53 protein-coding genes and 1 pseudogene (1 of these 54 cut by a window edge) are annotated in these 57,370 nt (G+C 54.2%); 34 read left to right on the top strand and 20 right to left on the bottom strand.

Translation table 11 applies throughout. The features are described 5' to 3' along the window. Positions 1-204 carry the beginning of an enoyl-CoA hydratase/isomerase family protein gene (locus tag ACT3TF_RS06225; protein WP_444671799.1) on the bottom strand. It extends 549 nt beyond the left edge of the window, so the window shows 204 of its 753 coding nt (coding positions 1-204); its start codon is at positions 202-204; its stop codon lies beyond the left edge, outside the window. 151 nt (positions 205-355) lie between these two features. Here ACT3TF_RS06225 and ACT3TF_RS06220 point away from each other — a divergent pair, with 151 nt between their 5' ends. Continuing rightward, positions 356-1,126: an IclR family transcriptional regulator gene (locus ACT3TF_RS06220; protein ID WP_444671798.1), complete on the top strand. Its 771-nt coding sequence runs from the start codon at positions 356-358 to the stop codon at positions 1,124-1,126. 182 nt (positions 1,127-1,308) lie between these two features. Here the strand turns inward: ACT3TF_RS06220 and hglS are convergent, their stop codons facing one another. From hglS to trhO, 8 genes are all read right to left on the bottom strand, one after another. Continuing rightward, complete coding sequence (gene hglS / locus ACT3TF_RS06215) at positions 1,309-2,664, bottom strand: 2-oxoadipate dioxygenase/decarboxylase HglS (protein WP_444671797.1); 1,356 nt, start codon at positions 2,662-2,664, stop codon at positions 1,309-1,311. Positions 2,665-2,687: 23 nt separating this feature from the next. Next, positions 2,688-2,921: a hypothetical protein gene (locus ACT3TF_RS06210; protein WP_444671796.1), complete on the bottom strand. Its 234-nt coding sequence runs from the start codon at positions 2,919-2,921 to the stop codon at positions 2,688-2,690. Continuing rightward, positions 2,918-4,171, bottom strand: a complete 1,254-nt coding sequence (locus ACT3TF_RS06205) for a 2-aminoadipate transaminase (RefSeq protein WP_444671795.1) — start codon at positions 4,169-4,171, stop codon at positions 2,918-2,920. The genes ACT3TF_RS06210 and ACT3TF_RS06205 overlap by 4 nt, the downstream gene beginning before the upstream one ends. Before the next feature lie 239 nt (positions 4,172-4,410). Beyond that, on the bottom strand, positions 4,411-6,825 hold the full coding sequence (gene ybiO, locus ACT3TF_RS06200) for a mechanosensitive channel protein (RefSeq protein WP_444671794.1): 2,415 nt from the start codon (positions 6,823-6,825) through the stop codon (positions 4,411-4,413). 136 nt (positions 6,826-6,961) lie between these two features. Continuing rightward, entirely contained in the window at positions 6,962-7,393 is a 432-nt protein-coding gene (locus tag ACT3TF_RS06195; RefSeq protein ID WP_444671793.1) for a YqaA family protein, read from the bottom strand. A gap of 32 nt (positions 7,394-7,425) precedes the next feature. Next, a complete protein-coding gene (locus tag ACT3TF_RS06190) occupies positions 7,426-8,247 on the bottom strand; it encodes an IclR family transcriptional regulator (RefSeq protein WP_441685448.1) in 822 nt (273 codons plus the stop codon). 228 nt (positions 8,248-8,475) lie between these two features. Further along, a complete protein-coding gene (locus ACT3TF_RS06185) occupies positions 8,476-9,291 on the bottom strand; it encodes an enoyl-CoA hydratase (protein ID WP_444671792.1) in 816 nt (271 codons plus the stop codon). A 65-nt stretch (positions 9,292-9,356) separates the two neighbouring features. Then, on the bottom strand, positions 9,357-10,331 hold the full coding sequence (gene trhO, locus ACT3TF_RS06180; protein WP_444671791.1) for an oxygen-dependent tRNA uridine(34) hydroxylase TrhO: 975 nt from the start codon (positions 10,329-10,331) through the stop codon (positions 9,357-9,359). A gap of 230 nt (positions 10,332-10,561) precedes the next feature. On the opposite strand from trhO, the gene ACT3TF_RS06175 reads away from it, so the two are divergent. Next, positions 10,562-11,251 carry a pirin family protein gene (locus tag ACT3TF_RS06175; RefSeq protein ID WP_444671790.1) on the top strand — a complete coding sequence of 230 codons (690 nt, stop codon included), beginning with the start codon at positions 10,562-10,564 and terminating at the stop codon, positions 11,249-11,251. A gap of 72 nt (positions 11,252-11,323) precedes the next feature. On the opposite strand, the gene serA is transcribed toward ACT3TF_RS06175, so the two are convergent. Next, a complete protein-coding gene (serA, locus tag ACT3TF_RS06170) occupies positions 11,324-12,568 on the bottom strand; it encodes a phosphoglycerate dehydrogenase (protein WP_444671789.1) in 1,245 nt (414 codons plus the stop codon). Positions 12,569-12,805: 237 nt separating this feature from the next. Here serA and ACT3TF_RS06165 point away from each other — a divergent pair, with 237 nt between their 5' ends. The 3 genes from ACT3TF_RS06165 (at position 12,806) to dxs (ending at position 16,040) form a co-directional block, all read left to right on the top strand. Then, positions 12,806-13,120: an exodeoxyribonuclease VII small subunit gene (locus ACT3TF_RS06165; protein ID WP_192535821.1), complete on the top strand. Its 315-nt coding sequence runs from the start codon at positions 12,806-12,808 to the stop codon at positions 13,118-13,120. Then, complete coding sequence (locus ACT3TF_RS06160; protein ID WP_444671788.1) at positions 13,114-14,037, top strand: farnesyl diphosphate synthase; 924 nt, start codon at positions 13,114-13,116, stop codon at positions 14,035-14,037. Before ACT3TF_RS06165 ends, ACT3TF_RS06160 begins: the two co-directional genes overlap by 7 nt. Before the next feature lie 92 nt (positions 14,038-14,129). Then, on the top strand, positions 14,130-16,040 hold the full coding sequence (dxs, locus tag ACT3TF_RS06155; RefSeq protein ID WP_444671787.1) for a 1-deoxy-D-xylulose-5-phosphate synthase: 1,911 nt from the start codon (positions 14,130-14,132) through the stop codon (positions 16,038-16,040). Between the two features lie 26 nt (positions 16,041-16,066). Here the strand turns inward: dxs and ACT3TF_RS06150 are convergent, their stop codons facing one another. Then, complete coding sequence (locus ACT3TF_RS06150; RefSeq protein WP_441685461.1) at positions 16,067-16,375, bottom strand: MarR family transcriptional regulator; 309 nt, start codon at positions 16,373-16,375, stop codon at positions 16,067-16,069. Between the two features lie 4 nt (positions 16,376-16,379). Beyond that, complete coding sequence (locus ACT3TF_RS06145) at positions 16,380-18,704, bottom strand: FdhF/YdeP family oxidoreductase (RefSeq protein WP_444671786.1); 2,325 nt, start codon at positions 18,702-18,704, stop codon at positions 16,380-16,382. A gap of 219 nt (positions 18,705-18,923) precedes the next feature. On the opposite strand from ACT3TF_RS06145, the gene djlA reads away from it, so the two are divergent. The 9 genes from djlA to mnhG all read left to right on the top strand — a co-directional run bounded on the left by djlA (position 18,924) and on the right by mnhG (position 27,068). Beyond that, positions 18,924-19,682 (top strand): co-chaperone DjlA, encoded by a 759-nt coding sequence (djlA, locus tag ACT3TF_RS06140; protein ID WP_441685467.1) that lies wholly within the window; start codon positions 18,924-18,926, stop codon positions 19,680-19,682. A 78-nt stretch (positions 19,683-19,760) separates the two neighbouring features. Then, positions 19,761-20,132, top strand: a complete 372-nt coding sequence (locus ACT3TF_RS06135; RefSeq protein WP_441685469.1) for a hypothetical protein — start codon at positions 19,761-19,763, stop codon at positions 20,130-20,132. Beyond that, complete coding sequence (locus ACT3TF_RS06130) at positions 20,129-20,746, top strand: glutathione S-transferase family protein (protein ID WP_441685471.1); 618 nt, start codon at positions 20,129-20,131, stop codon at positions 20,744-20,746. Before ACT3TF_RS06135 ends, ACT3TF_RS06130 begins: the two co-directional genes overlap by 4 nt. A gap of 272 nt (positions 20,747-21,018) precedes the next feature. Continuing rightward, positions 21,019-23,949 (top strand): monovalent cation/H+ antiporter subunit A, encoded by a 2,931-nt coding sequence (locus tag ACT3TF_RS06125; protein ID WP_444671785.1) that lies wholly within the window; start codon positions 21,019-21,021, stop codon positions 23,947-23,949. Further along, positions 23,949-24,293 (top strand): Na+/H+ antiporter subunit C, encoded by a 345-nt coding sequence (locus ACT3TF_RS06120; protein ID WP_096277176.1) that lies wholly within the window; start codon positions 23,949-23,951, stop codon positions 24,291-24,293. Before ACT3TF_RS06125 ends, ACT3TF_RS06120 begins: the two co-directional genes overlap by 1 nt. Beyond that, positions 24,290-25,903, top strand: coding sequence for a monovalent cation/H+ antiporter subunit D (locus tag ACT3TF_RS06115; protein ID WP_441685475.1), 1,614 nt, complete (start codon positions 24,290-24,292; stop codon positions 25,901-25,903). The genes ACT3TF_RS06120 and ACT3TF_RS06115 overlap by 4 nt, the downstream gene beginning before the upstream one ends. After that, positions 25,900-26,403 carry a Na+/H+ antiporter subunit E gene (locus ACT3TF_RS06110; protein WP_444671784.1) on the top strand — a complete coding sequence of 168 codons (504 nt, stop codon included), beginning with the start codon at positions 25,900-25,902 and terminating at the stop codon, positions 26,401-26,403. Before ACT3TF_RS06115 ends, ACT3TF_RS06110 begins: the two co-directional genes overlap by 4 nt. Positions 26,404-26,415: 12 nt before the next feature. Next, entirely contained in the window at positions 26,416-26,694 is a 279-nt protein-coding gene (locus tag ACT3TF_RS06105; RefSeq protein WP_441685477.1) for a K+/H+ antiporter subunit F, read from the top strand. Next, positions 26,691-27,068, top strand: a complete 378-nt coding sequence (mnhG, locus tag ACT3TF_RS06100; protein WP_441685479.1) for a monovalent cation/H(+) antiporter subunit G — start codon at positions 26,691-26,693, stop codon at positions 27,066-27,068. Before ACT3TF_RS06105 ends, mnhG begins: the two co-directional genes overlap by 4 nt. Before the next feature lie 58 nt (positions 27,069-27,126). Here the strand turns inward: mnhG and ribA are convergent, their stop codons facing one another. Further along, positions 27,127-27,762, bottom strand: coding sequence for a GTP cyclohydrolase II (gene ribA / locus ACT3TF_RS06095; RefSeq protein WP_441667771.1), 636 nt, complete (start codon positions 27,760-27,762; stop codon positions 27,127-27,129). 239 nt (positions 27,763-28,001) lie between these two features. Between ribA and hemE the strand changes: the two genes are divergently transcribed. The 6 genes from hemE to ACT3TF_RS06065 all read left to right on the top strand — a co-directional run bounded on the left by hemE (position 28,002) and on the right by ACT3TF_RS06065 (position 34,467). Continuing rightward, positions 28,002-29,114 carry a uroporphyrinogen decarboxylase gene (gene hemE, locus ACT3TF_RS06090; RefSeq protein ID WP_444671783.1) on the top strand — a complete coding sequence of 371 codons (1,113 nt, stop codon included), beginning with the start codon at positions 28,002-28,004 and terminating at the stop codon, positions 29,112-29,114. Then, positions 29,114-29,980 (top strand): polyamine aminopropyltransferase, encoded by an 867-nt coding sequence (speE, locus tag ACT3TF_RS06085; RefSeq protein ID WP_441685484.1) that lies wholly within the window; start codon positions 29,114-29,116, stop codon positions 29,978-29,980. Before hemE ends, speE begins: the two co-directional genes overlap by 1 nt. A 243-nt stretch (positions 29,981-30,223) precedes the next feature. Further along, positions 30,224-31,249 carry an amino acid ABC transporter substrate-binding protein gene (locus ACT3TF_RS06080; RefSeq protein WP_441685485.1) on the top strand — a complete coding sequence of 342 codons (1,026 nt, stop codon included), beginning with the start codon at positions 30,224-30,226 and terminating at the stop codon, positions 31,247-31,249. A gap of 98 nt (positions 31,250-31,347) precedes the next feature. Beyond that, positions 31,348-32,538, top strand: coding sequence for an amino acid ABC transporter permease (locus ACT3TF_RS06075; RefSeq protein WP_444671782.1), 1,191 nt, complete (start codon positions 31,348-31,350; stop codon positions 32,536-32,538). 15 nt (positions 32,539-32,553) lie between these two features. Then, positions 32,554-33,654 carry an amino acid ABC transporter permease gene (locus ACT3TF_RS06070; RefSeq protein WP_441685489.1) on the top strand — a complete coding sequence of 367 codons (1,101 nt, stop codon included), beginning with the start codon at positions 32,554-32,556 and terminating at the stop codon, positions 33,652-33,654. 36 nt (positions 33,655-33,690) lie between these two features. Beyond that, positions 33,691-34,467: an amino acid ABC transporter ATP-binding protein gene (locus ACT3TF_RS06065; RefSeq protein WP_441685490.1), complete on the top strand. Its 777-nt coding sequence runs from the start codon at positions 33,691-33,693 to the stop codon at positions 34,465-34,467. Between the two features lie 42 nt (positions 34,468-34,509). Here the strand turns inward: ACT3TF_RS06065 and ACT3TF_RS06060 are convergent, their stop codons facing one another. Then, positions 34,510-35,109, bottom strand: coding sequence for a histidine phosphatase family protein (locus tag ACT3TF_RS06060; protein ID WP_444671781.1), 600 nt, complete (start codon positions 35,107-35,109; stop codon positions 34,510-34,512). Positions 35,110-35,369: 260 nt separating this feature from the next. Between ACT3TF_RS06060 and phnD the strand changes: the two genes are divergently transcribed. The 5 genes from phnD to ACT3TF_RS06035 all read left to right on the top strand — a co-directional run bounded on the left by phnD (position 35,370) and on the right by ACT3TF_RS06035 (position 39,328). Continuing rightward, entirely contained in the window at positions 35,370-36,362 is a 993-nt protein-coding gene (gene phnD / locus ACT3TF_RS06055; protein WP_444671780.1) for a phosphate/phosphite/phosphonate ABC transporter substrate-binding protein, read from the top strand. A 57-nt stretch (positions 36,363-36,419) separates the two neighbouring features. After that, complete coding sequence (gene phnC, locus ACT3TF_RS06050) at positions 36,420-37,217, top strand: phosphonate ABC transporter ATP-binding protein (protein WP_441685496.1); 798 nt, start codon at positions 36,420-36,422, stop codon at positions 37,215-37,217. After that, complete coding sequence (phnE, locus tag ACT3TF_RS06045; protein ID WP_441685498.1) at positions 37,204-38,016, top strand: phosphonate ABC transporter, permease protein PhnE; 813 nt, start codon at positions 37,204-37,206, stop codon at positions 38,014-38,016. Before phnC ends, phnE (ACT3TF_RS06045) begins: the two co-directional genes overlap by 14 nt. Beyond that, the gene (gene phnE / locus ACT3TF_RS06040) at positions 38,010-38,819 is read left to right on the top strand and encodes a phosphonate ABC transporter, permease protein PhnE (protein ID WP_444671779.1); all 810 of its coding nucleotides are present in this window, start codon (positions 38,010-38,012) and stop codon (positions 38,817-38,819) included. Before phnE (ACT3TF_RS06045) ends, phnE (ACT3TF_RS06040) begins: the two co-directional genes overlap by 7 nt. An 80-nt stretch (positions 38,820-38,899) precedes the next feature. Next, positions 38,900-39,328: a host attachment protein gene (locus ACT3TF_RS06035; RefSeq protein ID WP_444671778.1), complete on the top strand. Its 429-nt coding sequence runs from the start codon at positions 38,900-38,902 to the stop codon at positions 39,326-39,328. A 29-nt stretch (positions 39,329-39,357) separates the two neighbouring features. On the opposite strand, the gene ACT3TF_RS06030 is transcribed toward ACT3TF_RS06035, so the two are convergent. Next, positions 39,358-40,284, bottom strand: a complete 927-nt coding sequence (locus ACT3TF_RS06030) for a LysR family transcriptional regulator (protein ID WP_235040743.1) — start codon at positions 40,282-40,284, stop codon at positions 39,358-39,360. A gap of 166 nt (positions 40,285-40,450) precedes the next feature. On the opposite strand from ACT3TF_RS06030, the gene ACT3TF_RS06025 reads away from it, so the two are divergent. Further along, the gene (locus ACT3TF_RS06025; protein WP_192535838.1) at positions 40,451-41,227 is read left to right on the top strand and encodes a ferredoxin--NADP reductase; all 777 of its coding nucleotides are present in this window, start codon (positions 40,451-40,453) and stop codon (positions 41,225-41,227) included. 137 nt (positions 41,228-41,364) lie between these two features. On the opposite strand, the gene glnK is transcribed toward ACT3TF_RS06025, so the two are convergent. The 3 genes from glnK to ACT3TF_RS06010 all read right to left on the bottom strand — a co-directional run bounded on the left by glnK (position 41,365) and on the right by ACT3TF_RS06010 (position 43,516). After that, complete coding sequence (gene glnK, locus ACT3TF_RS06020) at positions 41,365-41,703, bottom strand: P-II family nitrogen regulator (RefSeq protein ID WP_441685505.1); 339 nt, start codon at positions 41,701-41,703, stop codon at positions 41,365-41,367. 182 nt (positions 41,704-41,885) lie between these two features. Next, complete coding sequence (locus ACT3TF_RS06015) at positions 41,886-43,133, bottom strand: ammonium transporter (protein ID WP_441685507.1); 1,248 nt, start codon at positions 43,131-43,133, stop codon at positions 41,886-41,888. Positions 43,134-43,177: 44 nt separating this feature from the next. Next, the gene (locus ACT3TF_RS06010; protein ID WP_096277138.1) at positions 43,178-43,516 is read right to left on the bottom strand and encodes a P-II family nitrogen regulator; all 339 of its coding nucleotides are present in this window, start codon (positions 43,514-43,516) and stop codon (positions 43,178-43,180) included. A gap of 346 nt (positions 43,517-43,862) precedes the next feature. Between ACT3TF_RS06010 and ACT3TF_RS06005 the strand changes: the two genes are divergently transcribed. From ACT3TF_RS06005 to ACT3TF_RS05985, 5 genes are all read left to right on the top strand, one after another. Beyond that, positions 43,863-44,180, top strand: a complete 318-nt coding sequence (locus ACT3TF_RS06005) for an accessory factor UbiK family protein (RefSeq protein WP_441685509.1) — start codon at positions 43,863-43,865, stop codon at positions 44,178-44,180. A gap of 161 nt (positions 44,181-44,341) precedes the next feature. Continuing rightward, positions 44,342-46,459 (top strand): TonB-dependent receptor, encoded by a 2,118-nt coding sequence (locus tag ACT3TF_RS06000; RefSeq protein ID WP_444671777.1) that lies wholly within the window; start codon positions 44,342-44,344, stop codon positions 46,457-46,459. Between the two features lie 32 nt (positions 46,460-46,491). Further along, the gene (locus ACT3TF_RS05995) at positions 46,492-47,406 is read left to right on the top strand and encodes a helix-turn-helix transcriptional regulator (RefSeq protein WP_441685513.1); all 915 of its coding nucleotides are present in this window, start codon (positions 46,492-46,494) and stop codon (positions 47,404-47,406) included. A gap of 172 nt (positions 47,407-47,578) precedes the next feature. Further along, positions 47,579-49,699 (top strand): TonB-dependent siderophore receptor, encoded by a 2,121-nt coding sequence (locus tag ACT3TF_RS05990; RefSeq protein ID WP_444671776.1) that lies wholly within the window; start codon positions 47,579-47,581, stop codon positions 49,697-49,699. A gap of 129 nt (positions 49,700-49,828) precedes the next feature. Beyond that, complete coding sequence (locus tag ACT3TF_RS05985; RefSeq protein WP_444671775.1) at positions 49,829-50,704, top strand: ABC transporter substrate-binding protein; 876 nt, start codon at positions 49,829-49,831, stop codon at positions 50,702-50,704. Positions 50,705-50,721: 17 nt separating this feature from the next. On the opposite strand, the gene ACT3TF_RS05980 is transcribed toward ACT3TF_RS05985, so the two are convergent. Next, positions 50,722-52,785 carry a TonB-dependent siderophore receptor gene (locus tag ACT3TF_RS05980; RefSeq protein ID WP_444671774.1) on the bottom strand — a complete coding sequence of 688 codons (2,064 nt, stop codon included), beginning with the start codon at positions 52,783-52,785 and terminating at the stop codon, positions 50,722-50,724. Between the two features lie 197 nt (positions 52,786-52,982). Between ACT3TF_RS05980 and ACT3TF_RS05975 the strand changes: the two are divergent. The 3 genes and pseudogenes from ACT3TF_RS05975 to ACT3TF_RS05965 all read left to right on the top strand — a co-directional run. Then, positions 52,983-53,831 (top strand): annotated as a pseudogene (locus tag ACT3TF_RS05975) (YifB family Mg chelatase-like AAA ATPase); the annotation flags it as partial. A gap of 87 nt (positions 53,832-53,918) precedes the next feature. After that, positions 53,919-55,703, top strand: a complete 1,785-nt coding sequence (locus tag ACT3TF_RS05970) for a hypothetical protein (RefSeq protein ID WP_096277126.1) — start codon at positions 53,919-53,921, stop codon at positions 55,701-55,703. 112 nt (positions 55,704-55,815) lie between these two features. Next, positions 55,816-56,103 (top strand): hypothetical protein, encoded by a 288-nt coding sequence (locus ACT3TF_RS05965; RefSeq protein ID WP_096277124.1) that lies wholly within the window; start codon positions 55,816-55,818, stop codon positions 56,101-56,103. 103 nt (positions 56,104-56,206) lie between these two features. Here ACT3TF_RS05965 and ACT3TF_RS05960 read toward each other — a convergent pair whose 3' ends face one another. Next, positions 56,207-57,343: a hypothetical protein gene (locus ACT3TF_RS05960; RefSeq protein WP_192526916.1), complete on the bottom strand. Its 1,137-nt coding sequence runs from the start codon at positions 57,341-57,343 to the stop codon at positions 56,207-56,209. Positions 57,344-57,370: the final 27 nt, after the last annotated feature.

Genomic DNA, 57,370 nt, shown 5'->3' with positions numbered 1-57,370 from the left:
GTTGAGGTCTTGACCGGCACTGAAGGCTCGCTCGCCCGCCCCAATCAACACGATAGCGCCGAGCGAATCATCTTTTGTTAACTCCTCAAGTGCGGCGATAAGTTGTTGACGCATTTCACTATGCCAAGCGTTAAGAACTTTTGGACGATTCAAAGTGATGACACCTACGCGACCTTGCTTGCTGGTGAGGATATGTTCAGACATGATTATCTCTCTATTTGCGCTTTGATTGATTGTAATGCGATCAAAGTGATCAACATACAATCAATATAGTCGAAATGTGCTCATTGTAAAGCTAACAAATATACAAGAATGATTTTATTCCGCAGATACCAGTCAATTAAAAGGTGAAAAATTGAACGAAAAGAAAAAGGTGGACCATTTAATGGTCAAGAGCGTGGTTAAAGCGTTTCGGATTCTCGAGGTTTTCGATGCAGAGCATCCAGCAATGAGCATCAAGAACCTCGCAGAACGCTGTAACATGGACAGAAGCGCAGCTCAGCGCTTTGTGCACACTTTGATGCAGCTTGGCTACTTGCAGCGCAACGAGGAAACACAGCTGATCGAACCGAGCGTGCGCACACTGGATATCGCCGCGCATTACCTGCATGCGCATCCACTGGTTGATAAGGTTCGTCCCTACTTGCTGAACCTGAGTAAAGAAACAGAAGGCTCAGTCAGTCTAACGATTTTGGATGGACAGGATGTGGTGTATCTATCTCGCCTGCTGAGCCGTAACATGCTCGATACCGATATCACGATCGGATCGCGTCTTCCGGCTTTTTGCACGGCACCAGGGCTGGCAATGCTATCGCAGTTAGATGAAAAAGATGCCCTTACTCTATTGGAGCAAACTCAGCGAAAGGCTTATACGCCGAATACCATCTACGAACTGCCTGCGATAATGGAGCGCTTGGAAAGATTTCGGCGCCAAGGATATGCAATATCAGTAGAGGAATATTTTCTATCCGATATATCAATTTCAGTGCCTATATTAGATCGACATAACCAACCACGTGCAGCTGTCAGTATCTCAATGTCTCGAGCACGGAGCATGCCTGACGAGCTGGAACAGAATTTATCGGATTTATTAATAGCAACAGCAAGGCAGATATCCAGACTGTAACATTAACTTATAATTCAGATGATTAGATGCTCTATCAGACACTATCGATAATATGTTATTGCCTGATTATTTTATGTGCGCCAAAAATCAATCTGGGCCCACTTTCTAATCTTTATGGATTAAAATCGCTGGTAGCACATATCTGTGCCACCAGCTTTCAGGATTGAAACGAGCACGTCATCTTATAAACTTGCCAACACCTTCGCTTTAGAAGTGTTTTCCCGCTCGGCATAAAGCGCCAGTTCGTCCGTCACCGGCGCCCCTAATGCTTCTTCAAACGCCTCTCGATTGGCGTTGCCAGCATAGGCATCGCTGGCGTTGCCGCCCAAATTAGATTGGAAAATACCCGCCGCGCTGACCGGTAAAAAGTCTTCATAGGTAATGGGCTGCGCCTCAACCAAACCCTGTGCTATCAGGGCATCCATATCGCTACTGGTATTGCCTGTAGCGACTTTTCCAGCATCGGTGAGATGATAGTGGAAGTAGGCGAGTCCTTCGCGGCGCATCGCTTCATCGCTGTCAGGCAGCGCTGTAAATACTTTATCCATCACCGCTTGGTGGGCATCGTTATCTAACCCTGCCGTCTGCTTACGGCCTTCATTTAACAGCTGATCGTAAAGCGCCCGGCCTTTAGGTGTGAGCGCCATGCCTCGCTGCTCGATCTCGCCAAATCGCGCGGTATGCGTACCCTGAGCATCCCCGGCAAAGCGAATAGATTCTTCTAATGCTTTAAAACTCGTTTGGCGCAGCAAGATGGGGCTTTCACGACGCGGCGGGCCTTCGATCACGGCCTTGGGATTCATGCCGACGCTCGGCATACGGCGCTGAGCTTCGTCAATATCCAGGGTACGCGGCGTTAAATGGTTGATGTGCGGGCCACGAAAACACACTACATCGGCAATCAGGCGGTGTTCAGCGCTCAGCGCCTGATAGGTGTCTAGGTCTACCGTGGCATCCTGGTGCCAGCGGAACGTTTCTAGGGCTTCGTTAACAAACTGATCGGCCTCGTCGCTGGTTAATCCGCCTTGCGTCTCAAAGCGCTGGATCAAATCGCGCGCTTTAGGTGTGAAAATATCCCGCTTAGCCAGAATCTCTTCAGCACGCTGGCGCAGCGCCTCGCTTTCAATAAGCTCTAGGCGCAGCAGTGAAGTAAACACGCGGAAAGGATTACACGCCAGCGCCTCATCTTCGATAGGGCGAAAAGCCGTCGAGTGCACCGGCACGCCCGCTGCGGACAAATCGTAATAGCCGACCGGGTGCATGCCCATCACCGCAAACAGGCGGCGCAGCATGGATAACTCATCGGCGGAACCTACGCGAATTGCCCCGTGGCGCTCTACGCTCAGTCGCGCCAGCTCTCCTTGGGCTTCCAAGCGGCGGCGCAGCTCAGGCTGCTGGCTCAGCGTCTCTTGGTTAACCTGCTCCACCAGTTCCAACAGCGTGCCGTACTGGGGCACTTCCGTTTGATACATCGCCGACATAGCCGTGGAGAAACGGTCGCGCACGTCATTGGTGGCTAAAAAAGGGGTATGGGTCATTTCACGGCTCTCTATGTGTATTGTTACGGTGAAAAGGGAGTGCTCGCCTTCAGTTGCGCCAACAGCGCTTGAAGGGGGTGCTGCAATATATGATCTGAAAACCGTTTTACCTGGCTACGACAGAAGTACCCGGTGGCCAGCACAGTGCGGCTGGCATCGTCAGGGGCAATTTCGCCGTCGAAGCCGCGTATTCTGAGGGCTTGTAAAAAGCGCGCGTGTAACGCACTAATACGTTCACCGGCTTCTGCTGCAATCATGCACTTAGCGTTTCCAGCGCTTGCTCAATAAGATCTAGGCCTTCTTTTAAGATTTCCGGCTCCGTGGTGAGGGGCGGCAATAAGCGCAGAATATTGCGTTTTCGCCCGCTCGGCATCAGCAGAATACCGGCCTTGCGTCCTGCTGCTAACAGCGCCGCCAGATGCTCAGCTCCGCTGGCATTTGGCGTATCGTTAAAGACGATGCCACGCATGGAACCAACACCGGTCATGGCGCCCAGCATAGGAAAGCGCTCGCTTGATTGCCATGCTTGGTAGGCCTCAACCATCAGCGTTTCTTGACGTGCACCCCACTCGGCCAAAGTCGCTTCTTGCATAACGTCCATCACGGCCAGTGCCGCTGCACATGCCACAGCGTTACCGGAGTATGTTCCTCCCAAAGCGCCTTTGGGTAAGGCATCCATCAATTCGGCCCGCCCTACGACAGCGGCCAGCGGCAGCCCAGAGGCGATGCTTTTACCTATTAAGATAAGATCCGGCTCAACGCCCACATGCGTGAAACCAAAGCGTTTACCGCTACGCCCAAAACCAGACTGAATTTCATCGAAAATCAATAAGATGTTGTGCTGATTACAAATATCGCGCATGGCTTGAGCAAACTGCGGGCAGAGCAAACGGAAACCGCCCTCGCCTTGAATCGGCTCAACAATGATGCAGGCCACTTCATCGGCAGGTATTTCAACCTCGAATATGCGCTCCAGCGCGGCCAGCGACTGCTCGGCAGTTACACCGCTATCGCGACTCGGAAACGGCAGGTGATAGACAGGGCCAGGCAAGGCGCCAAGTCCTGATTTATAAGGTTTAACCTTACCGTTCAGGTTCAAAGCAGCCAGCGTACGGCCATGGAAAGCGTCATCAAAGGCAATAACCGCCTGTCGACCGGTAACGCCTCGGGCAACTTTTAATGCGTTTTCAGTAGCTTCTGCACCGCTATTGGTTAGCATGCAGGAAAGTGGGTACGAAACCGGGACAAACTGATTTAAGGCTTCCGCTACCGCTAAATAGCCACGATGAGGCACGGCATTAAATGCAGAGTGCATTAACGTTTCTACTTGATGCTTAACGGCATCAACCACGGCCGGATGGCTATGACCAAGGTTAAGCACGCCAATGCCACCGATAAAATCGATATAGCGCATACCGGACTCATCCCAAACCTCAGCATTAAGTCCGCGAGCAATACAAATAGGATGTAACACGCCCAACGCGGCACTTACATGGGGAAGATCCATCGCCGTTGCTTCTCTCTGTCATTCAAGGGTTAATGCCCTTATCAAAGCAAATTCAAACGGTAGATCACAAACGAAAAAAAACGCTCAATGCATGCCAAATTGGAATGCATGACGAATTAAGTGACTCTCGCTGAAGCGTTCAAAGCCAACAGTCGAGGCAAAGGAATGAATAGTCGCGCTTACGCAACGCAGCGAGGCCGCCCGTAGGCGGCCTCGCTGAGGGTTAAGATGACAGCGGCTTAGGTTTCACCCACATCATCATGATCAGGCTTTTCATGCTCAAACGTTTCAGGGGCTGATTGAAGGCTGCGAGGGTCAAACCGATCATCCGACGTGGAGAGATCACCGGCTTTAGGCTGCCCTGCGGGGCTACCATCAATCGTAAAGGCTTGCTGCATAACCCGTAAGTTCGCGGGCGGCGCAGAGCCGGTTTTGTCTTGCCCGAAGTAAAGCGTCGTATGCGGGAACGGAATCTCGATACCCGCCTCATCAAAGCGCAGCTTGACCAAACGGTTGTAAGCACGGCCAACGCCCCACTGATCGCCCGGCGTGGTCTTAATCACCACACGGATGTTCACGGAGCTATCTGCCAAGGCGACGACACCTGCCACCGTCATATCGGCCAACAGTTTATGACTATGCTCTTCGCTGGCTTTGAGATCTTCAAAGGCAAGTTTGAGCTGCTCAATGGCGCCGTCAATGCTTTCACGATACGCAATGCCGTACTCGCCAACGTGATTACCAAACTCACGCATATAGTTAGAGACGGTGTCGACACTTGAGAACGGCACAATGTGATACGTACCAGAGAGATCGCGGATCCCTACAGAGCGGATGCTAAGCTTTTCAGCGGTACCGGTAACGCCACCCACGGTGACGACATCGCCGGTATTCATCGCGTTTTCGATCTGGATAAACACGCCCGTAATCACGTCTTGAACGAGCTTCTGGGCGCCAAAGCCAATCGCTAAACCGAGCACACCGGCACCGGCAATCAGCGGGCCAATGTTGATGCCAATTTCCGACAACACAATCATGCCGGTAATGGTCACCATCGCAATGGCCAGTGCATTACGGAACAGGCTGAGCAGCGTTTTCGCCCGTGCAGAAGGCTCACCCATGCCCGTTTCCGGGTTAAGTTTGTGCTCAATCAAGCTTGCCAAGCACAGCCAAACTATAAGTGAAACAATCAAAATAACGGCAACGCCGGTTAGGTTGCCGACTAAGTTCGCGCCGCGCTCAGAGGCGTACCAAGCGGCTAAATTAAAGGCGCCCCAGGCATTTAGCACCAGCATGATGACCACGACCAAAATGATCGTGCGCAGCACGCGCAGCGCATTAGGCACATAGCTATTTAGCCGCGTTTCAAGCAGCGGCAGCTTACGACGCAGATCGTCTGACAGCGTGATGCGGCGGCCAATCGTCTGCGTAAGGAAAGTTGATACCAATAGCCCGATCACAACGGCCGCTAACGTCTTCAGCGTGGCGAACATAACAAACGGCAACGCATCGCCAGGGCGAGTTAACGTCAGTACAAACACCATCAGGAAGTAAAACAGTGCGAATAGATGCCAGGTGCGTGCAAACAGCTGCAGTGAGACGCGGCTGGCCGTCATCGTTGTTCTCGATGCGGTCGCGTTAAGGTTATTACGCACGCGCACACGGTTTTTAAACACAAAGCCGACGGCGTAAATGAACGCCATTAACATGATCAGCGTACCGACTGCCTGACCAAGCGACGCGGCCAGATAGAAGTTCACCAGCGGCACCACGACCATAAGACCGTAACCAACCATGCCAATCAAGCGTGCCAGCCAACGGTTCCAGTAGGATGCTTCCTGGGCCGAAATAGGCAGCAGGCGCAGCCCTTCATAGCGCGAAGAGAACAACATCCGCACCGCGGCTTTAAGTAATTCGATAATTAAGAAAGCATTTAAAAACAGCGAAGCGCGGGTGGAAAGTTCACCGGTTTCACCTACCGCAAAAGTGGCCAACAAATTGCCACCCACATAGGCAAGGGCAATCAGCAGCACATCGATAACTGCGGCAATCACCACGCAGCCAATTAAGCGCAATACGGGTGTTAAGTTGCTGCCGTTGAGCGACAAACCGCTTATCTTAGTAAATAGAGGCTTCGCTAACCGCCTGAAAATCATAAACATTACAAATGTAGCGACAATCACGATGCCCAGATTGATCGCTGCACTTGTGAAGGACGCCAAATCAAAGACGCTATCGGCCCCTTGCCCCGTGAACAGGTCTCCTAAGATACTTCCCACTTGCTCAAACTGCCCACCCACATCACTCACCACACGGCTAGTGAGTTCAGCCAACTGCCGCGGTAGGGATACATCTTCCGGCGCCAGCTGGCTGCCTTCTGCGGCGGCTTCAGGCGATAGTTCAGCGGCAATATCAGCGGGCAGCGCTGAGGCTTGATTGCGCAGCATATCAATCAGCTCTTGTCGCGACTGCTCATTCTCTAAGAGACCCGCCAATGCCTCGTAGGAGGCAGGCTCTGCCTGCGCAGATGACGCTGAACTATCGGCATTGGCCGATTCACTAGGCGTGCTCTGTGCCATTGCTGGCGTGGCCATTAAGGCAATCATTGCCAGCAGCCAGACACCTAGCCAGGGTAATAAACGAAGTGGCTTCACACCTTAACCTCCTTTTGGGTGAGTATTCTTTTCAATCTAACGGCTGCTGTGTGTTACGCAACCGATATTACCGACACTGACAACTCAGCCGACTATAAAGCTGTACAGGGTAACACGACTTGATTAACAAGGTGTTTCACTGACAGTACGGTGCCAGCCATTGATTCGCCAATAGCAGCACCAGTGCGTAACGAGCGCCTTTGGCAACCACAATCCACGCTAATGCCCGCCACCAGGGCAGCCGAAACACGCCGGCGAGAACAGTAAGCGGATCACCGATAATCGGTGCCCATGACACCAGTAGACTCATTTCACCGAACCGATGATACCAACCCTGGGCGCGGGCCAGGCTACGTGGCGATGCCGGAAACCAGCGGCGGTCTTGAAAACGGCGAGCATAGCGCCCCACCGCAACGTTGATCATGCTGCCCAGCGTATTGCCCGCCGTAGCCACGAACCACAGCGCCAGCGGCGGCTCACCCACGCACCAAAGCCGTGCTAGCCACACCTCAGACCCACCGGGTAACAGCGTAGCACTCACCAAAGCGACAAAAAATAGGCTCAGCATCGTGGTGTAACCATAGCCTCGGCATGCCTAAGCTAGCGCGGCACTTGCCCGCCCAGCTGCTGGGTAATTTCATCGGCGGTTTGCCGAACCAGCTCGCCCAAGGTCAGCAAACGCGCTTCGGGAATCCTTGCCATCGGGCCTGAAACGGATATCGCCGCCATCGGTGTGCCGTGCTCATCAAACACACAGGCAGCCACGCAGTGCAGGCCAATGGCATGCTCCTCACGGTCACAGGCAAAGCCCTGAGCGCGAATTTTCGCCACCTCGGCTTGCAGCGTGTCGGGCTGATAGAGCGTATTCGTCGTCACTCGTACAAGCTCGCCTTGTTCCAGCAGCTGCAGGCGCTCGTCATCAGGCATCCACGCCAGCAGCGCTTTACCCACACCCGAGGCGTGCAGCGGCGCACGGGAGCCCAGACGAGTAATCATGCGCATCATCTGAGGCGACTCGTGCTGGGCAAGAAAGACAGCCGTTGCCCCATCGCGAATGCCCAAGTTAGCGGTTTCGGCCGTTTCGGCCGTTAGCCGACGCAGAAATGGACGGCTGGTCGCCACCACGTCGCGCGCTTCCAGAAAGCTGTTGCCGATACGGAAAGTTTTGACATCGATTCGCCACAGACCTTGCTCATTCTCTTGCGTCACAAAGCCTTGGCTTTGTAGCGCCTGTAGCAGCCGATGGGTGGTTGAAGGCGCCAACTCGGCCATCTCTGCTACTTCTGACAGCGCTAAGCCTAGCGGGCTAGCCGCGAGATGTTCCATCAGCGTTAAGCCACGTACCAGCGACTGGCTATGGCCGCCGCTGGCTTTGGCGGTACTCGCCGGACGACCGACCGTCCTGCGTTTGGCTTCACTCACCGGGCTCTCTCCTAAAAGGCTCTCTTAAAAACGACTTTAAAAGACTATCTTAAAAGCGCCTTTCCTGAAGACGCCGTCCCTGAAAACAGCATTTCTGACAATACCGTTCCTGAAAATAGTATTTCTAAACATACTATTTCTAAAAATAAACAGGGCATCAGGATAACGTGCCAATGCGACCGCTGTCGCGTTTACGGAAACGAATTCCACTAAAGCAGCAGCGTAACGTTAACGATGCTGCCATTGCGGTGGCCGCTTGCCGATAAACGCATCAATGCCTTCGCCCACATCCTCGGCCAGCATATTGCAGGCCATTGTTTCACCCGCAAACGCGTAAGCCTCATCAAGCGGCATGGCAAGCTGGCGAGCAAACATTGCTTTGCCGGCACGCACCGCCACGGCGCTTTTAGCACAGATGCTCGTGGTCAATGTCGCAAGAACTTCATCCAACGCGTCATCTTCGGCCATTCGGTTAATCAGCCCCCACTCGGCCGCCTGCTCGGCGCTGATAAACTCGCCGGTGAGCAGCATTTCCATGGCGCGCTTACGCGCCACGTTGCGTGACAGAGCCACAGCGGGCGTAGAACAAAATAGCCCCACACTAATGCCCGACACGGCAAAACGAGCGCTGCGCGCAGCGACCGCCAAATCGCAGCTGGCCACCAGTTGGCAGCCAGCGGCAGTGGCAATGCCCTGGACCTTAGCAACCACCGGCACAGGCAGGTTAACAATGGCCTGCATTACCTCGCTACAGCGGGTAAACAGCGCTTGGTAGTAAGCTTTAGTGGGGTTGGCGCGCATCTGCTTTAAATCATGCCCGGCACAAAAGGCTTTGCCTTCTGCGGCGATCACAACACAGCGTACGCTGCTATCGTCGGCAATCTCGGCTAACGCGTGCTGAAAGGCTTGCAGCATGGCTTCAGAGAGCGCATTAAAACGCTCAGGCGCGCGCATGGTTAGCGTTGTGACGCCTAGATGGTCGCTGCGTTGCAGAAGGGAGGCAGAGGCACCTGCAGACGATGAACCGGTAGAGATGATGGGCATGATGAACTCCAATTTGAGTAGCACATGGCCCATCAGTCTAGCGCACAAGGTGCGCGTATTGGTCGCTACTTCTTCATTTTGCGCGTGTCGCGCCCTAAGGGATGGGGCTCGCCACGAGACTTGGCAAGCTCAATCTGGCGCTGGCGTTCGCGCGCAGCGGCGCGGGTTTTCTCGGGCAGCGAATCAATACAGTGGGGGCAGCTAATGCCGGGCTCAAAGGCGGAGGACTGCATGTCGTCGGCAGAGATCGGCATACGGCAGGCGTGACACTGTTCAAACTCACCTTTGCTTAAATCGTGGCGTACCGTGACACGGTTATCGAACACAAAGCACTCGCCGCGCCACAGCGACTGCTCTTCCGGGACTTTCTCCAGGTAGTTCAGCACGCCGCCCTTTAGGTGGTAAACCTCTTCAAAGCCTTCTTTAAGCATAAAGCTCGAGGCTTTTTCGCAGCGAATACCACCGGTGCAGAACATGGCCACTTTTTTATGCTTTTCGGGGTCGTAGTGCTCGCGCACGTACTCAGGGAATTCCCGAAAGGTCGTGGTCTTCGGGTCTATCGCGCGCTCAAAGCTGCCGATGGCCACTTCATAGTCATTGCGCGTATCGATCACCAACACGCCCGGGTCGGCAATAACGGCGTTCCAGTCTTCTGGCTCAACGTAGGTGCCGACGGTGTCGTTGGGGTCAATATCCGGCACGCCTAGCGTCACGATCTCTTTTTTGAGCTTCACCTTAGTGCGATAGAACGGCGTTTCATCGCAGTAAGACTCTTTATGATCAATGTCAGCCAGGCGCGAGTCGGCAGTCAGCCAGCTAAGCAGCGCATCAATGCCGGTACGGCTGCCCGCCACCGTGCCGTTAATGCCTTCTTTAGCAAGCAGCAAGGTGCCCGTCACGCCGTTATCCAGCATTGTTTGGTGCAGCGGATCACGCAGTGCTTCAAAGTCGTTCAAAGTGACAAATTTATACAGCGCCGCGACCACGGTGGGCGGCATGGGGCTGGGGGGCGTACTGGAGATTGTGGTGGCTACTGACATGTGAAGCTCCTGGTAGTCGCCCTCGCAAAGGGCGGACCGGGTGAATAATCGCGCACATTCTACCCTAAAGCGCTGCGCGCTTGAATCTTGGATGCATTAGCCGGGGGATTAAACGGCGAGTTCAATCCATCGATTTATTCGACGAGATCGTACTGAAACCTTCACCCCACGCCGCTCCAACGAAGCGTATATTGGGGTTATTCCATCCCACGCATTCTAGTGAGTACACTATGATTATTCGTCGAGCCAATGAGCGCGGCTACGCTGACCACGGCTGGCTACGCTCTTACCATACCTTTTCCTTCGCCAACTACGTTGATCCAAAGCACATGGGATTTCGTGCCCTGCGCGTTATCAATGAAGACCGCGTGACGGGCGGCCATGGCTTTGGCGCTCACTCCCACCGCGACATGGAGATTATCTCCTACGTGCTGGAAGGGGAAATGGAGCACAAAGACAATATGGGCAACGGTGAAGTGATGCGCCCAGGCGACGTGCAGCGCATGTCGGCAGGCACCGGCGTGCAGCACAGCGAGTTCAACCATTCTGAGCAATCCGACCTGCATTTTCTGCAGATATGGATTGAGCCAAAACAGCTGGGCATTGCTCCCAGCTACGAGCAGAAAGCCTTCCCGCCGGCTGAGCGGCAGGGAAAGTGGCGCCTGGTGGCTTCTGAAGAAGGCCGCGATGGGTCTGTGGGCATTAACCAGGATGTTAACCTTTACGCAGGGCTGTTCGCAGCAGGGGAAAGCACGACTACACCACCCGCCCGTCATGCCTGGCTGCATGTTGTTAACGGCACCATGGAAATTAACGGTGAAACGCTCGGCGCAGGCGACGCGGCCGCTTTCCAGCCGGAAGAGATGATTACTCTCACCGGTAAAGAAGCGGGCGAAGTGCTGCTGTTTGACCTGGCTTAATAGCCTGCACCAACCAAAACGGCGCCTCAAAAGAGGCGCCGTTTTTTATGCGGTGGCTTTTACTGCTAAGCGCTAGCTGTTGTGAGACGAGTAGAGCGCACGAATTTTTAGCGTGTGATCTACCTGCTTCAATGCTTCCAGCGCTTGAGGGCCGTAGGCTTTATCGACATCGATAACCACATAGCCGACTTTCTCATTGGTCTGCAGATACTGGCCGGAGATGTTGATGCCATTTTCAGACAACACACGGTTAATCTGCGACAGCACACCCGGTACGTTGTCATGAATATGCAGCAGGCGGTGCTTGTCTGGATGTGCAGGCAGCGCCACTTCAGGGAAGTTAACCGAGGTCACAGTGGTGCCGTTATCAGAATACGTAATCAGTTTTTCTGACACTTCAATGCCGATGTTCTCCTGAGCTTCCAGGGTTGAACCACCCACGTGTGGCGTCAAAATCACGTTTTCTAGGCCACGCAGCGGGCTTTGGAACTCCTCGTTGTTACCTTTCGGCTCCACCGGGAAGACGTCAATCGCCGCACCGTTCAGTTTGCCCGCTTTAATCGCATCTGCCAGCGGTTCGATTTCTACCACGCTGCCGCGCGCAGCATTGATAAAGATTGCGCCTTGCTTCATGGCCGCAATCTCTTTCGCGCCGATCATCCAACGGGTTGAGGCAAGATCAGGCACGTGTAAGCTGACCACATCCGCACGCCCCAGTAGCTCTTCAAGGCTGCCCACTTGGCTGGCATTACCCATGCCCAGTTTGGTGATCACGTCGTAAAAAATAACGTTAAAGCCTAACGACTCAGCCAGCACAGAAAGCTGCGCGCCGATACTGCCGTAACCAACGATACCCAGCGTTTTACCGCGGGCTTCGTGAGAATTTTTCGCTGATTTCAGCCAGCCGCCCTGATGGGCACGAGCGTTTTTCTCAGGAATACCTCGCAGCAGCATAATTGCCTCTGCCAGCACCAGTTCAGCCACGGAGCGTGTATTGGAGTACGGGGCATTGAACACCGCGATGCCACGCTTCAGCGCTGCAGTCAAATCGACCTGGTTGGTGCCGATACAGAAACAGCCAACACCCACCAGCTTCTCTGCCGCTTCGAAAACGCGCTCAGTCAGCTGCGTCCGCGAGCGAATGCCGATGAAGTGCACATCGCGGATCTTTTCGATCAGCGCGTCTTCATCCAGCGACGTCGGCAGGTGCTCAATGCTGGCGTAACCTGATGTGTGAAAATTGTCCACCGCGCTTTGGTGGACGCCCTCGAGTAGCAGGATCTTGATCTTGCTCTTGTCCAGGGACGTTTTGGCCATGGCTGAATCAACCTCTAATGGGCGGCGGCATGCGCCGTGTATCGGTTCACGGAAGGCCCATATCCTAGCACAGCCCGCCTCATTCAGACCGATTCAAGATGATGAAAAGTGTGTGTGCTAACGATGAATCTGTCGCAAGTCGTCAACTTTCGCGTACATGGAAAGGCAGACGCCCCCCCCAGGCGTCGGTGTATACTATGTACTTATATTTAAAAATATCGGCTTGCAGGCACCCCAATGAGCGACACCACATCATCTCCGCAGGATTTTGCCGCGACGGTTGAGCAACTCGAAACCATCGTCGAACGCCTAGAATCAGGCGAGCTCTCATTGGAAAATGCGCTGACTGCATTTGAGCAGGGCGTGCGATTAACTCGCGATGCTCAACAGCGGCTGGATACCGCTGAGCTTAAAGTGCGGGCACTCAGTGAAGACAGCGAAGGACGCTTAAACGTGACACCCTTTGCTGGCCCTGACGATGCTAAGAACGATCTCAAGGACGTGCCCAAGGACGACGCCGAGGAAGACAGCAAGGAGACGCCCCCATGGTAGCCACGCAGTCTAGCCAGCTTGCCGTTTTACGCCGTACTAGCACTGCCCGCGTAGATGCGACCCTAGCGGCATTGTTTGATAATCGACAGGACGATGATAGAAAGCTTGATAATCGACAGGCGGTCGCTCCCCGGCTGGAGGCCGCCATGCGCCATGGCCTGCTAGCCGGCGGCAAACGCCTGCGCCCACTGCTGGTATATATGGCGGGCCACGCGCTAGGCGCAAAAGACGATGCGCTGGATGCCCCTGCCGCAGCAATTGAGCTGATTCATGCCTACTCGTTGATTCATGACGACCTGCCCGCCATGGACGATGACGACCTGCGTCGCGGACAGCCCACCGTGCATAAAGCCTTTGATGAGGCGAGCGCGATTCTAGCCGGGGATGCGCTGCAGGCGCTGGCATTTGAAGTACTGTCCAGCACAGCACATCCGCGGCTTGGTAATTTGGTATATACGCTTGCCTGCGCCTCAGGGCGCGATGGCATGGTGGCAGGCCAGGCGCTGGATCTAGATGCGGTCGGTGGTCATCCGGATGTCGATGCGCTGGCCCACATGCATGCCCATAAAACCGGTGCCCTGATCGTTGCCGCCGTGCGCCTAGGCGGCCTTGTGGCGGTTGATGAAGACGACCCACGCTTAGGCGCGTTAACTCGCTACGCAGCCGCCATTGGTTTAGCCTTCCAGATTCACGACGACATACTGGACGTGACCGGCGATACCGCTACCCTAGGTAAAACGTCAGGCGCCGATGCCGCACGTGCCAAGCCCACTTATCCCAGCCTGCTGGGTTTAGAAGGCGCACAGCGTAAAGCACAAAGCCTGATCGACGAAGCCATTGCCGCGCTTGCCCCACTGGGGGAGCGTGCTGCACCGCTGGCCGATCTTGCCCACTACATGATCGAGCGCGACCACTAAGCAATGTCTATGCAAACAATGTCTATGCAAACAATGTCCCTGAAAATAATGTCTATGCAAACGATGTCCCTGAAAATAATGTCTATGAAAACATGCCCATGAAGCTGTTCGACGAGATTCCCCGTGAGCGCCCTGCAACGCCCCTGCTCGACTCTTTTGATCACCCGGCTGCGCTGCGGGCCATGAACGCGCACCAGCTCGCCCAGCTGGCCGACGAGCTGCGCGCCTATTTGCTGTATAGCGTAGGCGTGTCTGGTGGGCACTTTGGTGCCGGGCTTGGCGTTGTCGAGCTCAGCGTTGCGCTGCACCGTGCCTTCCATACGCCGGACGACCGCTTGGTGTGGGACGTTGGCCATCAGGCCTACCCACACAAAATTCTTACCGGTCGTCGTGAGACGATGCTCAGCATTCGCCAGCACGGCGGCTTAGCGGCCTTCCCTAACCGTGCTGAATCTGAGTACGACACCTTCGGCGTGGGGCATTCCAGCACCTCTATTTCAGCAGCGCTCGGCATGGCATTGGCCGCCAAAGCACAGGGCAGCCAGCGGCGCGTTTGTGCGATTATTGGTGACGGTGCGCTAACGGCAGGCATGGCGTTTGAAGCCCTTGCCCATGCAGGCCACGTCAACGCTAACCTGCTTGTGGTGCTCAACGACAACGAAATGTCGATTTCCGAGAACGTTGGCGGCATGGCCACCTATCTCGCCCGGGTACTCTCCAGCAAGCCCTATCTTAAGATTCGCGAAGAGAGCAAGAAAGTGCTTTCACACCTGCCCGGCGCACTGGAGCTTGCCCGACGCACCGAAGAGCACATGAAAGGCATGGTCAGCCCCGCCACGCTGTTTGAAGAAATGGGCTTTAACTACGTAGGCCCCATCGATGGCCACGACCTTGGCGCGCTCACCGAGACGCTTGAGAACCTGCGTGACCTTGATGGGCCGCAGTTTCTGCATATCAAAACGGTGAAAGGCAAAGGTTTCTTACCGGCGGAAGCGGATCAGATTGGCTATCACGCGATTACCAAGCTCGAAAAACCCAGTGCAGCGCTCAAGCAAGCGCCGCTACCGAAAAGCGTCGTTAAGAAAAAGTACTGCAATGTGTTCGGCGATTGGCTTTGCGATATGGCTGCTCACGATTCGCGCCTACTGGCGATCACCCCCGCGATGCGTGAAGGCTCCGACTTAATTCGCTTCTCTAAGCAGTACCCGGAGCGCTATTTCGATGTCGCGATCGCCGAGCAGCACGCCGTAACGCTAGCGGCGGGCATGGCCTGCGAAGGCATGAAGCCCGTCGTTGCCATTTACTCTACCTTTCTGCAGCGCGGCTATGATCAGTTAATTCACGATGTGGCGGTACAAAACCTGGACGTCACCTTCGCGATTGATCGAGCGGGCCTGGTAGGCGAAGACGGCCCCACGCATCACGGCAGCATGGACCTTTCCTTCTTACGCTGTGTGCCGGGCATGGTGATTCTCGCCCCGGCGGATGAAGCCGAGTGTCGCGCCATGCTCAGCGCTGCTTATCACTACCCCGGCCCTGCCGCCGTACGCTACCCGCGCGGCACCGGCCCGGGTGTCGATATTCCAACGCACCTTGAGCCTCTAGCGATTGGCAAAGCGGAGATCCGCCGCCAGTCTTCTAACGACGGCGTGCGCATCGCGCTGCTCGCTTTTGGCAGCTTAAACGGCCCTGCTGCCGAGATTGCCGAACGCTTAAACGCGACGCACATCAATATGCGCTCGATTAAACCGTTGGATCGCGATGCAGTGCTTCACGCCGCCGATGAACACGAACTGCTGGTTACGCTGGAAGAGAACGTCGTTGCTGGCGGCGCAGGCAGCGCGGTTAACGAGCTGCTGCATGCCGAAGGCGTGCAGATAGAAGTATTAAATCTCGGCCTACCGGATACCTTTATCGAGCACGGCACGCCCGACCAGCTGCTGCACGACTGCGGCCTGGACGCTGAGGGCATCGAAGCCGCCATTCGCCAGCGGCAGCCATAGCAACCGCTGCGTGCTAAACCGCTAACTTAGCCCATCGCGAGAAGCGGTTTAATCAACACCACCCGCAGTGCCGAGCTTGCCCCACCAGCGGGCTGGGAATGAACCCAGCCCGCCTCTTCAAGCGTGGTGCAGGCGCGACGGATAAGCGCATGCTCAATATCCAAATGTCTCGCTAATAGCGCGCTGGAAACACCCTTGTCAGAGGGCGGCGAAGCATCAAGCGCCAGCAGCACCAGCGCGGCCAGGGTGTCGAGCTCGGGATACGCGGCCTGCAGTGCGGTGAGTGCGCGCTGCAGGTGTTGCCCCTCCGTGGGTTCAGGCATTTTCTCAGACATTTATTCAGACAATCCGGGCGCTAGCTTCCAGGCGAATAGCAATCGACTTGGAGGCTGGGGTATGGCTTTGATCGCCTTTATGATCCAGCGGGATCAGCGGATTGGTTTCGGGGTAGTAAGCGGCGGCACAGCCTTCGGGCGTTGCGTAAGCAACGACTTTAAAGCCATCCACTCGGCGGGTAATGCCATCGCCCGATTCGCCAATCAAATCCACCCACTGGCCTGCTTTAAAGCCCAGCCGATCAATATCCTTGGTATTCAGGAAAATCACCTGGCGGCCGTTTTCAATGCCCCGATAGCGGTCGTTATAGCCGTATATCGTGGTGTTGTACTGATCGTGGGAGCGCATGGTTTGCAGGGTTAGCCAACCACCTTCTCGGCCCGTCATCTGCTGGTGCATTACCTGCTCAGGCAACCTGGCATCAGAAAACTCGGCCTTGCCGCTCTGGGTAGGGAAGCGCAGCTCAAAGGCCGGATTCATCAGCCAAAAGCCGCGCGGCTCACGCACACGCTCATTAAAATTATCAAAACCGGGAATGACGGCTTCGATATGCTCGCGAATCACGTCGTAGTCGTCACGCATGGCGGCCCAATCGGCTACGTCGTTACCCAGCAAGCGCTCGGCAAGGCCGGTCAATATGGTGATTTCAGAGGGTAGCGTGCTATCCACCGGGCGATTAATGCCCGCCGACCCGTGCACCATGCTCATAGAGTCTTCCACGGTAATTAGCTGCGGCTTGCCTGTTGCGCTGCGGTCGACCTCGGTGCGCCCCAAACAAGGCAGAATCAGCGCGTCTTTACCCGTCACTAAGTGGCTGCGGTTGAGCTTGGTACTAATAAACGCCGTTAAGCGGCATTGAGACATCGCCGCTTCGGTCACTCGGCTGTCGGAAATAGCGCGGGTAAAATTACCGGCTAGGCCAATAAACACCTTGCCCGGCTGATCACGCATGGTCTGTACGGCGGCCACAGAATCAACGCCAAACGCTCTTGGCATGGGTCTTTGGTAACGGCTTTCCAGGGCGTCCAGCAGTGCATCCGAGGGCTTTTCGAAAATACCCATCGTTCGGTCGCCCTGCACATTGGAGTGTCCGCGTACCGGCGAGGTACCGGCGCCGGGTTTACCCAGGTTTCCGCAAAGCAGTAGCAGGTTAACAATTTCACGAACGGTCGGCACCGAGTGCACGTGCTGCGTAATGCCCATCGCCCAGCAGATAATAGTGGCGTTGGAGCGGGCATACAGCATCGCGGCCTGCTCGATTTCCGCTCGACTTAAGCCTGCCTGAGCCTCAATCGTCTCCCACTCAGTGGCCTCTACTTCGCGGCGGTAGGCGTCAAGTTCAACGGTGTGCTCAGCGATAAATTGATGGTCCAGCACGGGTTCGCCTGCGCCATCACGCTCAAACAGCGCTTTCGCCATGCCGCGCAAAACGGCCATATCGCCGCCCAGCTTAGGGCAAAAGTAATGCGAGCTGATGGCATGGCTGCCGTTATGCAGCATTTCAAGCGGCTTTTGCGGGTTGGCAAACTTCTCAAGCCCCCGCTCGCGCAGCGGATTGAAGCTGACGATCGTGGCGCCACGCTCAGCGGCTTCACGCAGCGTACCCAGCATACGCGGGTGGTTGGTGCCGGGATTCTGGCCAAATACAAAAATCGCCTCGGCCTGCTCAAAATCCGCCAGCCGCACGCTGCCCTTGCCAGTCCCCAGCGCCGCGCCAAGGGCAACGCCGCTCGCCTCATGGCACATATTCGAACAGTCCGGCAGGTTGTTGGTGCCATAGAGCCGCGCCAGCAGCTGGAACACGTACGCCGACTCGTTACCCGCCTTTCCGGAGGTATAGAAGATAGCGTCATTCGGCGTGGGCAGCGCCTTAAGTTCTGCGGCCATCAAGTCCAGCGCCGCGTCCCAGGCAACCGGCTCGTAGTGGTCGGTTTCAGCGTTGTAGCGCATCGGCTCGACCAGCCGCCCCTGATCTTCCAGACGATAGTCGTCCCAGGTTTTGAGTTCGCTAACGGTATGCTTGGCAAAGAAATCCCGCGTCACTCGCTTGGAAGTGGACTCCCACGTCACTGCTTTTACGCCGTTCTCACAAAATTCGAATGAAGAACCGTGCTCAGGGTCACCCCAGGCGCAGCCGGGGCAATCAAACCCATCGGGCTGATTGAGCTTAAACAGCGCCCGCGCATTGGTAGCCACGGCGCGGCTATGCAGTAAATGCTTACCCACGGCTTTAAGCGCACCCCAGCCCCCAGCCGGGTTGTGATACTCAAAAACCTTGGGATCGTGTACCTTAGAGCTTTTTGGGGCATCAGGATTCGGCGAGGACATCGTGCTTCTCCATACAGAAGGGAAGGAAGCATCGTATTAGTCATTAGCCTGCCTCCTTATAGTGCGTTACGTTCGACCAAAAGCGCCGCCTGGTCAAGTAGTGAACGCGCAGTGCCGCCATTAGCGATGAGCGCCGTCACTGACCGGCACTAAGCAAGCAGAGCGCTCGCCGCGCAAGAATGCCTTAAGTCCTTATCTTTCAACTACTTTGAGATTTCTATGCTATTACTTATTATCATTTTCAGCCTAATCGGCCTAGCGTTTGGCGGACCGGTTGGACTGCTGGTTGGCGGCGGTCTGGGTTGGTGGGCGGGGCAACGTCTCAGCCGCCGCTTAAACGGCGCCCGCGTGCGCATTCAAGAAGGCTTTTTGGAGTCAATTTTTTCTGTCATGGGCTGCCTGTGCCAAGCCGACGGAAAAGTCACCGAAGGCGAGCTGGGCGTTGCCGAAAAGCTCTTTGATCAGATGCGGCTGCAAGGCGAGCAGCGCGCCAAGGCGCGTGCCGCCTTCGAACGGGGCCGCGCCGCTGACTTCAACTTAGACGCTGAGCTGGCCGCGGTTAATCGCCTGACTCAGCGTCAGCCCGTTTTGCGTCAGGTTTTTATCCAGGTTCAGCTCACCGCTATCTCAGCCGACGGCGTTCTGCATCCTGCCGAGCATGAAATGATTCTGCGCGTTGCTCGCGGGGTGGGCTGTAGCGAAGCCGAAGTTCAGCAGATCGAAGCGATGCTGCACGGTGCTGCCGCGAACTCTCAAGGCGCCAGCGAAGAAGCGCTTAAAGATGCTTACCGTGTTCTGGGCGTTTCTGAAGACGCCAGCGATGCTGAGATAAAGAAAGCCTATCGCCGCTTAATGAGCCAAAACCACCCCGACAAACTCGCGGGCAAAGGCTTGCCAGAAAGCATGCGCGACGTTGCACAGGCGCGCACGAGCGAAATTGGCAACGCCTACGAGCGTATCAGCGAATCACGCGCTTGATCATCGCAGCTTATTCGCCTTCAACGCCTACCTGCGCTAGAGTTAAACGCACCTTATTCCAACACTGGAGAAAGCATCATGCGCGTACAACTTTCTAGCATTATGGGCGTTTGTTTCACTATAGCGCTGGGCGGCATGTCTGCTAGCGCGCTTGCTGAGTCCGCTGGTGAGCGACTTTCTGGCGATGAAATTCGTGAGCTGGTGTGGGGCAACCAGGTACAGGGAGCGATGGCAGGCGGCCAAGACTATAGCGAAATCTACCTTCCCGAAGGTGAAATTGTTGGCGACGGTTACTCAGGCCAGGCGACCATCGTTGATGACACCATGTGCTTCGATTACGGTGACGACGAGATTAACTGCTACGGGGTTAGCCGCGATAGTGATGGCCGCATCGAATGGATCTCCGATGACGAAGTCGTCGGCTACGGCAATATCAGTGATGCACCATGATCACGCTATACAGTTTTCCAAAATCGCGCTCTTTGCGGGTGTCGTGGACCCTTGAAGAGCTTGGCGTTGAGTATCAATGCCAACACATAGCGCTAGATAAAGGTGAGGGCCAAACGGCCGAGCATTTGGCGCGCCACCCTGATGGGAAGGTGCCTGCGCTTGAGGATGGTGACGTCCACTTATTTGAATCTGCGCCGATTTGCCGTTATTTGGCCGAAACGTATAGCAACGGCACGCTGCTGCCTAATGATCCAGCTGCCCGTGCTCAGATCGACCAGTGGCTCAGCTTTATCGTGACGGAAATTGAGCAGCCTCTTTGGAATCAAGCCAAGCACACGTTTGCCCTGCCCGATGATAAGCGTGTTCCCGCGATTCTACCGGTGTGCGCTTGGGAGTTTCAGCGTGCGCTGGCCGCTTTAGAGCGTCGCTACCACGGTCAAGAAAACTTGGTCGGTGAGTCGTTCACACTCGCTGATCTGTTTTTAACCCACACCCTATCGTGGGCGATCAGCATGAAACACCGCTTACCTGACACGCTAATAGCCTATCGCGAACGCCACATTCAGCGCCCTGCTATGGCGCGTGCTATAGCCCGCGAAGAAAACGCGGCTTAACGTCCTTACCTGCCTTTCTAGCGAGGCGGCCGCTGGAAAGGCAGGCGGCTTACTAGGGGCATCTCAGCCCCATAAAACAGCCAAGTCGTGTGCGCTGAGATCGTTTGATCTCCTTAACATGTGTGCGTAAAGCCGCACATTTACGCTTGTGCATCATTACGTGATCACGTAAATTCAACACTAAAGTCGATATCACATTCACTCACTTTGGTGCATTACTGCCCTCGATTTAGCTTTCCCGCCCTAAGATTCACTACCTTTTACGGAGCCCTATGCTGCTACTGTTACTCATCCTAATGCCAGTAGTTGGCAGCATAATAGCCGCGCTCATGCCGACCAATGCGCGTAACCGTGAAGCATGGCTAGCCGGAGGTATTGCCTTTGTAGGGTTAGTCATCACCGCCTATCTCTATACTCAGATAGGCCCTGGTGAACTAGGTACTGGAGAACTAGGCACTGGTGACGTCGTCCGCTATCAGCTTGAGTGGATGCCCGATTACGGGCTGAATTTCATACTTCGCATGGATGGCCTGGCATGGATGTTCTCAATGCTGATTCAAGGCATCGGCGTACTGGTGGTCATTTACGCACGTTATTACATGTCACCCGAAGACCCCGTGCCGCGCTTTTTCTCTTTCTTCTTAGCCTTTATGGCCTCCATGCTTGGCGTTGTGCTATCGGGTAATCTTATCCAGCTGGTTGTGTTTTGGGAGCTGACCAGCCTGACCTCCTTCTTACTCATTGGCTACTGGCACCACCGTGCAGATGCACGGCGCGGCGCACGCATGGCGTTTACCGTGACGGCCACTGGTGGGCTTTGCTTGCTGGTCGGCGTACTGATGCTTGGCCATATCGTTGGCAGCTATTCATTAGATGTGGTGCTGGCATCAGGGGATCTGATTCGTGCGCACCCTTGGTACTTACCCACGCTGATTTTAATCGCGTTAGGGGCGCTGACCAAAAGCGCTCAGTTCCCGTTTCATTTTTGGCTACCTCACGCCATGGCGGCGCCGACGCCCGTCTCGGCTTTTTTGCATTCGGCGACGATGGTCAAAGCCGGTGTGTTTTTATTGATGCGCCTATGGCCGTCTCTTTCAGGAACGCCCGAGTGGACATTAATCATTGGTGGCGCGGGGCTCTGCACGCTACTCATTGGTGCCTTTACCGCCATTTTCCAGCACGACCTTAAAGGCCTGTTGGCTTACTCAACGATCAGCCACCTGGGGCTAATTACCTTATTGCTGGGCATTGGCACGCCGCTGGCGATGGTCGCTGCGCTGTTCCACACGCTTAATCACGCTACATTCAAAGCATCGCTGTTTATGGCGGCGGGTATTATCGACCATGAGAGCGGCACCCGGGATATGCGCCATTTGCGCGGGCTCTTTAAGGTGCTGCCGTATACCGCCACCTTGGCGATTGTTGCGAGTGCGGCCATGGCCGGTGTGCCGCTGCTTAACGGCTTTCTTTCTAAAGAAATGTTTTTCGCCGAGGCATTGGCAGTAGGGTCGGCCCGTAACTGGAGCATGTCCGCTGCGGCCGTGTTAATGGGCATTTTCAGCGTTGCCTACTCGCTGCGGTTTATCAATGTGTTCTTTGGCCCGCTGGCGACCGACCTGCCGCGTACGCCGCACGAACCGCCGCGCTGGATGCGCTTCCCGGTAGAGTTCTTAGTACTTTGCTGCCTAGTAGTGGGAGTGATTCCTGGGCTGAGTATTGGTCCCTTCCTCAACACCGCGGCAATCTCAGTCCTCGGCGAGCAAACGCCCGGCTATAGTCTTTCCGTTTGGCACGGCTTTAATCTGCCGCTGCTAATGAGTGTGGTGGCGTTGGGCGGGGGCGTACTGCTTTATATCTGGCTACGCACACGCCACGGCTTGATCCAATCCAACCGCGTGCCGTTTCTCTATCGCTTTAATGGCAAACAAGCCTATGAGAGCACGATGCTGAGGATTTCCTCCAGCGCCTCGCTGCTTGAAAAACTATTGAGTACCCGGCGCGTACAGCCTCAACTGCTGCTAATGATTACGCTGCTATTAGCGGTGCCGCTGCTGATCGTTAGGCCCGTTTCATTGTTGACTTTTTCAGCCAACGGCGAGTTTTCCCCGCTGTTCGCCGGCCTGTGGGTAATTGGCGCCATTTGTGCCGTGGCAGCCGCCTGGCAGGCTAAATACCACCGCTTAGCAGCGCTCAGTTTGGTGGGCGGTGTCGGCATCGTGGTCAGCATTACCTTCCTCTGGCTATCGGCGCCCGATCTCGCCCTGACCCAGCTTATGGTTGAAACCGTCACGACGGTACTGATTCTGCTTGGCCTTCGCTGGCTGCCTGCGCGGATTACCCCCAAAGAGCTCAACATGCGAGCCACGCGCCTTTCGTGGTTTAGACGCTCGCGGGATATGGTGGTCGCCGTGGTCGCGGGCCTGTGCATGAGTATTGTCAGCTATGCGGTATTGGTGCGCTCGGCACCCGTGGGCAGCATTTCTGATTTCTTCATGACGCGCGCGCTGAGTGAAGGCGGCGGCAGCAATGTGGTTAACGTGCTGCTGGTGGATTTCCGTAACTTCGATACGTTAGGCGAAATCGTCGTCCTCGCCGTGGTAGCGCTGACGGTATACGCCCTGCTGCGGCGCTTTCGCCCTGCGCCGGAAAGCCTGCCAATTCCGGCGCAACAGACCAATAATGTTGACCCCGCCGCCGGCCAAACGCCCGTACAGCAAGTGGAAAGCGGCTATTTAATGGTGCCCGCCGTTTACCTGCGCATGCTGCTTCCGATCATGGTAGTCATTGCTGCTTACTTCTTTATTCGTGGCCATAATCTTCCCGGCGGCGGTTTCGTTGCGGGGCTTACGTTTGCCGTCGCGATTATTGTTCAGTACATGCTAGGCGGCACGACCTGGGTAGAAAAACATCTGCGCTTACAGCCACACCGTTGGATTGCGTTTGGATTAATCATCGCTTGCGCAACGGGGCTGGGGTCCTGGCTGTTCGGCTACCCCTTCCTAACCACGCACACTGCCCATATGACGCTGCCGATACTAGGCGAGATTCACCTACCCAGCGCCTTTGTTTTCGATTTAGGCGTCTTTGGCGTAGTGGTAGGGTCAACAATCTTGATTCTCGTGGCCTTGGCTCACCAATCGGTGCGTAGCCATCGTCTGCCCATTAGTAACATCGCCCCCGTTATCAACAAGGAGGCCAACTGATGGAAGCCGTCATAGCGATTGCCATTGGCATTATGTTTGGCGCTGGCGTCTGGCTGATCCTGCGCCCACGTTCTTTCCAGGTCATTACCGGCCTGCTGCTCATTTCCTACGCGGTGAATCTGTTTATTTTCATTATGGGCCGCCTGTCGATCAATCAAGCACCGCTGACGCTGGGTGAAGGGGCAATTGACCCTTCACTGTACGCTGACCCGCTGCCGCAGGCGCTGGTGTTAACGGCGATTGTCATCGGCTTTGCGACCACCGCCCTCTATCTAGTGGTGATGATCGGCGCACGCGGTTTAACCGGCACGGATCATGTCGATGGTAAGGAGATGGATAAATGAGCCTACCGTGGGTTCAACACCTCATCCTTGCCCCGGTATTAGTACCCTTGCTATGCGGCGCACTGCTGATCTTGATTAACGAGCGCCGTCATGAGCGTAAGTTTCTTATTAACCTTGTCAGCACCGTGTCTTTGCTAATAATTTCACTGGTGCTGCTTTACCTGTCTGACCGCGAATACTGGCCCAACGGCATTGGCGTTTATCTCTCAGCTAACTGGGCGGCGCCCTTCGGTATTGTGCTGCTGGTCGACCGGCTTACCGCGGTGATGATGCTGCTGACGTCAGTGCTGGCAATCGCCTCGTTAGTATTTTCGATGTCGCGCTGGAGCCGTATCGGCGTCCACTTTCACTCGCTGTTTCAATTCTTATTAATGGGTATTAACGGCGCTTTTCTGACTAATGATCTGTTCAACCTATTCGTCTTTTTTGAGGTGATGCTGGCAGCCTCCTATGGGTTAGTACTGCACGGCTACAATACCCGGCGCATCCGCGCGGGCATGCAATACATCGTGGTCAATTTGCTGGCATCGTTCTTCTTCTTGATAGGCGTGGCGCTGATTTATGCAACGACCGGCACCTTGAACATGACCGATCTCGCCGCGCGTTTAGATCTGTTAGCCGCTGAAGACCTGGTGCTGCTGAAAGTGGGCGTTGTTATTCTAGCGCTCGCCTTTTTGACCAAAAGCGCTATGTGGCCGCTGGGGTTCTGGCTACCCACCACCTATTCAGCCACATCGCCGCCGGTGGCCGCGATGATGGTACTGATGACCAAGATTGGCGTGTACGTGCTGCTGCGGCTGTGGCTGCTGCTGTTCTCGGATGGACCGGCGGCAGGCTTTGGCTTCGATCTATTGCTATGGGGCGGGCTCGCGACGCTGGCATTCGGTACCATTGGGTTGCTGGCCAGCCAAGAACCAGGCCGTATGGCCGGCTATGCTGCGGTCATCTCGTCCGGCACGCTGTTAGCAGCGGTAGGCTACGGGCAGCCCGAACTCATCAACATTGCGCTGTTTTATATGATTAGCTCGACGCTCGCCGTCGCAGCGTTCCTGCTGCTAATTGAGCTGATTGAGCGGATCAGAACCCCCGGCGCGGCGATGCTAGCGCTGACCATGGAAGCCTTTGCCGTTGATGATAAGCCTGACGAGCCGGTGGGTGTGCCTATCCCAGGTGCGCTGGCGTTTTTAGGGCTCGCCTTCGCCGGATGCGCGCTGGTGATCACAGGCCTACCGCCGCTATCGGGCTTTGTGGCGAAATTTGGCCTGATGCATACCTTGCTCAATCCAGAAGGAATGTCGACCGGCATGGTGACCTGGCTGCTGCTGACGCTGATAGTACTTTCAGGTTTGGCGGGCATTATTTCGCTGATGCGCTTTGGCGTGCGCACCTTTTGGGCCACTAAACACACCACGGCACCGCATTTACAGCGCTCGGAGGTGGCACCCATCACCGCGCTGCTGCTGCTCTGCGTGCTACTAACGGCCCAGGCGGGGCCTACCGTGGCCTATCTGGAGCGTAGCGCTGAGCCGCTTCATCAACCGGGCCTGTATATTGAGCGCATTGAGTCTGCCCCGGTGATCACCCAAGAGCCGTTGGGAGAACGCACATGAGCCTGCACCGCTGGCTACCCTCGCCGATGCTTTCCGTTGCCCTGCTGGCTATGTGGCTAATGCTCAACCAGAGCGTAGCGCCCGCCCAGATACTGCTCGGCACGCTGCTTGCGATTGCCGCCCCCTTAATGACCAAGCCGCTGCGCCCGATGACGCCGGTACCGTTTAGAAAGCCGCTGGTGATGGCCCGCCTGTTGACGCTATCGCTAATAGAGATTATTCGCTCCTGCTTCAACGTGAGCCGGATCATTCTCTTCGCCAAGCCTCAAGGGCTGAATTCACAGTTTATTAAAGTACCGCTGGACTTGAAGCATTCTCACGGCTTAGCGCTGCTGTCGTGCCTGATTAACTCTACGCCGGGTACGGTGTGGGTAGAAATTTTACCCGACACCCATGATTTGGTGCTGCATGTGTTTGATCTTCACGACGCCCAATGGTGGGTCGACACCATCAAGACACGCTACGAGAAACCGTTGATTGAGATCTTCGACAATGTATAGGAGCGCGCGCCAATGACGGCCCTTTTATCGTTAGCCATCAACTTCACACTGGTGTGTATCCTTCTGGCGATGATGCTGTGCGTCGTGCGCCTGCTGCTTGGCCCCACCGCACAAGACCGAGTGCTCGCACTGGACACGCTATGGATGTGCGCAATGCTCCTCGCGTTAGCGCTAGGCCTGCGTTTTGGTAATCTGATTTATTTTGAAGTGGCCATGCTCATCGCATTGACGGGCTTTGTCTCGACGGTGGCCCTCACGAAATTTTTAATGCGCGGCGAGGTGATCGAATGAGCCCTGACTTTGAAAACCTCCCCTTATGGGTCAGCCTGCCCGTCACTCTGCTGCTGGTGCTGGGCAGCCTGATAGTGCTGATTGGCGCGATAGGCCTGGTGCGTTTGCCGCACTTTTTTCAGCGTATCCATGGCCCGGCGATCACGGTCACTTTAGGCGCTGGCTGCATTTTAATCGCATCAATGCTGTTCTTTACCGCGCTGCAGTCGCGCCTGGTGATTCACGAGCTACTCATCACCGCGTTCATTTTGCTTACAGCGCCTGTCGTGGCAATGCTACTTATGCGCACCGCGGTCTATCGAGACCTCCGGGCGCGCCGGCGCGATAGCAAGACAGAATCAAACGAAGTTTATCCCTTCTCACCGGATGAGTAAGAAGGGCTAACGCCATAGCAATGGCGCCCCTTCTGTTAGCCTGACACCGTCCGCTTACCTAGCCCTTACGCTCAATATCCACATCGCTGGCGCGGGTAAAATCATCAAGGGCCATCATGTGGCCCAGCTTGCCCGCTTTGGTTGAAAGATAGTGTTCGTTATGGGGATTTAGGCCGGTCGTGATGGGCAGGCGCTCTACTACGTTGACACCGTCGCGGGTGAGCGCGTCAACCTTACGCGGGTTGTTGGTCATTAAGCGTAGCGATGTAACGCCTAGGTGATTGAGCATGGGCACGCACAGATCGTATCGGCGCATATCGGCACCAAAGCCGAGCTGCTCGTTGGCCTCTACCGTGTCAGCACCTTGGTCTTGCAGATTGTAAGCACGAATTTTGTTCAAAAGCCCAATGCCGCGTCCTTCTTGGCGCAGATAAAACAGTACGCCGCGGCCCTCTTCAGCGATGCGTTTGAGCGCCTCCTGCAACTGATAGCCACAGTCGCAGCGCATTGAGAACAGCGCATCGCCGGTCAAACACTCAGAATGCACACGCCCAAGTACCGGCTCATCGCCGGTCACGTCACCCAGCGTTAGCGCGATATGATCTTTGCCAGTAGCCTCATCTTCGAAGCCATGCATAGTAAAAGTGGCCCAGGGCGTGGGCAGTCGGGAAGCGGCAATGAAGCGAATGGTCACAGGTTACCTCGTTGATTAACCAAACCAGTTAACCACACCAGTGTTGGCAAAGTAGGCAAGTATTCTATCAGGAAGCGGCGCCCGCCTCACGGTGGTTAGACGGCTAAATAGCGGAGAAAAATTGGCTGGGTGCGACGATTTTGCCACGCGGTAAGCCGCTCTCGCGCCTATCTTCAAGTACAACTTCAAGTACAATTACCCCCATACAATGCGGGCAAATTTCCTAAGAGCAAGTGTTTATGACGACTACACCGTTGAAAAATGATCGTTTTCTTCGCGCGCTGGCGCGTCAGCCCGTGGATCGCACGCCGGTATGGATGATGCGTCAGGCTGGCCGCTATCTGCCAGAATATCGCGCCAGACGGGCCGATGCGGGCAGCTTTATGGACCTGTGCCGCAATCAAGACCTGGCCTGCGAAGTAACGCTTCAGCCGCTGGAACGCTATCCACTGGATGCGGCTATCCTGTTTTCGGATATTTTAACCATTCCGGATGCGATGGGGCTTGGCCTGTACTTTGAAACTGGCGAAGGCCCTAAATTTCGTAAAACGGTACGCACGCAGGCAGAAGTTGACGCGCTGAGCGTGCCCAATGCCGAGCGCGACCTAGATTACGTGATGCGCGCGGTGTCGACTATTCGCCGCGAGCTGAACGGGCGTATGCCACTTATCGGATTCTCTGGCAGCCCCTGGACACTGGCGACTTACATGGTGGAAGGCAGCTCTAGCAAAGATTTCCGCCACTTAAAAACCATGCTCTACGACACGCCAGACACTCTTCACCAGCTGCTGAATACGCTGGCGCAGTCGGTGACCGACTATCTGAATGCGCAGATTCGCGCGGGTGCCCAGGCGGTACAGATTTTTGACACTTGGGGCGGCGCGCTTTCAACACCTGCCTACCTTGAGTTTTCGCTGCGCTATATGAAGCAGATCGTGGCGGGGCTGATCCGCGAACACGACGGGCGCCGCGTGCCGGTGATTCTGTTCACCAAAAACGGCGGTCAGTGGCTGGAAAATATCGCTGACGCCGGTGCCGATGCGCTGGGTATCGACTGGTCCACCGAGCTTTCCGATGCTCGCGCCCGCGTTGGTCATAAAGTGGCGCTACAGGGCAACCTGGACCCCAACGTGCTGTTTGCCCGCCCCTCGGCAATTCGCACAGAGGTTGCTCGCGTGCTTGAAAGCTACGGCCATGGCCCTGGCCACGTGTTTAACCTGGGCCACGGCATCAGCCAATTTACGCATCCGGACAACGTCACCGCCTTCATGGAGGCGCTGCACGAGCTAAGCCCGCAGTATCACCGGGATATTTCGACCCCATCCAACGTCACGCATCCAGGAGCCAATTGATGAGCGAATTACGCGACGACCAGTGGTTTACCGAAGTCTTTGATAGCCACGGCAGCGCTTTCTCACTGAAGATTTCTGAAAAGTTGCTGGATGTGCAGAGTCCGTACCAGCACTTAGAAGTCTACGCCACCGAGACCTACGGCAACTTAATGGTGCTGGATGGCTGCGTGATGCTGACGGATCGCGATAATTTTCTTTACCACGAGATGATTGCGCATCCGGCGCTGTTTACCCATCAAGATCCTAAGCGTGTAGTGATTATTGGCGGCGGCGACTGCGGCACCTTAAAAGAAGTGCTGCGTCACCCTGGCGTTGAAAAAGTCACTCAGATCGATATCGATGAAGAGGTTACCAAAGCATCACAACGCTTCTTCCCTACGCTGGTGGCGTCGAATAACGATCCGCGGGCCGAGCTGCTGTTCGCCGATGGTGTGAAGTGGGTCGACGATGCACCGGATGAGAGTATCGACGTGTTAATTATCGACTCCACCGACCCGGTTGGCCCCGCCGAAGGGCTGTTTAAAACTGACTTCCTAAAGCGCTGTCACCGCATTTTGAAAAGTGGCGGCGTAATGGTGCAACAGAGCGAGTCGCCGCTTTATCATAGCGGATCGATCATTCGCGAACTGCGCCACGATATGCAAGAAGCCGGATTTGACAGCGTTGCTACGCTGCCTTTCCCGCAGCCGGTTTACCCCTCAGGCTGGTGGAGCGTGACGCTGGCCGGTAAATCTATCGACGTTAATGCGTTCCGTGAACAGGACGCCGCAAGCCACGGCCTGCCGCTGGAGTATTACAGCGTTGATGCCCACCGTGGGGCGCTCGTGCTACCGCCGTTTATGCGCAAGGCATTTGCGGCCGAGTAAATAACGCCCTTAGCCCGTCGTTTGACCACTGCCCATCTTGTTCTGCCCTAGAAAGGTGCAAGAGCAAGTGGGCAGTCTCGTTTTTTGCATATAGACGTTCGTCTCGAATCCGTTGAGTAGCGTTGAAAAGCGCTGAATTAGCGCCGGTACCCTTGTTGGCATCTTACTTGCTAGGTTTAGTTACATGCTAAGGCATGCGTAATTCTGGGAATTCAGGATTCTAATTGATTCAAGGGGAACTATATGCTGAACAAAAAACACCTCGTGCTACTAGCGTCTGCTGGCTCAGTGACGTTAGCGGGAATAGCAACGGCTCAAGCAGACGTCTTAGAAGATACCATCGAGCGCGGGGCCGTTCAGTGTGGCGTGAGTGACGGCCTGCCTGGCTTTTCTGCACCGGATGGCGACGGTAACTGGCAAGGCCTGGACGTTGATGTATGCCGTGCAGTCGCCGCAGCCGTACTTGGCGATTCAGAAGCGGTCAACTACATCTCCCTTAACGCCGTTGAGCGCTTTACCGCTCTTCAATCGGGCGAAGTGGATGTCCTTTCGCGCAATACCACCTGGACCACCACTCGGGATACCACCCTGGGTCTCAATTTCGCAGGGGTTAACTTCTACGACGGTATCGGCTTTATGGTTAGCCGCGACCTTGGCATTAACGGTGCAATGGAACTTGATGGCGCCGCTATCTGTATCCAAACGGGCACCACGACCGAATTGAACGTGGCCGATTACTTTCGCGCCAACGATATGGAATTTGACCCCATCGTTTTCGATACCTCTGAGCAAACCGTTGGCGGCTTCCAGGCCGGGCGCTGCGATGTACTGACCTCCGACACCTCACAGCTGGCAGCGCTACGTATCCAGCTTGACGACCCCGAAGGCGCGGTCATTCTACCTGAGATTATTTCTAAAGAGCCGCTTGGCCCCGTCGTGCGGCAAGGCGATGACACTTGGTTTAACATCGTTAAGTGGTCGCTGTTCGCTATGATTAACGCCGAAGAATACGGCGTGACCAGCGAAAATGCTGAGGAAATGCTCAGCTCTGAAAATCCGGACGTGGCTCGCCTGCTCGGCCAAGACGGTAACTATGGCGAAGGCATGGGCTTAGAGGCTGACTGGGCTTACAACATTATCAGTCAGGTCGGTAACTACGCTGAAAGCTTTGAACGTAACGTAGGCATGGGCTCTCCGCTTGAAATTGAGCGCGGTGTGAACGCTCTTTGGAACGCCGGTGGCTTCCAGTACGCTCCTCCGATTCGCTAAGCGTCTCGCTTGACCCTGGCCCGCCGACTTTTCCAGTCTTCATATCAAGGAATGGGCGGGCCATCTGATTGACCTTCCGTGTAGCGGAGACGCCATCCATGTCGGTAAGACCCAACATTCGCCACGCCGGCCACAAGCCGCCGTTTTGGCGAGATCGCGCTAAGCGCGCACTTATTTTCCAAATCATTTTGATCGCCGTTGTCACGGCTTTCCTGGCCTACATTATCCACAATACCCAAGCCAACTTGAATGCTCGGGGCATTACCACCGGCTTTGGATTTTTGAGTAACACGGCGGGCTTCGGCATTGTTCAAAGCCTGATCGATTACTCCTCGCAAAGCTCCTACGGCCGCACCTTCGTGGTTGGCTTGATCAATACGCTGCTGGTCGGCGGGCTGGGCGTCATCGCCGCGTCCATTATTGGCTTTACTGTCGGCATAGCGCGTTTGTCACCCAACTGGCTGATCGCACGCTTAGCCAACGCCTATATCGAAACGTTTCGTAATATTCCCGTGCTGCTGCAGATCTTTTTCTGGTATTTCGCGGTACTGCGCACGCTGCCCGGCGCCCGGGATAGCCTGGCCTTTGGTGAAGCCTTCTTTCTGAATGTTCGCGGACTTTATCTACCCCAGCCGCTGTTTGAATCCGGTTTTGGGCTGATTCCCGCTACGTTTGTAGTCGCGATCATTGCCAGCATCGCACTGATTATTTGGAACAGGCGCCGTCATGAAGCCACCGGCAAACGCCTGCCCGCCGGTTTGCTATCGCTGGTAATCATTTTTGGCCTGCCGCTGCTGGTGCTAATCGCCACCGGCGTGCCGGTCACTTGGGAAATGCCTGAACTGCGCGGCTTTAATTTCCGAGGCGGCATTACCATCATTCCCGAGTTCCTGGCGCTGTGGCTGGCACTGTCTATCTATACCGCATCGTTTATCGCCGAAATTGTGCGCTCAGGTATCCAGGCTATTCCCCATGGACAGACGGAAGCGGCACAGGCACTGAGCTTGCCGCGCAAACTGGTATTACGTCTGGTGGTCATTCCACAGGCCATGCGCGTCATCATTCCGCCGCTCACTAGCCAATATCTTAACCTGATTAAGAACTCGTCACTGGCCACCGCCATCGGCTATCCCGACCTAGTATCGGTGTTTGCCGGCACTACGCTCAATCAGACCGGTCAGGCAATCGAAGTTATTGCCATGACCATGGCGGTTTATCTTGTCATCAGCTTGCTGGTGTCCATGTTCATGAACTGGTTCAACGCTCGCGTTGCGCTGGTTGAACGCTAGGCCGGAGGCGACACCATGATTCACAACAAAGACACCATCCCTCAGCGCCCGGCGCCTAAAGGCACGATTGGCCCGATCGCCTGGCTGCGTGGCAACCTGTTCAATGGGCCCGTCAATAGCATCTTCACGCTCTTGGGGCTGTATGTGCTGTATCTATTGATCGTACCCACGATTCAATGGGCCTTTATTGACGCTGACTGGGTGGGTTCCAGCCGCGAAGACTGCTCTCGAGTAGGCGCTTGCTGGGTATTCATTAACGCGCGTTTTTCACAGTTCATGTACGGCCTATACCCCAGCAGCGAGTACTGGCGGCCCAATATTGTGTTTACCATGTTTGCGGCCATTATTGCCTGGATGGTCATTCCACGCCTGCCGTTTAAACGTTGGGTGGTGCTATTGGCTCTGCTGGTATTCCCAGTGATCGCCTACGTGCTCCTACACGGCGGCTACTTTGACCTGCCGCGTGTTTCAACGCATCGCTGGGGCGGTCTGATGCTGACGCTGCTATTGGCCACCGTCGGCATGGTAGGGGCACTGCCTATTGGCATTGTATTAGCGCTCGGGCGACGCTCGAATATGCCTATCGTCAAAACGTTCTGCGTCATTTTTATCGAGTTTTGGCGCGGTGTCCCGCTCATCACCATTTTGTTTATGGCCTCGGTGATGCTGCCCCTGTTCCTACCCTCCGAAATCAGCGTGGATCGCCTTGTGCGTGCCCTGATCGGCTTAACGCTGTTCCAGAGTGCCTATATGGCGGAAGTTATTCGCGGCGGCTTACAGGCCATCCCCAAAGGCCAGGACGAGGCCGCAGCGGCGTTAGGCATGACCTATTGGAAACGTATGGGCCTGATCGTCATGCCTCAGGCGTTGAAAATGATGATCCCCGGCATCGTTAATACGTTTATCTCACTGTTTAAAGACACCACTCTGGTCATGATCATCGGGTTGTTTGACCTGCTGGGCATCGTGCAAGCGGCGCTTTCCGACTCGAACTGGCTGGGCTTCTCGCTCGAGGGCTACGTCTTTGCCGCATTCGTGTTCTGGATCTTTTGTTTCAGCATGTCGCGCTATAGCCAGTATTTGGAGCGCAAGCTCAATACCGGCCATAAGCACTAACGCTGCCTCTCTTTACGTTTTAAGTAGGATTTCAACATGACACAAGCAGCCACCAACACCTCTGACACCAGTGCTTCTGACCTGATGGTCGAGATGCGCAACGTCAACAAGTGGTACGGCGACTTCCACGTACTGCGCGATATCTATCTGGAAGTAAAACGCGGCGAGCGTATCGTGGTATGCGGCCCTTCGGGCTCAGGAAAATCAACGTTAATTCGCTGCATCAACCATCTCGAAGAGCATCAAAAGGGTGAAATCGTGGTGGGCGGTATACCGCTGACCCAAGATGTGAAACGCATTGAGCAGATTCGCCGCAGTGTCGGCATGGTATTCCAGCACTTCAATTTGTTCCCGCATTTAACGGTACTGGAAAACTGCTGTATCGCGCCGATGTGGGTACAAAAGAAGCCGCGTAAAGAGGCCGAAGCACTGGCGATGGAGTACCTAGAACGGGTGCGTATTGCCGAGCAGGCCACTAAGTATCCGGGGCAGCTTTCCGGCGGTCAGCAGCAGCGTGTGGCGATTGCCCGCTCGCTGTGTATGCACCCCGACGTCATGCTGTTTGACGAGCCGACCTCTGCACTTGACCCTGAGATGATCAAGGAAGTACTCGACGTTATGGTCGAGCTTGCGGAAGAAGGCATGACCATGATCTGTGTAACCCACGAAATGGGCTTCGCCAAAAAAGTGGCTGACCGAGTGATCTTTATGGATCAAGGGCAAATTATAGAAGAGAACGCGCCTGAACCCTTTTTCAATAACCCGCAGTCAGAGCGGACCCAGCTGTTCTTAAGCCAGATCCTGGGCCACTAGCTAAGTGGCGAATATGCATGCTTTTTTACGCCTGTATTTCGCTTACTTCTGCTCGCCTAGCGGCGTAATACTGGCTGGCATTAACGGCGTTTGCTGGCGATGCTGGCTCAATGGCTTTTCAGCCAGGGCGGTCAATAGGATTTGCAACGGGTCACCGTGGCTAACCAGCAAGATCGTTTCTCCGCTGACCTTTTGCTCCCACTCACGGACCACTGCCTGCATACGCCCGGCAACGCTGCTAACGGCTTCAACCTGATGGTGTTGATGCTCGGCATCCTGAGCATCTAATGCCCATATGCGGGGATAATGTTCGTCTCTCTGCCCGTCTAACTCACCGAAATGGCGTTCTCTTAAACGCGTATCCACGCTGAGGGCTAGTCCAAACGCGGCGGCCACGCGGGCAGCGGTCTGGGTAGTACGTAGGAAATCAGAATGAATAACGCGCGTGGGCCTAGGCCACGGCCAGTCGATCACCACCTGGGCAAGCTGCTGCTCACCATGTTCGGAAAGGCCAAAATCGTCTACCCCGCGCTCAGGTGAACTAATGATCAGTCCCTGCTGATTAGCCTGGCTATGGCCGTGGCGCATTAATAAATAGCGGTTACGCCAATGGTCTGAGAGTGACTGTAAAGTATTTGACATATGTTCGTCTTAAACCCTAAATTGAAGGTGTCTGTTTTCGGAAATAACCATTTTTCGTGCAAAATGTCCACTTACGAAACGTAGTTTGCGTCGTCTCAAGTGAAAACCACGAAGATTACAAAGCGAAATAACTACTCAGTTTTCAAAGACACGCTGCATTCAAAGACGTATCAAGCAGTAAAAGCAGCAAGGCTTTAATAAAACAGCAAGGCTTTAATAAAACAGCAAGGCACAAAAACAACGCACAAATGAGGCTTACTATGGCAACTTCGCTTTTCTGCAAGCGCCCGCTTGCAATGCTGACAGCGGCATCCCTACTTCCGCTAGTCCTGCTATCTACCCACGCCTATGCGGAATGTGAGCGTGGTGATTTAGACGCCATTTATTGTGATGAAAATGGTGATATGGTCGCCGACCTACCCGCTGATGAGGCGGAATGGGCCAATCCAGATACGCTAATTTTTGCCTACACGCCGGTCGAAGATCCCGCTATCTATACCGATATCTGGCAGCCGTTCATTGATCATCTAGCAAAGGTCACCGAGCGCGACGTACGCTTTTTCGCGGTGCAATCTAACGCTGCCCAGGTAGAGGCTATGCGCAGCGGCCGGCTACATATCGCCGGCTTCTCCACAGGCCCCACGCCCTTTGCAGTTAACCTTGCGGGCGCCGTTCCCTTCGCGCTGATGGGATCAGATGACGGGCAGTTTGGCTACACGTTACAGCTGTTTACGCACGTGGACTCCGATATTCACGAGCTGGAAGATCTTAAAGGCAAGCGCGTCGCCCACACATCGCCAACGTCCAACTCGGGCAACTTAGCGCCCCGCGCACTGCTTCCTGAACTTGGCATTACCCCGGATGAAGACTACGAAGTGGTCTATTCGGGAAGTCATGATCAGTCGATGCTCGGCGTTGTGGCGAAAGATTATGATGCCGCCCCCGTCGCCTCTGAAGTGGTTGATCGGATGGCCGCACGTGGCCTCTACGATGCCGACGACGTGCGCCTGATCTACGAGTCCGACCGCTTCCCCACCACCTCCTATAACTACGCTTATAACCTAGATCCCGCTTTAGTCGAAAAAATAGAAGAAGCCTTTTTCACCTTTGACTTTACTGGCACCGAGCTTGGCGAAGAGTTCGAAGGCGTCGAGAAGTTTATTCCTATCAACTACAAAGACAACTGGCAGGTGATTCGCACCATCCAGGCAGCTAATAACGTCAGCTATACGCCCGAAAACCTGGAAGAGTAAAACGTAACGCACCGCTACTGGCGGTGCGGTTATTTTCTCGACGATGGAAGCGAACACATGCTGGAAATTACCAATCTGGTCAAACGCTATGGCCACGATGAAGCCGTACTTAAAGGGCTTGACCTAAAGGTAGAAGGAAACAGCGTTGTTTCTATTGTAGGCGCCTCAGGTGCAGGCAAAAGCACCATGCTGAGATGTATCAACCGTCTGGTCGAGCCGACTTCCGGCTCTATCAAACTCAACGGCACTGAGCTTGTGAATTTGAAAGGCGGTGATTTACGCCGCGCTCGACGCAAGATTGGCATGGTGTTCCAAGGCTTTAATCTTTTAGACCGCTTAACCGTGATGGAAAATGTGCTGGCCGGGCGGCTAGGCTACGTCAATCTCTACCAGGCGATTTCGCGCCGCTATCCCAAGGAAGACATTGAACGCGCGTTTGTGCTGATGGAGCGCGTCGGTATTGCCCATTATGCCAATAAGCGTGCCGATGAGCTTTCTGGTGGCGAGCGCCAGCGGGTCGGCGTGGTACGTGCACTGATGCAAGAGCCTGAAGTCCTGCTGGCCGATGAGCCCACGGCCTCATTGGACCCGCGCACGTCTGAGCAAATTATGATCTTGCTGCAAAGTTTGGCCAGCGAGCTCTCGCTGCCGGTGCTGATTAATATCCACAACGTTGCTCAGGCAAAAACCTACACCGAACGGATTGTCGGTTTACGCCACGGCAAAATGATTTTTGATGGGCTACCCGCGGACTTCAATAAAGACGCCTTAGATGCCATCTACGGGGGCATTGAAGCGCCAGACGATGCAATCACGGATACGCCCGTCGAGGAGCGCTCCCATGACTCCGCCTGACGCCCATCCAGCGACGCCCCGCACGTGGAAAAAACCACCGTTTATCGCTAACCCTCTGCTGCGCTACGGGCTAATCATTGTCGCAGCGGTGTACTTGGTGTGGGCCTTTGGCTCGCTGCCGTTCAACTGGGCGCGTATTTCTGAAGGCCTACCCCGCGCTGCGCGCATATTTAGCGGCGGCTTTCCTCCTAGTCTGGAGCGCTATGGGCTGCTCATTACGGGGTTTAAAGAGAGCTTTCAAATCGCTATTTTGGCCACCCTTCTGGGGGTTTTTCTATCGATCCCCTTTGCGGTGATGGCCGCACGAAATATCGCCCCAATGCCTATTTATATCATCGGCAGAGCGGTGATTATTATATCGCGTAGCTTTCACCCGGTGATTGTGGCGATCCTCTTTGTGGCCGCCGTTGGGTTTGGTCCGCTGGCAGGCGTTCTCACGCTAACCCTCTACTCGATTGGCTTTGTGGGCAAACTGCTCGCTGAGGAAATCGAAGAAATTGACTGGGGCCAAGTGGAAGCCATGAAGGCCGCCGGGGCAGGCTATGTAGCCATTCTGTTCTATGCGGTATTCCCACAGATTCTGCCGCGCCAAGTGGGCCTTTCGATGTACCAACTCGACAGCAACCTGCGTGCCTCTGCGGTCGTAGGGATTGTCGGTGCTGGTGGCATTGGGGGCACGCTAATGAATGCCTTTGGGCGCTACGACTACGATTTCGCCTTTGCGATTTTGCTCATTATCATCGCGGTCATTTTGCTCAGTGAAGGTGTCAGCGGCTGGGTAAGGAAAAAAATATGGTAGATCACGCACAGCAGCTTGCCGATCGCGTTTGGCAACGCTATGACCGCAAACAGCGCCTTACTCGCTACGCCGTACTGCTCGCCACCGTCATGCTGGTGGTATGGGCCGTGCGCGATATTGATATTTTCTGGCCCTGGGTATGGGACGCACCAAATCAAATCTCCAACCTGGGCGCGCGCATGTGGCCACCCAGTGCAGCGGGTTTCAACAATATTATCGCAGCGCTGGTCGAGACTGTGCATATTGCGACCCTGGCCACTTTCCTAACTATTTTTTTAGCGCTACCGGTGGCTTTCATTGCCGCTCAAAACACCACGCCAAACCGTGCGTGCCTATGGTTGGGGCGTTTCATACTCGTCTCCAGTCGCTCGGTGAATACCATAATTTGGGCACTGCTGTTTGTGGCCATTTTTGGCCCCGGCGTGTTAGCGGGCATTCTCGCCATCGTGTTTCGCTCTATCGGTTTTATCGGCAAGTTGATGGGCGAAGCCATTGAGGAGATCGACCGCAAGCCGGTAGAAGCGATGGAAGCCACCGGCGCGTCCAAAGCCAAGGTGATTGCCTATGCGATTGTGCCGCAAGTCATGCCCGCCTTTTTTGCCATTGTGATACTGCGCTGGGACATCAACATCCGTGAATCGACGGTGCTGGGGCTTGTTGGTGCGGGTGGCATCGGGGTTATTTTGCAGGGCGCTATTGATACTTTCGCTTGGCCAACCGTAGCGACGATATTGATTGCGATCATCGTGTTGGTGCTGATTGGTGAGGCCATTACCAGCCTTCTACGCAGCAAGGTGCTGTAGCAGATTGTGCAAGCGTTTGACCTATCGTCAAACGCTTGCCATGGTTAAAGCACCATCAATGACCAGGAGGATGCACAGTGATGACAACCTATATTGTGGTAGCCGACGCCGCTCGCGCGCGTATCTTTACGCGTGATGCGCTGACGCTTGAAGAGCACGAAAGCCTGGTTCACGCACAAGGACGGCTGCACGAAGGGGATCTGGTCACCGATCGGCGCGGCGACATGCACGATGCTACGTCCACCACATCACGCTCAGCTGGAGAAGAAGGCTCAGCCTCCAAGCACGAAAACGAGCTCTTTGCGAAAGAGGTTGCCAATCATCTGTACGCCGCCCGTGTGGATAACCGCATGGAGAAGCTCATTATGGTGGCACCGCCCAAGTTTTTAGGTTTGCTACGCGACAAAATCGATGGCCCCACTCAGAAGCTAGTCATTCACTCGCTTTCGAAAGACCTTAGTAAAGCGTCACTTGGAGATATCCAGGCTGCCGTCAGCGATTTACGCTAAGCGAACAGTTAAACATTCATTTAAAATGGTTAAGGAATCGGCGGCAGCGAGATATCGTCGCTGCGCTTGGCGCCGGCCGTCATCTCACGGCAGAGGCGTAGAAACTCGCGCACGCCCGTCGTGAGATATTTATGCCTATGCCAGATAAATGTGAATTGACGCCTTAGATCCAACTCCGGCGTAGGCAGGGGTACTAAGCTGCCGCGCCGAAAGGCATCGCGCAGCGCTAGGCGCGAAACGCAGCCAATCCCTAAGCCCGACTCCACGGCACGCTTAATACCTTCAGTATGTTCAAGTTCCAGTAGAGTATTGAACCGGCTACGCCGGTGGCGGGCGGCATGCTCGAGCGTCATACGCGTGCCGGAGCCCTCTTCGCGCATGATCCAGTCCTCACGCAACAGCTGCTCAAGTTCAAGATGTTCCAAGCCTGCCAGCGGGTGGCGCGGCGAGCAAAAAACACACAGCTCGTCCTCCACCCACGGCTGGCTGATAATCATATCATCGTCGCACTGCCCTTCAATTAATCCTAAATCTAGCGAGTGCTGACGCACGCCTTCGATAATATGGCGGGTATTGCGCACCGCCAGACGAACACGGCTGCCGGGATGGCGCTGCATAAAATCGCTGATTAAAAGGGTGGCCAAATAGTTACCTATCGTCAACGTGGCTCCTACATCCAGCGACCCCACGCCCTGCTGCCCGCGCAGCAGCTCTTCGATCTCTTCACCGCGGTCAAGCAACGCGACGGCTTTGGGCAATAGTTGAAACCCCAACGCGTTGAGCTTTAAGCGCTTACCCACTCGGTCCAGCAGTTGGCAGTCAAACTGGCGCTCAAGCTCAGCCAGCGACGTACTGGTCGCTGACTGAGACATCACAAGCGCCCGCGCCGCCTGAGAAACGCTTTCATGCTGAGCTACCGCCACAAACACTTCCAATTGACGCAGGGTATAGTGCATAAATCCGGCCTATATCTATTTTATAGATAAGAGTTATCAATATAATTTACTTAACAGATATATCATTATTCACTTAGAATTACCGACAATATATTTAATCATTTTTATTCTTTTTAAGAATAACGCTGCGGCAGTTTAGTCACCGCAGCGGCTAATGGAGATCCGCATGAGCAAGTTTGCCCTAGAAGAAGTTCTCAGCGTTCACCACTGGAACGACACGCTATTTAGTTTCCGCACCACGCGTGAGCGCAGCCTTCGCTTCAAAACGGGTCAGTTTGTAATGATCGGCCTAGAAGTCAACGGCAAGCCGTTAATGCGTGCTTACTCGATTGCCAGCCCCAACTATGAAGACCACCTAGAGTTCTTCAGCATCAAGGTGCCCGATGGCCCGCTGACTTCACGTCTGCAACACTTAAAAGTGGGCGACCAGATTATGGTTAGCCGCAAGCCCACTGGCACGCTGGTCTGCGACGACCTGCTGCCGGGGCGAAACCTGTATATGCTGTCTACCGGTACGGGCCTCGCGCCCTTTATGAGCCTGATTCAAGACCCTGAGGTTTACGAGCGCTATGAAAAAGTGGTGCTGATCCACGGCGTGCGTGAAGTCTCTGAATTGGCCTATGCCGACTTCATCACCAAAGAGCTGCCGGCCCACGAATACCTAGGCGAGGATATTGCTAAAAAGCTGGTTTACTACCCCACCGTCACCCGTGAAGAGTTTCACACCATGGGACGCCTGACCGACCACATCCGTTCCGGCAAGCTGTTTGAAGATACTGGCCTGCCGCCCATTGATCCGCGTCAAGACCGCGCGATGATCTGCGGCAGCCCTGCGATGTTAGACGACACCAGCGCCTTACTTGATGAGCTGGGGCTGAATATTTCGCCGCGCATGGGCGAACCCGGCGACTACGTGATCGAGCGTGCCTTTGTAGAGAAGTAATTTGTTGGTAAGTGGTGAATAGTGAATAGACAAAATTCTCTACATCATCACTAGGACGACAAAGCCCCTGATGGAGATTATCCACAGGGGCTTTGTGCTGCTTATCACTCACGATTTATAAAGCGCCACTCAATCGTTTAAACCGCGTCTTTTCCCGTTTCACCGGTACGGATGCGAATGACCTGCTCTAGCGGTATGACGAAGATTTTCCCATCACCAATTTTACCCGTGTTAGCGACCTGGGTGATGGCATCAATGACTTGTTCCGCCATATCGTCGTCCACCGCTACTTCCAGCTTCACTTTAGGTAGGAAATCCACCACATACTCAGCGCCGCGATAAAGCTCGGTGTGACCTTTCTGACGACCAAAGCCCTTAACTTCCGTCACCGTAATGCCCTGTACGCCGATCTCGGAGAGAGACTCGCGCACGTCGTCTAACTTAAATGGCTTGATAATAGCAGTGATCAATTTCATTACGAAAATCCTCTCTAACTAGGTGGCCGTGATGGGCTTTACTGTGCGGCGGCGGATGGCCCGCTAACGACCAGCATACACCGCTATGGTAGGAGAATAAAAAGGCCTCCCCAAAAGGGGAGGCCATGAGAACAACACTTGCTCATTTAGGCGTCTTAAAATTACTTTTTGGCGCCACCTAATTATTTTTTAACACTAAACTCTGGGTAGGCTTCGAGACCGCACTCAGCGATATCGACACCCTCATACTCTTCTTCTTCACTAACGCGCACGCCCATGATCGCTTTGAGAATAAGCCATACCACCAGGCTAGCAAGGAAGACCCAAGCAAAGATGCCCACAATGCCAATGATCTGGGCACCAAAGGTTGCATCGGCGTTGTTCAGCGGCACTGCTAACACGCCCCAGATACCGACCACACCATGAACCGAGATAGCACCGACAGGATCATCTAGTTTCAGCTTGTCCAGTGTCACGATGGCAGCGACAACGATGATCCCGCCTATCGCGCCAATCATCGCCGCGCTCAAAGCAGAAGGAGAAAGCGGATCGGCAGTAATCGCCACAAGGCCGGCCAATGCACCGTTCAACGCCATGGTGAGGTCCGCTTTACGAAACCACAGTTTAGCCAGAATAAGCGCGGCAATGACGCCACCCGCAGCGGCCGCATTCGTGTTCACGAACACCTGTGCCACGTTGTTAGCGGAACCGATATCCGACATTTTTAGCTCTGAGCCACCGTTAAAGCCAAACCAGCCCATCCACAGAATCAGTGTGCCTAGCGCCGCCAGCGGCATGTTGGCGCCGGGAATAGCATGAATCGAACCATCTTTACCGTACTTACCTTTACGTGGCCCTAGCACCAATACACCGGCTAGCGCAGCAGCGGCCCCAGCCATGTGCACAATGCCCGAACCGGCATAGTCAGAGTAGCCCGCTTCAGCCAACCAGCCGCCGCCCCATGTCCAATAGCCAGATACTGGATAGATCACCGCGGTCATGACAACCGCAAAGGCCAGGAATGCCCACAGTTTCATACGCTCAGCCACCGCTCCAGACACAATCGACATGGCCGTTGCGACAAACACAACCTGAAAGAAGAAGTCGGCTCGCATGGAGTAATATGGAGCATCGTCGCCACCTGCGGTGACGGCATCAATGCTGTTTTCGGCACCAATCAAGAAGCCCAGGTTTGGCAGGAAGCCACCGGCAGAGCTTGAGTACATGATGAAGTAGCCAACCAGCAGGTACATGGTGCAGGCAATAGCAAACAGTGCGATGTTTTTGGTTAGAATTTCTGCCGTGTTTTTCGAACGCACCATGCCCGCTTCAAGCATGGAGAAACCAGCGGCCATCCACATGACTAGCACGCCGCAAATTAAGAAGTAAAAGGTATCGAGTGCGTAGCTTAGATCAGCCAATTCATTCATTGTTAGTTCTCCGTTGAACTAAAAAAGTACCCTGTGAGTGCGGTTTAAACGGCATCTGCGCCGCGTTCACCGGTACGAATACGGATCACGTCTTCTAGCGGCGTCACAAAGACTTTGCCGTCGCCAATCTTGCCGCTGTTAGCAGCGTTACAGATCGCATCCAGTACGCCCTCTAGGCGATCATCGTCTACGGCCACTTCCACTTTCACTTTGGGTAGAAAGTCGACCACATACTCGGCACCGCGATACAGTTCGGTATGACCTTTCTGACGACCAAAGCCTTTTACTTCGGTAACGGTAATGCCCTGCACGCCGTTATCGGCGAGTGCTTCACGAACGTCGTCGAGCTTGAATGGCTTGATGATAGCGGTGATGAGTTTCATCCCGGATCTCCCCTGCTGGATAAGTCCTGCTAGATTAGTAGCGGCGCAGCCGCCAGAATAAGCACCTGAACCGTTAATGCGCATACTGTGCCAGCTGATTTTTTTTAATTTAAAATCATTTAGTTAACATAAAAAAAATGGTTTTTAATGGCCGATTTTGCGTAAAATCATTACCGTAACAGCCCTGGCGCACCAAAAAAGAGCGTAAGCAAACGTTGCCCGCCCTATTTAGATGCAAATCACGCACAAGACAGTAAACGCACGCGGCACATGCGAAGTCGCCCACTGTTGCGTATCCTTACCGGTAAGCAATTATCTTTTATGTGTGACCCATTAGGAGAGAGCCATGGCGCCTCAAGACCGTATTAGCCGACTGGCACAGCAGATTGGCGACCGCTTACAGAACGCATCTCAAGCGCCGGAAGATATTCAAAAAGGCGTACAGCAAGTGGTTCGCAGCGCGTTTGATCGCCTTGAGCTGGTCTCACGCGAAGATTTCGATATTTTGATGGATGTCGTACAGCGCACACGAACGCGCGTCGAAGCGCTGGAACGCCAAGTGGCAAACTTGGAAGCCGTGATTGAAACGCAGCAGGCCGCAGCGCCGTCACCCACACCGACGGCCGACAAGCCTGTCTCTAGCGGCCCGTCAGACAACCAGTAATGCACTTCGCGGCGGCCTAAATCGCCGCCGCGTAGCTCAGAGCAGCAGAGAAGCTAGCAACGCTTGTTATTTCCAAAAACAATGAGAACATTTATCATTGCGTTTTAGACTGTCAATGATTAGGATCACTGCCAATAACAAACCTGTTCTCTGGAAAACTCATGAAACGCTATCTCGTTGTAAGCGCTAGCCTTTTGAGTAGCGCTTTTCCTCTGCTTGCCTATTCGCAAACCCCGTTTGGACATACTGAGCAGGAAACCATGGTGGTGGTCGGCTCGCGCACGCCAACACAAATCAGCCAGATTCCCGGGGCGGTGCACGTTGTCGAAAGCCGCGAGCTTCAGCAGCAAATCAATGCTGGCGGCGACCTTAAAACGGCGCTGGGCAGGCTGGTACCGGGGCTTGATTTTGGTCCCCAGGGTCGCACCAATGCAGGGCAAAACATGCGTGGGCGCAGCGTGCAGGTGCTGATTGACGGCGTTTCATTGAATAACTCACGCGGCTTGTCACGCCAGTTCGATGCCATTGACCCGTTTAATATCGAGCGTGTCGAAGTGCTTTCCGGCACCAGCAGCCTTTACGGCGGGGGCGCGACGGGCGGGTTGATCAATATCATCACCAAACAAGGCGAAAGCGGTCGTCCTCATTTCGAGTCTCAGGCCAGCGTGACCAGCGGATTCAATACTGGCCATGACGTTGATCGGCGGCTTTCTCAATCGGCTAGCGGTGGTAATGAAACAGTGCAGGGCCGCATTGGCGTATCGCTAGTGGAAAATGGCCGCCAGTATGATGCCGGTGGCGATGAGATTTTTCCCGATATCGCCCAGAGTGACCTGCAAGACAACCGCAGCCTAGATATTCTTGGCAACCTGCGCATTGAGCTGAGCGATGAACAGACACTGATGCTTAGCGGCCAACTCTACGAGTCAGGCAAGCAGGGTGACCGTGGCCTTTACTTCCCTGATTTGGCTGCCGCAACGCCCAGTCTAGAGAATGCCGATATCCGCGATGGCTTTAGCGCTGACCGAGAGCCGCGCACTGATCGCAAGATGTTTAGTGCCAACTATCATCATGCCAACTTGCTTAACCAAGATTTCTATCTTCAGGTCTACCATCGTGAAGAGGAATCTAGCTTTCACCCCTTCCCGTATGCGGCGCCTGGCGGTGGCTACTATTTCGCGGCCTCCCAGCAGAACACCACTTTAAGCGGCTTAAAAGCGTTGTTTTCGGCCGACCTCAGCGACTCACTAAACCTGACCTACGGCGCGGATCTGGACCGGGAGTCGTTTGATGCCTCGCAGATGCGTTTTGACCGCGTCGCCAGTGATGCCAGCGGCGGCCTCATCCAGCGCACTGGCAGTATTACGCCACGCTACCCAGGCTTTGAAGTTGATACGGTCGCACTGTTTGCACAAAGCGAGTGGTGGGCAACGGATCAGCTGCAGTTGAGCGGCGGCATCCGCCACCAGCAAATGGGTGTGGAGATAGACAACTTCAACAGCGTGCCGGGCGGCTCCAGCGACTACGACGTGACGCTTTACAACCTCAGCGCACTCTACGACTTTGACAACGGCCACCAAAGTTGGCTCGGCTACTCAGAAGGCTTTGAGCTGCCCGACCCATCCAAGTATTACGGCCGTGCCGGCCAGACCGTCGCAGACAACCCGCTTAAGGGCATTAAGGCACAACAAGTCGAGCTGGGTTGGCGCTATAGGGGCGGCGACTGGCTGACCCAGGCGGCGGCTTACTACGCCTGGTCGGACATCGCCATGAAGTTGGATAGCGACCTCAATGTTACTCAAATCGACGATGATCGGCGCGACTACGGCTTAGAAGCCTCTGTGACACGCTTTATTGGCGATCATTGGGAAGTGGGCGGCACTCTGCATGCGCTGGTCTCCGAGCAAAAAGTCGATGGCAGCTGGCAGGATCGCGGCATTACCGTTGCTCCTTATCCCTCTCAGGATAGCCTGACCACTCACTTAGCATGGAGCGATAATCAGCGCACGCTGCGCCTTCAGGGCAGCCACGCTCGGGATTACGAAGACGCCGATGGCGATCGTATTGATGGCTTTACCCTGTTTGATCTGATTGGCAGTCAGGACACTGACTTTGGCACGGTTAGCCTGGGTATCAGCAACCTGGCCGATAAGCAGTATTCTACGCCTTGGGGGCAACGCGCAGTTGGGTTCTATTCACCCAATTACGGACCGGAATATCTTTACGATTATCAGGGCCGCGGGCGTACGTTTACACTGGGCTGGTCGCTCGATTACTAGGTATATTGCAACGTTATGGATGTATCGCACCGATGCCAACGCTTACATCGTTAACTCCGGCCACGCTTAGCCAGCTAGGGCATAAATACGGCATCGACTACTTACACCCTGGGGAGGCGTCTGACTGCCCGCTCGCACACGGCAGCGTCAGCGATTTATCGCTGCCTCCTGCTCTACACCTCACACTGTCGGATCTTGAGGTTCGTCATCGCTATCTCTCGCGCTCAACTCAGTCCGTGCCATGGTTTATGTGTGTGGTTATGGATGGCCGTATTAATATCAGTCAAGGCCAGACGCAACTCACTATCGGTGCCGGCCAAGGGCTGTGCGCGCACTTCACTCCGCAGGCACCGCTGATTGTCGAACAGCCCGCTCAGGTGCGGCTGCGCACGCTGAATATTGCCGTTCTGGCAACCGCTCCCTATGCGCTACCAGGCGCACATGAGCCACAACTGCGCACCTGGACACTGCCACCGGCGCTCTTTACACAGCTACTTGCCACAAGCGAACATCCGCTGGACGACTGGCGCCAGTCGCTGCTCTGGCATGGCCTTTCATTACAGCTACTTGGCTATGGGCTACCCACGCCATCTACCTTTGATTTCTCACTTACGCCCGGTCTTAAAGCGCGCGAGAACGAGCGGCTCGCTCAGTTGCATGAAACCCTATGCAACCATCCGATGGCCGAGTACTCCCTTAAAGCACTGGCCCGCAGCATGGCCATGAGCCAGAGCAGCCTGCGTCAAAAGTTTCGCGACCGATACGGCTGCACCATCTTTGATCATTTACGCCGCTGCCGCCTGCAAGAGGCCTATCGTCAATTAGAAAACGACTATAGCGTTCAACAGGTCGCCCACGCCTGCGGGTATTGCCACGCAACCAACTTTGCGACCGCCTTCAAGCGGCAGTTTGGTATCGCCCCCACGGCGGTTATCAGCCGCTGCTAATGGTTTTCCCTGCCCGCGCTGTGGGTATCTTTGCGCAGCAAGTTCCTTCGCACCGCGCTTTTTGTCATATCCAATAGCTTCTTTGTCATCGCGCATACCTTTCCCTAGCAATTAAGAGCAATAATTCTCATTAACATATTAGTTAATTGCTTCTCCTTGCAGGTACACCGTCATGCCCTTAGCGCCTCGCCGCTCCCCACACGCCTCTCTGTTCTTATGCTCTCCGCTAAGTGCCGCCGTTCTTGCCGTACTCAGCGTTACACCCGCGATTGCACAAGAGGCAACGTCGCTGGGCACGGTCACCATCACGGCACAGCAAGCCGCGACAAAAGTAGCAACGCCGTTTATTGAGACGCCGCAAAGCGTTTCCATGATTACCCGTGAGCAAATGGATAATCGCGGGGTAAGCACAGTGCAACGGGCCACAGACTACACGCCAGGCGTATACTCCAACCAAGTGGGCGCGTCCAATCGCTTTGACTATCTGGTGCTACGCGGCTTTTCTGATGGCAGTTTAAGCAATACGTTTTTAGACGGCCTAAAAGTCATGGGCGATGCCAACTCGCACAGCAGTATGCGCATCGACCCGTGGTTTTTGGAAAGTATTGAGGTGGTGCGCGGCCCCGCATCGGTACTCTACGGGCGCGCCTCACCCGGCGGCGTGGTGGCCTTGAACAGCAAACGGCCCGAGTTTGAACAAGGCGGTGAGCTGCGCTTTAGAGTGGGTAATAACAACCAGCGCAGCGCGGCGTTTGATGTCACCGGCCCCATTGGCGCTGAGCAACGCGTAGCATTCCGCTTAACCGGCATTGCCAGCGCTGCTGATACTCAATTTGGTCCAACGGAAGAGCAGCGCTACGCTATTGCGCCTCGGCTAACCTGGGACATCACCGACGATACTAGCCTGACTGTCGAAGCCTACCTTCAGGACGAACCCGAAGGCGGCTACCACTCTGGCGTTCCTTATGAGGGCTCAGTGGTGCCACGCAACGGGCGTAAAATCAGCAATAACTTCTATGACGGCGAAGCAGACTACGATGCCTACGAGCGTACTCAGCGAATGGTCGGCTACTCGCTAGAACACCGCTTCAACGATCAAGTGACGGGCCGCCAGATGTTGCGCTATCTCAACTCTGACGTCGTGCTTAACCAAGCCTATGGCTTTGGCTGGTCCTCACCGACCTCCAACGAATTGAATCGCTATTACTCCGGCAGTAACGAGTCCCTTGAAGCGGTGACGGTTGATAACCAGCTGGAAGCGCGCCTCAGCAGCGGTGTTGTCGATCACACACTGCTCTTCGGGGTCGATTACCAGCAGCGTGAAAATGACGTTTCATGGCCATCCGGCGCGTTCCCTTCCCTGAATGCGTTCGAGCCAATCTACGGTAGCGATCCGCTCGCGTTTTACGACCCGATTCGTGAACAACATAAAATCGAACAAACCGGGGTTTATTTACAGGATCAAATCGCCGTCGATAACTGGCGCTTCACGCTGGGCGCGCGCTACGACTGGGTTAGCATTGATAACACCAACCTCGATACCGACGATACGAGTTCACTCAGTGACACGCAGTTTAGCGGCCGTGCCGGCGCCGTTTATCTATTCGATAATGGCGTGGCCCCTTATTTGAGTTACTCCACTGCGTTTACCCCGACCAGTTTCGTCGATGAAAGCGGCAATTTACTCTCTCCCATGGAAGGCGAGCAGTGGGAAACCGGGGTGAAATACCAGCCCAACGGTAGCGCCAACCAGTACAGCGCGGCCATTTTCCATATCACTCAGGAAAACGTAGCGACTAAAGAGCAGCCGAGCGACCCTTACCGCGCCGTGGGTGAAATTGAATCCCAAGGGCTTGAACTGGAGGCACAAACGCAGCTCACCGATACGCTCTCGCTTCAGGCAGGCTATAGCTTCACCGACATCACCTACGCTAAAAGCGACGACGGCAACCAGGGTAACAACGCGATTTACTCACCGCGCCATCAAGTACAGGCATGGGCTCACTATGCAGCCAATGACGGCTGGCTAAACGGTGTCGATATGGGCGTTGGCGTGCGCCATTACGCAGACATCGCCGCCGATCGTGCCAATACTGAAACGGTGCCAGACTATACGCTAGTCGATGCCACCATCGGTTACGACCTAAGCCACGTAGGTGTTCCGGGCGTCGAAACACGCTTAAACATTAGCAACATGCTGGATAAAGATTACGTCGCCTCGTGCAACTCGCTTGATTACTGCTACTTCGGCGCTGAGCGCGGTGTGACGGCTAGCGTTCACTACCGTTTCTAAGCCTCGCTATGCACAACCACACGCCCAGGCCAATAGGCCTGGGCGTTGCTGTTTCTGAATTAGGTTTGCAAACAATAAACATTATCGTTTAAATATATCGCTTATATTCCTGGATGGCCTTCCTCCCTCATGCGCCACACCCCCCTGCTCGTTTTATGTGCTAGCTGCGGACTGTTCGCCGTATATCTGCTGACCGTTTCTACCGCGCACGCCCAGGTTGCCACGGTAGATTGGACCATTGCCGAAACGCTGCTGGCGATCGATGCACCTGTCAGCAGCATCGCCCAGCAGGCTGACTACCACGCCTGGGTGGGCAAACCTCGCATTCCGGAAAGTGCTACCGATATGGGCCTGCGCACGCAGCCTAATCTGGAGCTTTTGTCCCAGCTGCCCCCCGAGCAGCTGCTGATTTCCCCCATGTTCGCGAGCTTAGCGCCGCGCTTGGAGAAAGTCGTACCGGTCACATCGCTGGCGCTCTATTCACCCGGCGCAGATATCTGGCAGGAAATGCAGGCGCTGACCCGCGAGCTGGGCGAAATAACCGACCGCGAAGCGGCGGCAGAGCAGTTGATCAATGACACTCAAACGCTGATGGCGTCGCTACGCCAGGCACGGCCGGATACCGCACCGCTGTTGATGGTGCAGTTCATGGATGCGCGTCACGTGCGTGTCTTTGGGCAAAGCAGCTTGTACAACGCCGTGCTTGAGCAGCTAGCGCTGCCCAATGCATGGGAGCAAACGACCAACGCCTGGGGATTTTCACTGGTGGGCGTTGAAGCGCTGGCGCACTATCCCGAGGCAACCATCGTGATCATCGATCCCTTACCCGCGGGGGTAGAAGCAGAGCTGGCTAGCAGCGGCCTGTGGCAACAGCTGCCTAACGTCAAAAACGCTAACCTGCTGCGCCTGCCGCCGGTATGGAGCTTTGGAGCGCTGCCATCTGCACAGCGCTTTGCACAAGAACTGACCGCCGCGTTGGAAGAATCTCATCGCAGCGATCAGTAGCTCACGCGTTAAACGGCTTACCAGCGGTAGCTAACGCTGCCGATGACGCTGCGTGATTCACCGTAGTAGCACCAGAATTCGCAGCTCGCAACGTACTCTTTATCGGTCAGGTTATTGACGTTAATCTGTGCCTGCCAGCCATCGGCAAACTCGTAGCCGACCATGGCATCCACTAGCGTGTAGCTGCTCACATCGCTACTACTATTATCCGCATCGACGCTGCTGCCTACGTAGCGCACGCCGCCGCCCAGCGTTATGCCATCGAGCGCGCCCCCGGTCACCGCATAGTCCAGCCAGGTGGATGCTTGATGGCGTGGAATTAAGCTGGCGCGTCGATCATCTTCCAAGCGCGAATCGTTATAGGTGTACGCAGCGGTGACCTTAAGGTCATCCGTTACGTAGCCTACCCCCTCCAGCTCAAAGCCTTGGGACGTACGCTCGCCTTCCTGCACCTGAAAACCTGCCGGCGAGTTGACTAGCGTGTTGCTTTCTTGGAGATCAAAAACCGCCGCGGTGATATAGCCATCCCAGCTAAACGGTGCGACCTTCACACCCACTTCCCACTGCCGGCCTTCGCGCGGCTCGTAGAGATCGCCGCTGCTATCGACGCGGCCTACCGGGTCAAACGACTCGGTATAGCTGACGTAAGGGTTAATGCCATTTTCACCCAGGTACATCGCACCACCCGACCACGATACCTGATCATCATCTGAGCGCTGCGTGGTATCGGCGGTTACATTGCGATTTTCCGTTTCCGCCTGATCATAGCGAACGCCGCCTAGCAGCACCCACCGGTCGTCTAAGCGCAGCTGGTTTTGCGCATAAAAACCGGTTTGCTCTTTGTCGATCTCACGGGTGAGCAGATCATCCTGACCAATGGGCGTGAAATTGCCGTACGTCGGATTAAAAATATCGATCGGCTCACCGAAGGCGTAGTTATCTGCTTCCTGACCCTTCAAGGCGAGGTTTTGATAATCAACGCCTAGTAGCAAAGTATTCTCGGTGCGGTCCGTATACCAGGTGCCCACAACGCGGTTGTCGACCGTCCAGCTGTCGATGTTGCCATCACGATAAACGTGCCCGCGGGAAGCACGCCGATCATCGACCATCGAGAGTACATAGGTGCTGCGTAGATCTAGGTCGAGCTCGCTGTAGCGCAAATCTTGCTCAAACGCCCAGGTATCATTAAGGCTATGCCTCAATTCATAGCCTAGCCCCCACTGGGTGCGTTTATCCTGATCGTAGCCCGGCTCGCTTAAATTAGTTTGTGGGTCAATGCGGCCAAAAGGCGTGTTTTGTACGGTGCCGTAAGGCAGTTTAAAGCCGTTAACGGGGACACCGTCGTCTTTTTGCACGCTGGCCAAAAACGTCACGGTAGTGTCTTCGCTCACGTCCACTGCTAGGCTCGGTGCAAAGTAGTAACGCTCGTTGTCCGTCGCATTTAAATCGCCATCGCGCTCCTTATACAGGCCCACCATGCGGTAACGTACGTTGTCAGACTCCCCCAGCGGCCCGCTGGTATCAATACCAATTTGACGATGATTACGATTACCCAGCTGGAAATTCACCTGCCCCTGCGGCGTTTGCGTTGGGCGCTTGCTCACCGCGTTAATCAGCCCGCCGGGAGGTGCTTCGCCGTATAGAATCGACGAAGGCCCTTTAAAGACGTCCACTCGTTCCAGGCCAAACGGTTCAGGCAGCCACTGATAGAAGCCTTCTCGATAGATGCGCAAGCCATCTTGATACGTCGATTGATCAAAGCCACGCACCTTAAGCCAGTCAGTGTTGTTATCACTGCCGTAATGGCCCGCTAACACACCTGCACGGTAACGAAAGGTTTCGTCTAACTGCTGCACGTTACGCGCGTCTAGCTCTTCGCGGTCAACGCTAGAGACAGGGCGAGGCGTTTCAACCAACGGCGCATCTACTTTCAGCGCCGTGCCCACCACGACCATCGTGCCATTGTTAGCCGTGCCATCCTGGGCGCTAGCGGTAGAGCATAATAAAATGGCGGTGACGGGTATCAACGCAGCAGCAATCGAGCGCGCCAAAGGACGGCGGATAAACGGCAAAGCGGGCATAGTCGGCAAACTCATTATGAGGTTAGAAGGAAGCAGCAGAGTCAGTATAGTAAAGATCATGATAATCGTTTTTATTTGTATTAATCATATCGCCTTGACCGGCCCGCTATCAACGTCCTTTTAAATACGGTAGTTTAACGCTTACAGTAAAGTTTGCTTAGAAAGCCCTAGGGTTCAGATATTAGCGAGGAAAGGCGATGACGCTAGCCATTGTGGCCACGCGCGCAGGCGTGGGCTTAGACGCACCAGCAGTGCATGTGGAAGTACACTTAGCTAACGGCTTGCCTGGACTGACACTCGTAGGCCTTCCAGAAACCGCCGTCAAAGAAAGCCGTGAGCGCGTGCGCAGCGCCTTAGTTAATGCGGGCTTTGATTTTCCCAATACGCGGCGGATTACCCTCAACCTCGCGCCTGCCGACCTGCCCAAAGAGGGCGGCCGTTTTGATCTACCCATAGCGCTTGGGATTCTCGCCGCCTCGGGGCAGATTCCGGTTGAAACATTAGAAGGCATGGAATGTGCCGGCGAGCTGGCCCTAGACGGCAAGCTGCGCGCGGTGCCCGGAATACTGCCCTTTGCGCTGGCCACCCGGCGGGCAAAAAAAGCGCTGATTGTGCCCCGCGACTGCGCCGATGAAGCCGCGCTAGCGGGCGATCTACCGGTGCTGCCCGCCGATACGCTTTGGCAGGTCGTCGCTCACCTGCTTGATCAGGAGAAGATTTCACCGCATAGGCTCAGCGCCTCGGTGAAAGAGGCGGCAACGGTGGATGACCTTGCCGATGTGCGCGGCCAGCAGCAGGCGCGACGCGCGTTAGAAATCGCCGCGGCTGGCGGCCACAACCTACTCTTTGCCGGCCCACCGGGCACGGGCAAAACCATGCTGGCCAGCCGCTTACCGGGCATTTTGCCGCCGCTTTCTGAAGAAGACGCCTTAGAAGTCGCCGCCGTGCGTTCGGTCTGCGGCCTGCCCTTAGAAGCCGATTGGGGTAAAAGACCGTTTCGTCAGCCTCATCACAGTGCCAGCGCCGCAGCGCTGGTCGGTGGTGGTTGTGAATTACATTAATAAAAACGACTAAACAAAAAACTGCACGACTGGCATACTGCACTTAAGAAAAAAATAGGTGCTAATATTTGCATGGCTAGTCGAAATCTAATCACTAATTTTGAAGAATTTCCTCACGATGGTCGCCACTGGATGATACGGTGGGTAGATGGGTACCAATCGCATGAGGGACGAACATCAACCCCCTCTGTTGGCGTCAAGCTTTGTCCAGTAAGCTCGAACCCAAACAAACAAGAAATCTGCAAGCCTGCCAGCCTGAGTGAAGAGATCCTGGTACGCGCACATACGGGAATAGTTCCAGAGCTTGTTTTAGGTACCATATACAAAAATGGGCGCCTAATTGGTCGCGCTAATGCTCAAACTATTAATATTAATGCAGATTTAACAGATAACAGTTCTAGAATTGTTAAAGCAAACGATATCATGCCTGAAAGGCCAAGTTGGTGGAAAGATGAATTCCCATACCGTTGGATAGGGCAGTCAGAATACAATCTTGGAAAAGACTTTTCTAACAGCTACTGCGTTGTAATTCAGCAAGCACAAAGTACCTATATAATCCCTTGCCACGAAGTTTTTAGGGCCCTCATGGCACCCTCTTCTGAGTTCGCACTAGCATTAACAACGGGGCCATGGGCAACAACTAGGGAAAGAATTGTTAATATACAAAAAACTGGAACAATTTCCGATGACGAATGGTTGGTAATTTTAAGAAAGAGAATTAAGGATAAGTTTGCTGATAATGCAGCGAATCTCACTATTTCTGAACATGGCATTCAAGCAGCTAATGCTATTTATGCTAATGCCTTAAGGGCTACTGGTGAGTCTTATATATATGCAGGCATTCCTTTTCTAGTTAACAATTTTAAATTTTCTGTACGTGCAGTTCAAATACAATCAGAACCTAACAAATATCTTTGCTTGGAGATAATCTCAGCAACGTGGCCTTTTAGTAACTTGACAATCCACCATGGTCGCGACAATAGTGGCGAGACAGGCAAAGACACTATAGATTCAGATAAAGATAAGCCTTGGCCAAATGGCAGTCAGAACAACAGCAGCCCAAATGATGATTTAGCGATTTCTTCTAAAGAAGATCCTGCAGCGAATTCTGGGCTTGATGAAATCAGCTCTTTAGGGGTTGCTTGGAAAAACAAACCAGAATTAAAAAAAATTGAAAAAGAGGTTAGTTATAAATACCTTACAGGAAAAGTAACGCCTATTGAAAATCAATTTTTCAAGTATGGCACTTCTGGATTACCGACGCATGGAAATACAGAAACAAAGGAGGTTTCTGCGGAACAGGTCGGCCAAACAAACATGCCTTATAGGTTTTTGCAGTTAAAGAAAATGTTGAATCTGCTTCGCAATAAAAAAATAATAAGTAATCTTTTCTGCTATCAGCCACAAGAAGGCGGTCTGTTTAGAGATAACATTCTGACTTGGCCATTACCCAAAAGAGTTATAGACGAGTATCAAAAAAAACACAGAAGGGACAAATGGACCACGTTAACACTTTCAAAACATAGAAGCGTTTTAGTTTATCATTTTGACTACAGCGGAAGTAGAGTATTTCTTCTTGAAATTGAATGTAGAGAAAATGAGGGTGGGTACTGTGCGTTACTGCTTGAGATAACAGAAGAAAACCATCAAGCGACTATCAAAAAAGTTATAAACCACATAGCATTTTTCCGTGGAAATTTAAAAGGAGCTGAAAGTAAAATTCGAGCTTCTTCGGGTGTTTTAGATATGAAAACATGGGTACACGCATATAATAAAAAGCAAGATAGCAGTTCATCTATAAAGCCACTTAACCATGTAAGCTTCACCAAAGCTTTAAGAACGCTCACAGGCGAATAAAGACTAAAGTAATTTAAAATATATAAGCTAGGTGAAACGTACCGAAAGACGTCATCCAGAGGGCGGTTTTTGTAAGAGGCTACTTTAGCAGCCCTTCCGAAAGCCGCAATTCATGCTAAACAGCATTGCCCTCTTGCACCTTCAAACAATCCTGCCAGATTCACTATGCGACGATTTGGTCAGCCTCTGCGTGCCAGAAGAGACAGATATCCAGCGAAGCTATGTGGGATGCATCGACTCAACACGAATCGCCAAACAGGCACTACAGAGCGGGCGAGGAGTACTAGATCTTGTACGCGAAGAAGGGCTTTTAGACGACGCTACGCTGAGTGAAATTCAGCGTCCCGCGAACATGATTGCTTCGAGACAAGCAACACGAGTTACGCCGGTCAGCGGGTAACTTCCTTGTTTCGATAAGAGTAAGTGACCTGCCTAGATTTAAACCTTCAAGTGGCAGGTCACAGTAAGGTTATAATTACTTTACAAAAAAGTTAATGACCTATCTAGCCCAACAAGCCCTTAAGCGCTTCTTGTGCAGCATTATTTTCGTGCCCCACAAAAAAAGGATTATCTTTTATAACAGCGTTTTTCGCTAGATTGAGTGGTTGGAATGGATCTGAGGTAATATCAATCTGATAGTCCCTCAGAGATCTACCAAACTTACCCAGTGCAATGCATGTGACAGAATTAGCGCCTGCTTTACGCAAAAGTGCGGCGGCTACACCGAAAGACACCCCATGAGTAGTACAGTCATCTACCACTATGACATTACGCCCGGTGAGGTTACCGCGATATTTAGGGTTTAAATGAATAGTTTCTATCTGTTCGGTGGGATCAAGTCGATCTGTTCTTGAACCAGCTGACGACCGCTTAGTTGATGGTTTATGACGCACAAACAAGGGCTCTCCCTTTCTCGCCATACGAACTTTTGATACAGTTGTCCTTAAGCGATGCGTAAAATCGCTGAGTACCTCGCTATCACTGTTATCGCTAGCTGACGAAGGAAACACTCCCCAAAAAAGCTTTGGAAACGAGTCAACACCCTGAGTTAGCAGAGATCTCGCAACCATTGCAAGTAAGGCATTCAATCGAGGCCCCCCTTGTTTTATAGTACTAGTTAGATGCGCGCGAAATTGTTTTTGATCAAAGTCTTTTCCGAAAGTAGATAGATCTGAAAGAGCATGTACAGAATACGAAGCGCCTTGGCCATTGAACCACCACTTGCCATCCCACTCCGAAGTTAATCGAAGGGTTTCCTTAAGAGAACGTGCACAATCCACTTGAATACCGAGCTCAGACACTCTTGGGTCATTTGACCAACCGGCTGCAACCATAACCGCTTTACCATTCTTACCCATGGCAATGTCAGCTTGCGATCCAACTAGCACTAAGACATCTTGCGGCGCGATTTTTAGCTTTTCGGCAGTTCTTTTAATAATCCCTCCATTTTGCCGTCCTAGCTCTTGCTTAAATATTACACCGGTTTCGGCAAATAACTCATCAAACCAACCCGGTTTGGCGTTATTTGAGACAATCCCAACCTTATGATTATTTTGAGCTGCTTCTATCAAAACCTGTGCAATAGAGGGATCGGGGTCACCATTAATTAGCAGCGCACTGGGAGAGGTTACTATCAACATAGGCTTCTTTTCATATTGTTAAAGTGA

This window comes from Halomonas sp. AOP25-F1-15 (genome assembly GCF_052378675.1).
GTDB classification, from domain to species: Bacteria; Pseudomonadota; Gammaproteobacteria; order Pseudomonadales; family Halomonadaceae; genus Vreelandella; species Vreelandella casei.
This window is presented reverse-complemented; position numbering and strand designations above follow the sequence as displayed.

Excerpts from the sequence above, each read along its gene's own strand:
- ACT3TF_RS06010 (WP_096277138.1), bottom strand. The coding sequence starts at position 43,516 with ATGAAACTCATCACCGCTATCATCAAGCCATTCAAGCTCGACGACGTT.
- ACT3TF_RS06185 (WP_444671792.1), bottom strand. The coding sequence starts at position 9,291 with ATGCCCATCATCTCTACCGGTTCATCGTCTGCAGGTGCCTCTGCCTCC.
- phnE (WP_441685498.1), top strand. The coding sequence starts at position 37,204 with ATGACTCCGCCTGACGCCCATCCAGCGACGCCCCGCACGTGGAAAAAA.
- ACT3TF_RS06115 (WP_441685475.1), top strand. The coding sequence starts at position 24,290 with ATGAGCCTACCGTGGGTTCAACACCTCATCCTTGCCCCGGTATTAGTA.
- ACT3TF_RS05990 (WP_444671776.1), top strand. The coding sequence starts at position 47,579 with ATGCCCTTAGCGCCTCGCCGCTCCCCACACGCCTCTCTGTTCTTATGC.
- ACT3TF_RS05995 (WP_441685513.1), top strand. The coding sequence starts at position 46,492 with ATGCCAACGCTTACATCGTTAACTCCGGCCACGCTTAGCCAGCTAGGG.
- ACT3TF_RS06135 (WP_441685469.1), top strand. The coding sequence starts at position 19,761 with ATGCGCGTACAACTTTCTAGCATTATGGGCGTTTGTTTCACTATAGCG.
- ACT3TF_RS06130 (WP_441685471.1), top strand. The coding sequence starts at position 20,129 with ATGATCACGCTATACAGTTTTCCAAAATCGCGCTCTTTGCGGGTGTCG.
- ACT3TF_RS05965 (WP_096277124.1), top strand. The coding sequence starts at position 55,816 with ATGCTAAACAGCATTGCCCTCTTGCACCTTCAAACAATCCTGCCAGAT.
- ACT3TF_RS06070 (WP_441685489.1), top strand. The coding sequence starts at position 32,554 with ATGATTCACAACAAAGACACCATCCCTCAGCGCCCGGCGCCTAAAGGC.
- ACT3TF_RS06150 (WP_441685461.1), bottom strand. The coding sequence starts at position 16,375 with ATGTCTGAGAAAATGCCTGAACCCACGGAGGGGCAACACCTGCAGCGC.
- ACT3TF_RS05960 (WP_192526916.1), bottom strand. The coding sequence starts at position 57,343 with ATGTTGATAGTAACCTCTCCCAGTGCGCTGCTAATTAATGGTGACCCC.
- ACT3TF_RS06080 (WP_441685485.1), top strand. The coding sequence starts at position 30,224 with ATGCTGAACAAAAAACACCTCGTGCTACTAGCGTCTGCTGGCTCAGTG.
- ACT3TF_RS06120 (WP_096277176.1), top strand. The coding sequence starts at position 23,949 with ATGGAAGCCGTCATAGCGATTGCCATTGGCATTATGTTTGGCGCTGGC.
- phnC (WP_441685496.1), top strand. The coding sequence starts at position 36,420 with ATGCTGGAAATTACCAATCTGGTCAAACGCTATGGCCACGATGAAGCC.
- ACT3TF_RS05980 (WP_444671774.1), bottom strand. The coding sequence starts at position 52,785 with ATGCCCGCTTTGCCGTTTATCCGCCGTCCTTTGGCGCGCTCGATTGCT.
- ACT3TF_RS06105 (WP_441685477.1), top strand. The coding sequence starts at position 26,416 with ATGACGGCCCTTTTATCGTTAGCCATCAACTTCACACTGGTGTGTATC.
- ACT3TF_RS05970 (WP_096277126.1), top strand. The coding sequence starts at position 53,919 with ATGGCTAGTCGAAATCTAATCACTAATTTTGAAGAATTTCCTCACGAT.
- dxs (WP_444671787.1), top strand. The coding sequence starts at position 14,130 with ATGCCCATGAAGCTGTTCGACGAGATTCCCCGTGAGCGCCCTGCAACG.
- ACT3TF_RS06035 (WP_444671778.1), top strand. The coding sequence starts at position 38,900 with ATGACAACCTATATTGTGGTAGCCGACGCCGCTCGCGCGCGTATCTTT.
- ACT3TF_RS06210 (WP_444671796.1), bottom strand. The coding sequence starts at position 2,921 with ATGATTGCAGCAGAAGCCGGTGAACGTATTAGTGCGTTACACGCGCGC.
- ACT3TF_RS06075 (WP_444671782.1), top strand. The coding sequence starts at position 31,348 with ATGTCGGTAAGACCCAACATTCGCCACGCCGGCCACAAGCCGCCGTTT.
- phnD (WP_444671780.1), top strand. The coding sequence starts at position 35,370 with ATGGCAACTTCGCTTTTCTGCAAGCGCCCGCTTGCAATGCTGACAGCG.
- hemE (WP_444671783.1), top strand. The coding sequence starts at position 28,002 with ATGACGACTACACCGTTGAAAAATGATCGTTTTCTTCGCGCGCTGGCG.
- ACT3TF_RS05985 (WP_444671775.1), top strand. The coding sequence starts at position 49,829 with ATGCGCCACACCCCCCTGCTCGTTTTATGTGCTAGCTGCGGACTGTTC.
- phnE (WP_444671779.1), top strand. The coding sequence starts at position 38,010 with ATGGTAGATCACGCACAGCAGCTTGCCGATCGCGTTTGGCAACGCTAT.
- mnhG (WP_441685479.1), top strand. The coding sequence starts at position 26,691 with ATGAGCCCTGACTTTGAAAACCTCCCCTTATGGGTCAGCCTGCCCGTC.
- ACT3TF_RS06165 (WP_192535821.1), top strand. The coding sequence starts at position 12,806 with ATGAGCGACACCACATCATCTCCGCAGGATTTTGCCGCGACGGTTGAG.
- ACT3TF_RS06015 (WP_441685507.1), bottom strand. The coding sequence starts at position 43,133 with ATGAATGAATTGGCTGATCTAAGCTACGCACTCGATACCTTTTACTTC.
- ACT3TF_RS06145 (WP_444671786.1), bottom strand. The coding sequence starts at position 18,704 with ATGTCCTCGCCGAATCCTGATGCCCCAAAAAGCTCTAAGGTACACGAT.
- ACT3TF_RS06000 (WP_444671777.1), top strand. The coding sequence starts at position 44,342 with ATGAAACGCTATCTCGTTGTAAGCGCTAGCCTTTTGAGTAGCGCTTTT.
- trhO (WP_444671791.1), bottom strand. The coding sequence starts at position 10,331 with ATGTCAGTAGCCACCACAATCTCCAGTACGCCCCCCAGCCCCATGCCG.
- speE (WP_441685484.1), top strand. The coding sequence starts at position 29,114 with ATGAGCGAATTACGCGACGACCAGTGGTTTACCGAAGTCTTTGATAGC.
- djlA (WP_441685467.1), top strand. The coding sequence starts at position 18,924 with ATGCTATTACTTATTATCATTTTCAGCCTAATCGGCCTAGCGTTTGGC.
- ACT3TF_RS06030 (WP_235040743.1), bottom strand. The coding sequence starts at position 40,284 with ATGCACTATACCCTGCGTCAATTGGAAGTGTTTGTGGCGGTAGCTCAG.
- ACT3TF_RS06110 (WP_444671784.1), top strand. The coding sequence starts at position 25,900 with ATGAGCCTGCACCGCTGGCTACCCTCGCCGATGCTTTCCGTTGCCCTG.
- ACT3TF_RS06060 (WP_444671781.1), bottom strand. The coding sequence starts at position 35,109 with ATGTCAAATACTTTACAGTCACTCTCAGACCATTGGCGTAACCGCTAT.
- ACT3TF_RS06125 (WP_444671785.1), top strand. The coding sequence starts at position 21,019 with ATGCTGCTACTGTTACTCATCCTAATGCCAGTAGTTGGCAGCATAATA.
- ACT3TF_RS06160 (WP_444671788.1), top strand. The coding sequence starts at position 13,114 with ATGGTAGCCACGCAGTCTAGCCAGCTTGCCGTTTTACGCCGTACTAGC.
- serA (WP_444671789.1), bottom strand. The coding sequence starts at position 12,568 with ATGGCCAAAACGTCCCTGGACAAGAGCAAGATCAAGATCCTGCTACTC.
- glnK (WP_441685505.1), bottom strand. The coding sequence starts at position 41,703 with ATGAAATTGATCACTGCTATTATCAAGCCATTTAAGTTAGACGACGTG.
- ACT3TF_RS06025 (WP_192535838.1), top strand. The coding sequence starts at position 40,451 with ATGAGCAAGTTTGCCCTAGAAGAAGTTCTCAGCGTTCACCACTGGAAC.
- ACT3TF_RS06175 (WP_444671790.1), top strand. The coding sequence starts at position 10,562 with ATGATTATTCGTCGAGCCAATGAGCGCGGCTACGCTGACCACGGCTGG.
- ACT3TF_RS06005 (WP_441685509.1), top strand. The coding sequence starts at position 43,863 with ATGGCGCCTCAAGACCGTATTAGCCGACTGGCACAGCAGATTGGCGAC.
- hglS (WP_444671797.1), bottom strand. The coding sequence starts at position 2,664 with ATGACCCATACCCCTTTTTTAGCCACCAATGACGTGCGCGACCGTTTC.
- ACT3TF_RS06065 (WP_441685490.1), top strand. The coding sequence starts at position 33,691 with ATGACACAAGCAGCCACCAACACCTCTGACACCAGTGCTTCTGACCTG.
- ACT3TF_RS06205 (WP_444671795.1), bottom strand. The coding sequence starts at position 4,171 with ATGGATCTTCCCCATGTAAGTGCCGCGTTGGGCGTGTTACATCCTATT.
- ACT3TF_RS06195 (WP_444671793.1), bottom strand. The coding sequence starts at position 7,393 with ATGCTGAGCCTATTTTTTGTCGCTTTGGTGAGTGCTACGCTGTTACCC.